This window comes from Serratia sp. AKBS12, from assembly GCF_024793895.1.
Classification (GTDB): Bacteria; Pseudomonadota; Gammaproteobacteria; order Enterobacterales; family Enterobacteriaceae; genus Serratia_F.
This window is the reverse complement of sequence record NZ_JANUSB010000007.1, coordinates 57,672-115,342: the sequence shown is the minus strand read 5'-3', so window position 1 is coordinate 115,342 and position 57,671 is coordinate 57,672. Positions and strand designations below refer to the sequence as shown.

Annotated in this window: 50 protein-coding genes (2 of these 50 cut by a window edge); 20 read left to right on the top strand and 30 right to left on the bottom strand. The window is 58.0% G+C overall.

The genetic code is table 11. The features are described from left to right. The 6 genes from NYE85_RS22725 to fdnG all read right to left on the bottom strand — a co-directional run. On the bottom strand, window positions 1-577 hold the 5' end (the start) of the coding sequence (locus tag NYE85_RS22725) for a CfaE/CblD family pilus tip adhesin (RefSeq protein WP_309600850.1). The gene continues 590 nt to the left of window position 1, outside the view; the window shows 577 of its 1,167 coding nt (coding positions 1-577); the start codon lies at window positions 575-577; its stop codon lies off the left edge, out of view. Window positions 578-1,140: 563 nt separating this feature from the next. Then, window positions 1,141-2,292, bottom strand: a complete 1,152-nt coding sequence (locus NYE85_RS05120; RefSeq protein ID WP_309600849.1) for a CfaE/CblD family pilus tip adhesin — start codon at window positions 2,290-2,292, stop codon at window positions 1,141-1,143. Between the two features lie 586 nt (window positions 2,293-2,878). Beyond that, window positions 2,879-3,808 (bottom strand): formate dehydrogenase accessory protein FdhE, encoded by a 930-nt coding sequence (gene fdhE, locus NYE85_RS05115; protein ID WP_259003508.1) that lies wholly within the window; start codon window positions 3,806-3,808, stop codon window positions 2,879-2,881. Further along, window positions 3,808-4,443, bottom strand: coding sequence for a formate dehydrogenase cytochrome b556 subunit (fdoI, locus tag NYE85_RS05110; protein ID WP_259003507.1), 636 nt, complete (start codon window positions 4,441-4,443; stop codon window positions 3,808-3,810). The genes fdhE and fdoI overlap by 1 nt, the downstream gene beginning before the upstream one ends. Then, entirely contained in the window at window positions 4,440-5,339 is a 900-nt protein-coding gene (gene fdxH, locus NYE85_RS05105) for a formate dehydrogenase subunit beta (protein WP_259003506.1), read from the bottom strand. The genes fdoI and fdxH overlap by 4 nt, the downstream gene beginning before the upstream one ends. A 12-nt stretch (window positions 5,340-5,351) precedes the next feature. After that, the gene (gene fdnG / locus NYE85_RS05100) at window positions 5,352-8,399 is read right to left on the bottom strand and encodes a formate dehydrogenase-N subunit alpha (protein WP_259003505.1); all 3,048 of its coding nucleotides are present in this window, start codon (window positions 8,397-8,399) and stop codon (window positions 5,352-5,354) included. A gap of 168 nt (window positions 8,400-8,567) precedes the next feature. Between fdnG and fdhD the strand changes: the two genes are divergently transcribed. The 4 genes from fdhD to NYE85_RS05080 all read left to right on the top strand — a co-directional run bounded on the left by fdhD (window position 8,568) and on the right by NYE85_RS05080 (window position 11,865). Then, a complete protein-coding gene (fdhD, locus tag NYE85_RS05095; protein ID WP_405050655.1) occupies window positions 8,568-9,386 on the top strand; it encodes a formate dehydrogenase accessory sulfurtransferase FdhD in 819 nt (272 codons plus the stop codon). A 127-nt stretch (window positions 9,387-9,513) separates the two neighbouring features. Beyond that, window positions 9,514-10,134, top strand: a complete 621-nt coding sequence (sodA, locus tag NYE85_RS05090) for a superoxide dismutase [Mn] (protein WP_259003503.1) — start codon at window positions 9,514-9,516, stop codon at window positions 10,132-10,134. Between the two features lie 264 nt (window positions 10,135-10,398). Further along, window positions 10,399-11,070 (top strand): 6-hydroxyaminopurine reductase, encoded by a 672-nt coding sequence (gene yiiM, locus NYE85_RS05085; protein WP_259003502.1) that lies wholly within the window; start codon window positions 10,399-10,401, stop codon window positions 11,068-11,070. A gap of 21 nt (window positions 11,071-11,091) precedes the next feature. Then, window positions 11,092-11,865, top strand: a complete 774-nt coding sequence (locus NYE85_RS05080; RefSeq protein WP_259003501.1) for a class I SAM-dependent methyltransferase — start codon at window positions 11,092-11,094, stop codon at window positions 11,863-11,865. A gap of 54 nt (window positions 11,866-11,919) precedes the next feature. On the opposite strand, the gene NYE85_RS05075 is transcribed toward NYE85_RS05080, so the two are convergent. Beyond that, window positions 11,920-12,282: a YibL family ribosome-associated protein gene (locus tag NYE85_RS05075; RefSeq protein WP_259003500.1), complete on the bottom strand. Its 363-nt coding sequence runs from the start codon at window positions 12,280-12,282 to the stop codon at window positions 11,920-11,922. A gap of 73 nt (window positions 12,283-12,355) precedes the next feature. Further along, window positions 12,356-13,822, bottom strand: coding sequence for a PLP-dependent aminotransferase family protein (locus tag NYE85_RS05070; protein WP_259003498.1), 1,467 nt, complete (start codon window positions 13,820-13,822; stop codon window positions 12,356-12,358). A gap of 139 nt (window positions 13,823-13,961) precedes the next feature. Between NYE85_RS05070 and NYE85_RS05065 the strand changes: the two genes are divergently transcribed. Further along, complete coding sequence (locus NYE85_RS05065) at window positions 13,962-14,570, top strand: LysE family translocator (protein WP_259003496.1); 609 nt, start codon at window positions 13,962-13,964, stop codon at window positions 14,568-14,570. Here NYE85_RS05065 and NYE85_RS05060 read toward each other — a convergent pair. From NYE85_RS05060 to glyQ, 6 genes are all read right to left on the bottom strand, one after another. Further along, entirely contained in the window at window positions 14,567-15,118 is a 552-nt protein-coding gene (locus NYE85_RS05060; protein WP_259003495.1) for an MltR family transcriptional regulator, read from the bottom strand. The two genes, NYE85_RS05065 and NYE85_RS05060, sit on opposite strands and share 4 nt — an antisense overlap. 153 nt (window positions 15,119-15,271) lie before the next feature. Next, entirely contained in the window at window positions 15,272-16,426 is a 1,155-nt protein-coding gene (locus NYE85_RS05055) for a mannitol-1-phosphate 5-dehydrogenase (RefSeq protein ID WP_259003494.1), read from the bottom strand. 52 nt (window positions 16,427-16,478) lie between these two features. Continuing rightward, window positions 16,479-18,401: a PTS mannitol transporter subunit IICBA gene (locus tag NYE85_RS05050; protein ID WP_259003492.1), complete on the bottom strand. Its 1,923-nt coding sequence runs from the start codon at window positions 18,399-18,401 to the stop codon at window positions 16,479-16,481. Between the two features lie 521 nt (window positions 18,402-18,922). Further along, entirely contained in the window at window positions 18,923-19,642 is a 720-nt protein-coding gene (locus tag NYE85_RS05045) for a DUF3053 domain-containing protein (RefSeq protein ID WP_259003490.1), read from the bottom strand. A 350-nt stretch (window positions 19,643-19,992) separates the two neighbouring features. Further along, on the bottom strand, window positions 19,993-22,062 hold the full coding sequence (glyS, locus tag NYE85_RS05040; protein ID WP_259003489.1) for a glycine--tRNA ligase subunit beta: 2,070 nt from the start codon (window positions 22,060-22,062) through the stop codon (window positions 19,993-19,995). Window positions 22,063-22,071: 9 nt separating this feature from the next. Beyond that, window positions 22,072-22,986, bottom strand: coding sequence for a glycine--tRNA ligase subunit alpha (glyQ, locus tag NYE85_RS05035; protein ID WP_004957056.1), 915 nt, complete (start codon window positions 22,984-22,986; stop codon window positions 22,072-22,074). A 261-nt stretch (window positions 22,987-23,247) separates the two neighbouring features. Between glyQ and NYE85_RS05030 the strand changes: the two genes are divergently transcribed. Continuing rightward, window positions 23,248-24,573: an MFS transporter gene (locus NYE85_RS05030; protein WP_259003487.1), complete on the top strand. Its 1,326-nt coding sequence runs from the start codon at window positions 23,248-23,250 to the stop codon at window positions 24,571-24,573. A 53-nt stretch (window positions 24,574-24,626) separates the two neighbouring features. On the opposite strand, the gene NYE85_RS05025 is transcribed toward NYE85_RS05030, so the two are convergent. Then, on the bottom strand, window positions 24,627-26,615 hold the full coding sequence (locus NYE85_RS05025) for an autotransporter outer membrane beta-barrel domain-containing protein (RefSeq protein WP_259003485.1): 1,989 nt from the start codon (window positions 26,613-26,615) through the stop codon (window positions 24,627-24,629). Window positions 26,616-26,812: 197 nt separating this feature from the next. Here NYE85_RS05025 and NYE85_RS05020 point away from each other — a divergent pair, with 197 nt between their 5' ends. From NYE85_RS05020 to NYE85_RS04975, 10 genes are all read left to right on the top strand, one after another. Next, a complete protein-coding gene (locus NYE85_RS05020; RefSeq protein WP_259003484.1) occupies window positions 26,813-27,421 on the top strand; it encodes a DNA-3-methyladenine glycosylase I in 609 nt (202 codons plus the stop codon). Beyond that, on the top strand, window positions 27,421-27,828 hold the full coding sequence (locus NYE85_RS05015; protein ID WP_259003483.1) for an N-acetyltransferase: 408 nt from the start codon (window positions 27,421-27,423) through the stop codon (window positions 27,826-27,828). Before NYE85_RS05020 ends, NYE85_RS05015 begins: the two co-directional genes overlap by 1 nt. 265 nt (window positions 27,829-28,093) lie before the next feature. Continuing rightward, complete coding sequence (locus tag NYE85_RS05010; protein ID WP_004957041.1) at window positions 28,094-28,756, top strand: OmpA family lipoprotein; 663 nt, start codon at window positions 28,094-28,096, stop codon at window positions 28,754-28,756. Between the two features lie 120 nt (window positions 28,757-28,876). Beyond that, complete coding sequence (locus NYE85_RS05005; RefSeq protein WP_259003482.1) at window positions 28,877-29,911, top strand: LacI family DNA-binding transcriptional regulator; 1,035 nt, start codon at window positions 28,877-28,879, stop codon at window positions 29,909-29,911. Between the two features lie 203 nt (window positions 29,912-30,114). Further along, window positions 30,115-30,867, top strand: a complete 753-nt coding sequence (locus tag NYE85_RS05000) for a sugar phosphate isomerase/epimerase (protein WP_259003481.1) — start codon at window positions 30,115-30,117, stop codon at window positions 30,865-30,867. Between the two features lie 5 nt (window positions 30,868-30,872). Then, window positions 30,873-31,832, top strand: a complete 960-nt coding sequence (locus NYE85_RS04995) for a sugar kinase (protein ID WP_259003479.1) — start codon at window positions 30,873-30,875, stop codon at window positions 31,830-31,832. A gap of 113 nt (window positions 31,833-31,945) precedes the next feature. Beyond that, window positions 31,946-33,214: an MFS transporter gene (locus tag NYE85_RS04990; RefSeq protein ID WP_259003477.1), complete on the top strand. Its 1,269-nt coding sequence runs from the start codon at window positions 31,946-31,948 to the stop codon at window positions 33,212-33,214. Between the two features lie 46 nt (window positions 33,215-33,260). Further along, window positions 33,261-34,238: a glyoxylate/hydroxypyruvate reductase GhrB gene (gene ghrB / locus NYE85_RS04985; RefSeq protein WP_259003476.1), complete on the top strand. Its 978-nt coding sequence runs from the start codon at window positions 33,261-33,263 to the stop codon at window positions 34,236-34,238. A gap of 178 nt (window positions 34,239-34,416) precedes the next feature. Beyond that, window positions 34,417-36,477, top strand: coding sequence for an alpha-amylase (locus tag NYE85_RS04980; RefSeq protein ID WP_259003475.1), 2,061 nt, complete (start codon window positions 34,417-34,419; stop codon window positions 36,475-36,477). 134 nt (window positions 36,478-36,611) lie between these two features. After that, entirely contained in the window at window positions 36,612-37,865 is a 1,254-nt protein-coding gene (locus NYE85_RS04975) for a valine--pyruvate transaminase (RefSeq protein ID WP_259003474.1), read from the top strand. 34 nt (window positions 37,866-37,899) lie between these two features. On the opposite strand, the gene NYE85_RS04970 is transcribed toward NYE85_RS04975, so the two are convergent. The 3 genes from NYE85_RS04970 to ibpA form a co-directional block, all read right to left on the bottom strand. Further along, the gene (locus NYE85_RS04970) at window positions 37,900-39,558 is read right to left on the bottom strand and encodes a putative transporter (protein WP_259003473.1); all 1,659 of its coding nucleotides are present in this window, start codon (window positions 39,556-39,558) and stop codon (window positions 37,900-37,902) included. Window positions 39,559-39,735: 177 nt separating this feature from the next. Next, window positions 39,736-40,164 (bottom strand): small heat shock chaperone IbpB, encoded by a 429-nt coding sequence (gene ibpB, locus NYE85_RS04965; RefSeq protein ID WP_039991482.1) that lies wholly within the window; start codon window positions 40,162-40,164, stop codon window positions 39,736-39,738. A gap of 99 nt (window positions 40,165-40,263) precedes the next feature. Further along, window positions 40,264-40,674 (bottom strand): small heat shock chaperone IbpA, encoded by a 411-nt coding sequence (gene ibpA, locus NYE85_RS04960; RefSeq protein WP_259003471.1) that lies wholly within the window; start codon window positions 40,672-40,674, stop codon window positions 40,264-40,266. 303 nt (window positions 40,675-40,977) lie between these two features. Between ibpA and NYE85_RS04955 the strand changes: the two genes are divergently transcribed. Continuing rightward, window positions 40,978-41,319, top strand: a complete 342-nt coding sequence (locus NYE85_RS04955) for a YceK/YidQ family lipoprotein (protein WP_259003470.1) — start codon at window positions 40,978-40,980, stop codon at window positions 41,317-41,319. A gap of 84 nt (window positions 41,320-41,403) precedes the next feature. Here NYE85_RS04955 and NYE85_RS04950 read toward each other — a convergent pair whose 3' ends face one another. The 9 genes from NYE85_RS04950 to NYE85_RS04910 form a co-directional block, all read right to left on the bottom strand. After that, entirely contained in the window at window positions 41,404-42,699 is a 1,296-nt protein-coding gene (locus NYE85_RS04950) for a DUF3748 domain-containing protein (RefSeq protein ID WP_259003468.1), read from the bottom strand. A 45-nt stretch (window positions 42,700-42,744) separates the two neighbouring features. After that, a complete protein-coding gene (locus NYE85_RS04945; protein ID WP_259003467.1) occupies window positions 42,745-44,037 on the bottom strand; it encodes an MFS transporter in 1,293 nt (430 codons plus the stop codon). Between the two features lie 76 nt (window positions 44,038-44,113). Next, complete coding sequence (locus NYE85_RS04940) at window positions 44,114-45,430, bottom strand: MFS transporter (protein ID WP_259003466.1); 1,317 nt, start codon at window positions 45,428-45,430, stop codon at window positions 44,114-44,116. A gap of 115 nt (window positions 45,431-45,545) precedes the next feature. Next, window positions 45,546-46,694 (bottom strand): galactonate dehydratase, encoded by a 1,149-nt coding sequence (gene dgoD / locus NYE85_RS04935; RefSeq protein ID WP_259003465.1) that lies wholly within the window; start codon window positions 46,692-46,694, stop codon window positions 45,546-45,548. Beyond that, the gene (locus NYE85_RS04930) at window positions 46,691-47,308 is read right to left on the bottom strand and encodes a 2-dehydro-3-deoxy-6-phosphogalactonate aldolase (protein ID WP_259003464.1); all 618 of its coding nucleotides are present in this window, start codon (window positions 47,306-47,308) and stop codon (window positions 46,691-46,693) included. Before NYE85_RS04930 ends, dgoD begins: the two co-directional genes overlap by 4 nt. Continuing rightward, complete coding sequence (locus NYE85_RS04925; protein WP_259003462.1) at window positions 47,292-48,185, bottom strand: 2-dehydro-3-deoxygalactonokinase; 894 nt, start codon at window positions 48,183-48,185, stop codon at window positions 47,292-47,294. The genes NYE85_RS04930 and NYE85_RS04925 overlap by 17 nt, the downstream gene beginning before the upstream one ends. Next, entirely contained in the window at window positions 48,182-48,877 is a 696-nt protein-coding gene (locus NYE85_RS04920; RefSeq protein WP_259003461.1) for a FadR/GntR family transcriptional regulator, read from the bottom strand. Before NYE85_RS04920 ends, NYE85_RS04925 begins: the two co-directional genes overlap by 4 nt. Window positions 48,878-49,115: 238 nt before the next feature. After that, the gene (locus NYE85_RS04915; protein WP_259003460.1) at window positions 49,116-50,060 is read right to left on the bottom strand and encodes a 2-hydroxyacid dehydrogenase; all 945 of its coding nucleotides are present in this window, start codon (window positions 50,058-50,060) and stop codon (window positions 49,116-49,118) included. Next, complete coding sequence (locus tag NYE85_RS04910; protein WP_259003458.1) at window positions 50,053-51,360, bottom strand: MFS transporter; 1,308 nt, start codon at window positions 51,358-51,360, stop codon at window positions 50,053-50,055. Before NYE85_RS04910 ends, NYE85_RS04915 begins: the two co-directional genes overlap by 8 nt. Before the next feature lie 274 nt (window positions 51,361-51,634). Here NYE85_RS04910 and NYE85_RS04905 point away from each other — a divergent pair, with 274 nt between their 5' ends. From NYE85_RS04905 to NYE85_RS04895, 3 genes are read left to right on the top strand one after another with little or no spacing between them, the layout of a single operon-like run. Continuing rightward, window positions 51,635-52,240, top strand: a complete 606-nt coding sequence (locus tag NYE85_RS04905) for a transcriptional regulator (protein ID WP_259003457.1) — start codon at window positions 51,635-51,637, stop codon at window positions 52,238-52,240. Next, the gene (locus NYE85_RS04900) at window positions 52,237-53,205 is read left to right on the top strand and encodes a threonine/serine dehydratase (protein ID WP_259003455.1); all 969 of its coding nucleotides are present in this window, start codon (window positions 52,237-52,239) and stop codon (window positions 53,203-53,205) included. The genes NYE85_RS04905 and NYE85_RS04900 overlap by 4 nt, the downstream gene beginning before the upstream one ends. 9 nt (window positions 53,206-53,214) lie before the next feature. Continuing rightward, on the top strand, window positions 53,215-53,337 hold the full coding sequence (locus tag NYE85_RS04895; RefSeq protein ID WP_259003454.1) for a hypothetical protein: 123 nt from the start codon (window positions 53,215-53,217) through the stop codon (window positions 53,335-53,337). Window positions 53,338-53,482: 145 nt separating this feature from the next. Here the strand turns inward: NYE85_RS04895 and yidA are convergent, their stop codons facing one another. From yidA to recF, 3 genes are all read right to left on the bottom strand, one after another. Continuing rightward, entirely contained in the window at window positions 53,483-54,298 is an 816-nt protein-coding gene (yidA, locus tag NYE85_RS04890) for a sugar-phosphatase (RefSeq protein WP_259003452.1), read from the bottom strand. 133 nt (window positions 54,299-54,431) lie between these two features. After that, the gene (gene gyrB / locus NYE85_RS04885; RefSeq protein ID WP_259003451.1) at window positions 54,432-56,846 is read right to left on the bottom strand and encodes a DNA topoisomerase (ATP-hydrolyzing) subunit B; all 2,415 of its coding nucleotides are present in this window, start codon (window positions 56,844-56,846) and stop codon (window positions 54,432-54,434) included. A gap of 18 nt (window positions 56,847-56,864) precedes the next feature. Continuing rightward, window positions 56,865-57,671, bottom strand: the 3' portion of a protein-coding gene (recF, locus tag NYE85_RS04880) for a DNA replication/repair protein RecF (RefSeq protein ID WP_259003450.1). 282 nt of this gene lie beyond the right edge of the window; the window shows 807 of its 1,089 coding nt (coding positions 283-1,089); the start codon falls outside the window, past its right edge — the gene reads right to left on this strand; the stop codon is at window positions 56,865-56,867.

Genomic DNA, 57,671 nt, shown 5'->3' with positions numbered 1-57,671 from the left:
TGGCCTCCCAGATGCCGCCGGTAGGAATGCGATCCGCCTCGGCCGCCGGGAGCCAGACGTCCAGCACCTTGCCATTAAATTGCACTCCGCCGTTGTTGCAAATACCATACATGTCAGCTTGGATTGGCCAGCCAAAAAAATAGGGATCACAGCCAGTAGCGGGATTAGCATAACCAAAATTCTGACCTTTCAGCGTCAGGATCACCGAGAGCCGACTTCTTTTTTCCGTGAACTTTATCTTTATATCGCTGGTACCCTTATTAGCTCCGGTTGGAGAAGAGTAAGGACAGGCCCCGGTCTCAACCGAGGATGCGCTGTTACAGATCCAGGAGTCTCGGCGGCGTGTATAATAGTCAGGTTCACTGTTGCCCCCCTTTTCTTTCTGCCAAATCCATAACCTGCCGGCAGCGGCGGTCGAAAGCGCCCCCTGGGTTTTATCAAAGGCGTAGCTGACACTTTTGTTTTTATCAATATAGGGATCGTCAACGACGGCATGCGCGCAGTGGCTGATTAACAGGAGGATGAATAGAAGTGTGACTGAACTGAAGCCCTGAAGCCCTGAAGCCCTGAAGCCCATTATAATTTTTCATCTTGATGATGTCAATGTATTTCATAACCCATCCGATTGATTTATATACATTTAATCCATTACAGACCGACTGCTGCCGCGCGCGAGTTTATGGGGTGTTCCTCATTATTGTCCCCTTTGCCCAGCGACCGTTTGCCCATCCTGACCTGTCAATACGCGCCATGGAGCAAGGGGGGGAATATAAATCCGGCTCGCGCCGTGGGGGGAATGATTTAGTTTTAATTAACCGTTACCGAGTAGATGAGAAATGCCGATAGCGCTCAACGCGGGTATACCCTGGGTCGGCTGCTGGCAGGGAGCCCGGCGCTGGTTGGGGAGATGAGATGCTGAATCAGGCCGGAAGAGCCGGTAAGGCGGCACCGGCAAGCCCGTTCCGGGCGAATAACGGGTGACTGAGCATTGCCCTGCGCGCGGCACCTGGCCGGGAATAAGGCTGACCCTTTACGCTCAGTACCGCGACAGCACCGCCCAGATGAACGGCGCTTTTGCTCCCGCCGCCTGCCGGATATGTTGCCAGCCACGCCGCCGGCCGCATTGCCGGCGGCGTGGCCTCAGGGTGCCAGCGCAGTGGCGCTCAGCTTCAGACGCAGCGTACCGGTATAGCGCCCGGCCGCCCGGCTGGCCTTGGCAAACGGCAGCACGGCAAGCGTCAGCGGTGTGGGCGTGCACACCACCGGGAAGGGGATACCCGGCAGCGTGACGGGGCGGATAAGCGCGCCGTCGACCCCGGTCAGGGTAATTTCCTGCCCGTTATTCACCGCCTGAGGCCGGCCGTTGTAATTGAGTGAGACGCGGTAGTCAATGCGGCTGGTGCCGTTGGCGCTATTGATCAGCGAGAAGATATCGGCTCCCCGCCCGCCGGCGGGCAACAGATCGGATATGCTGAGCTTCAGCCACGGGCTGTTGGCGTTGTAGCCGTCGTACAGGCAGGTGTCGATGGTGGCGCTACCGGACACCTGACCGCCGGGCGCGGTGGAAAGGGGCTGGGTGCGCAGGTTGAGATCAACCCGCGGCGTGGCGCTGCCAAAGGCCGGCAGGTAGATGGCGCCGTTATTTTTGTCGGTGATATTGAGGGTAATATTGGCCGCCCAGGTGGCCGCTCTTGTATAGGTAGATAGACGAAACTGATACAGCACCAGGCTGGCCTCCCAGACGCCGCCGGTAGGAATGCGATCCGCCTCGGCCGACGGGAGCCAGACGTCCAGCACCCGGCCATTGTAGGGCTTATTGTAGCAAGTATTATAACCGATAGATTGTATTGGCCAGCCCCCAGTATAGGGATTGCAGCCGTTGGCAGGATTGGCATAACCAAAAATCTGACCTTTCAGCGTCAGGATCACCGAGAGTCGGCTTCTTTTTTCCGTGAACTTTATCTTTATATCGCTGGTACCCCCGCCAGGACTAGAAAAAGGACAGGCTCCGGTCTCAACCGAGGATGCGCTGTTACAGATCCAGGAGTCCCGGCTGCGTGAATCAGAATCAGGTTCACTATTGCCCCCCTTTTCTGCCCGCCAGATCCATAACCTGCCGGCAGCGGCGGTCGAAAGCGCCCCCTGGGTTTTATCAAAGGCGTAGCTGACACTTTTGTTTTTATCAATATAGGGATCGTCAACGACGGCATGCGCGCAGTGGCTGATTAACAGGAGGATGAATAGAAGTGTGACTGAACTGAAGCCCTGAAGCCCTGAAGCCCTGAAGCCCATTATAATTTTTCATCTTGATGATGTCAATGTATTTCATAACCCATCCGATTGATTTATATACATTTAATCCATTACAGACCGACTGCTGCCGCGCGCGAGTTTATGGGGTGTTCCTCATTATTGTCCCCTTTGCCCAGCGACCGTTTGCCCATCCTGACCTGTCAATACGCGCCATGGAGCGAGGGGGGGAATATAAATCCGGCTCGCGCCGTGGGGGGAATGATTTAGTTTTAATTAACCATTACCGAGCAGATGAGAAATGCCGATAGCGCTCAACGCGGGTATACCCCGGGTCGGCTGCTGGCAGGGAGCCCGGCGCTGGTTGGGGAGATGAGATGCTGAATCAGGACGGAAAGAGCCGGTAAGGCGGCACCGGCAAGCCCGTTCCGGGCGAATAACGGGTGAGCAGCCTTCAATAGCCAAGCATGGCCCTGCGCACAGGTAGCTCCAGAGACTTGCAACGGGAATTTACCAGCCCCGGTGGCAACCCTGCCATGCGCTATCCCCGATTAAAAGGAAAGTCGCAGGTAAGAACACGTTAATGCTGGTAACAGAGGCGCGGCAAACCACGCCTCCGACGACCATCCTATTCGCCCGGGAACAGGAACGGGTTGATGCTGCTGCGGGCAAACCCTTCGTCTTCCATTTTGGCGTCAAGGATAAGCGTGGCCAGATCGTCGGCTACCGCTTCCACCTTAGGATCTTTTTCCTGATACAGAAGCTTCAGATAGGTGCCGCAGTCGCCACAGCTTTCCGCCTTCACCGCCGCCTGCTCGCTGTCCAGCGACCAGTAGTTGAGATCGCGGCTCTGCTCGCAGTTGCTGCACTTCACCCGTACCACATGCCATTCGCTTTCGCACAGGTTGCAGTGCAGGTAGCGCAGGCCGTTGACGGTGCCGATGTGTACCATACTGGAGACGGGAATGCTGCCGCACACCGGGCAAAACTGCCGGTGTTCACCATATTCGGCGCGCGCCTTGCCGGGGATAAGGCTGGCCATTTGCGCCCAGTACAGCGACAGCGCCGCCCAGATGAACGGCGCGTTTTCGCTGCCGACCTGCGCAAATTCACGGTTGAGCAACGCGCCAGCCATCAGCTCCAGTTCGTGGGAGGAGGCTTTTTCCAACTTATCCAGCACCACCGCGACGTGATCGGGCGCCTGTGGGCGCAGCTCGGCCATCAGCGCCGTCAGCAGTTTTTGCCAGTGTTCACTGCGCGGATAAACGCCGACGTCGAGCGGCGGTTTACCGCTGGCAGCACTTTGGCTCAGAGCATCGGACAGATCCAGCGTCAGCGGGTTGTCATGCAGCGCATGCTGCTGTGCCTCGGCAATGGTTGCGGCAAAGTTGAGGTAATCACCCAGCGGATGATCGACAGCCAGCTGGCGCAGGCGTTCAGCGCGACGGCCGTACAGGCTCTTCAGATTGGCGAAAAGCAACGGCGGAATTGCTTCCGCCGCCGTCGTCTTCTCACGCTGTGCCCCTAACTGCTCTTTAGGAACGATGCGGATACTCATCAGGGTTTATCTTCCTGTTGTTTTTCGCGGACCTCTCGGTACCAGCGCGGATGATGTTTCTTGGCCCAGGCGGCCGGCACCCAGCCCTCAACCATCGCGGTGATGGTGCCTTTTACCCACAACGCGGCGTAAATGTGCACCATAATCACGATAATCAGCCCCACCGCCGCCAGCGAATGCACCAGCAGCGCAATGCGGATCAGCGGGATGGAGAACGCCGGGGCGAAGTACGGCCGCCAGATGACGATACCGCTGGCCAGTAACAGCACCAGACTGACGATCGCCGCCCAGAATACGCATTTCTGACCGAAATTATAACGTCCGGTGTCACCCACCTCCTCATTCATGGCGATTTTGTGGATGTTTTTGGCCCAGACGATGTCTTCACGGTTGATCAGATTATGCTTCCAGTAGCGCAGGAACATCAGCAGAAACGCCGCGAACATCACCACGCCGGCAAACGGGTGCAGGATGCGCGCCAGCTGCGGCGTACCGAAGATGTTCATCAGCCAGTTGAAGGACGGGAAAAAGAACCCCAGCCCGCTGATGGCTGCCAGCATAAAGCAGAACGCCACGATCCAGTGGTTAATCCGCTCCGGCGCGCTGTAACGCTGAATTGGCTTTTCCTTCCTCATTTGCGCGTCTCCTCATCATGCAGCTCGTCGTTGTCTTCCTCTTCGACGCGGTTTGGCCCCACGCCGACGTAGTGGAAGATACTGGCTGCGAAGGTGGCCGCGAAGCCGATAGCCGCCAACGGCTTCCATACCCCTTTCCAGAACGTCACCGCCGGGCTGATGGTCGGATTGTCCGGCAAACCGTGATACAGCTGCGGTTTGTCGGCGTGATGCAGCACGTACATCACGTGGGTACCGCCCACGCCCGCCGGATCGTACAGACCGGCGTTCTGGTAGCCGCGGGTTTGCAGTTCGCTGACGCGCCCGGCGGCGACTTGCTTCATCGCGTCCTTGGTGCCGAAGTGAATCGCCCCGGTCGGGCAGGTCTTCACGCAGGCCGGTTCCTGGCCGACGTCGACGCGATCGACGCACAGGGTGCATTTGTACACCCGATTGTCCTGCTCGTTCATGCGCGGCACATCGAACGGACAGCCGGCGATGCAGTAACCGCAGCCGATGCAATGCTCCGACTGGAAGTCGACGATGCCGTTGGCATACTGGATAATCGCCCCCTCCGACGGGCAGGCCTTCAGGCAGCCCGGATCGGCACAGTGCATGCAGCCGTCCTTGCGAATCAGCCACTCCAGTTTGCCATTCTCCTCCACTTCGGAGAAACGCATCACCGTCCACGACTTGGCGGTCAGATCGGCGGGATTGTCGTACACCCCAACGTTGTGACCGATTTCATCGCGGATATCGTTCCATTCGGAACAGGCCACCTGACAGGCCTTGCAGCCGATGCAGGTGGTGACGTCGATCAGCTTCGCCACTTCTTCCTGGTGGTCGCGCGCGCGCGGCGCCGGCGTGAAGCCATTGGTAGCGGATTTACGAATAATGTCTTGAGATTGCATGGCCATAACTCGTCTCCGTTACACCTTTTCCACATTGACCAGGAACGCCTTGAACTCCGGCGTTTGCGTATTGGCGTCGCCGACGAACGGCGTCAGGGTATTGGCGATAAAGCCTTTCTTCGTCAGGCCTTCATAACCCCAGTGGATCGGGATGCCGATGGTGTCCACCTCCTGCCCGTTAACCTGCAGCGTACGAATACGCTTGGTCACCACCGCCTTGGCCTTGATAAAGCCACGGTTGGAGCTGACTTTCACCGTGTCGCCGTGCTTGATGCCTTTTTTCTCCGCCAGTTTCTCACCGATTTCAACAAACTGTTCCGGCTGCGCGATGGCGTTGAGCTGTGCGTGCTTGGTCCAGTAGTGGAAATGCTCGGTCAGACGATAGGTGGTGCCAACATACGGGAACTTGTCGGAAGTGCCCATCGCCGCCAGATCGTCCTTGAACACGCGCGCCGCCGGGTTGGACACCACGTTCGGGTGCAACGGGTTGGTGCCGAGCGGCGTTTCAAACGGCTCGTAGTGTTCCGGGAACGGCCCTTCCGCCATCTTGTCGGTGGCGAACAGGCGGCCCATGCCTTCCGGCTGCATGATGAACGGCCCGACGTCGCTGTCCGGTGCGGCGGTGCTGTAGTCCGGAATATCCGCGCCGGACCACTTGGCACCGTCCCACTCCAGCAGTTGGCGCCTGGCGTCCCACGGCTTGCCGGACGGATCCGCCGATGCGCGGTTATACAGAATGCGGCGGTTGAGCGGCCATGCCCAGGCCCAGCCCAGCGTATTGCCCAGTCCGGATGGATCGGCGTTATCACGGCGCGCCATCTGGTTACCGGCCGGCGTCCAGCTGCCGGCGAAGATCCAGCAACCGCTGGCGGTGGTACCGTCGTCGCGCAATTGCGCAAACGAACTGAGCTGTTCGCCTTTCTTCACCACCACTTTGCCGTCGGCGTCCAGCAGATCGGCCAGCGCCTTGCCGTTGCTTTCCATCGCCACCTCTTCCGAGGCAGGGTTGTCCGGGGTCAGATAGTCCCAGCTCATGTTCAGCACCGGTTCCGGCACCGCGCCGCCGTCGCGCGCATACATCTCGCGCAGACGGGTGAAGATGCCCGCCAGGATTTCCCCGTCGTTCATCGCTTCGCCCGGGGCGTCGGCGCCTTTCCAGTGCCATTGCAGCCAGCGACCGGAGTTGACGATCGAGCCGTTTTCCTCGGCGAAGCAGGTGGACGGCAGGCGGAACACTTCGGTCTGAATCTTCGCCGGATCGACGTCGTTGAACTCGCCGTGGTTCTGCCAGAAGTTGGAGGTTTCGGTGTTCAACGGGTCAATGGTCACCAGGAACTTCAGCTTGGAGAGCGAGGCGATCACCTTGTTTTTGTTCGGGAACGACGCCACCGGGTTAAAGCCCTGGCAGAAGTAGCCATTCACCTGGCCCTGCGACATCATTTCGAAATATTGCAGTACGTCGTAGCCCTTGTCCCACTTCGGCAACCAGTCAAAGCCCCAGGCGTTGTCCTTCTGCGCCTTGTCGCCGTAGAAGCTCTTCATCAGGCTGACAAAGAATTTCGGGTAGTTGCTCCAGTAGTTCACCTGCCCCGGCAGCAGCGCCTTCGGCGTGTTGGCGGCCAGGTAGCTGTCCAGATCGGTCTGCTTGTCGGACGGCAGCGACATGTAGCCGGTCAGGCTCTGCGACAACAGGCCAAGGTCGGTCAGACCCTGAATGTTGGAGTGGCCGCGCAGGGCGTTAACCCCGCCGCCTGCCATGCCCATGTTGCCGAGCAACAGCTGGATCATCGCCATGGTACGGATGTTCTGTGCGCCGACCGAGTGCTGTGTCCAGCCAAGGGCGTACAGGAACGAGGCGGTTTTGTCATTCACGCTGGTTTCGGCGATGTATTCGCACACCTGGAGGAAATCCGCCTTCGGCGTGCCACAGATATTTTCCACCACCTCGGGGGTATAGCGGCTGACGTGCTGTTTCAGCAGATTCCACACGCAGCGCGGATCCTGCAGCGTGACGTCACGCTTGGCATAGCCGTTTTCGTCGAGCTGATAGTTCCAGCTGGTTTTGTCGTAGCGGCGGTTTTCCGCGTCGTAGCCACTGAACAGGCCGTCTTCGAAGCTGAAGTCGTCACGCACCAGCAGGCTGGCGTTGGTGTAGGCTTCAACGTATTGGCGGTTGATTTTTTCGTTGGTCATCAGGTACAGCAGTACGCCCGACAGGAAGGCAATGTCGGTGCCGGAACGGATTGGCGTATAGAAATCCGCCACTGATGCCGTACGGGTAAAGCGCGGATCGATGACGATCAGCTTGGCTTTATTATGAATTTTGGCTTCCATCGCCCAGCGGAAACCCACCGGATGCGCTTCGGCCGCGTTACCGCCCATGACGATAACCAGATTCGCGTTCTTGATATCAACCCAGTGGTTGGTCATCGCACCGCGACCAAATGTTGGAGCAAGACTTGCTACCGTTGGTCCGTGTCAGACACGCGCCTGGTTGTCTACGGCAAGCATGCCGAGAGCGCGACTAAATTTTTGCGTCAAATAACCGGTTTCGTTGCTCGATGCCGATGCGCACAGCATGCCGGTGCTCAACCAGCGGTTGACGGTCACGCCCTGTTCATTTTTGGCAATGAAATTGGCGTCACGGTCTTCCTTCATCAGTTTGGCGATGCGGGTAAACGCGTCATCCCAGCTGATGCGCTGCCATTTGTCGGAACCGGGTGCACGGTATTCTGGGTATTCAAGCCGGCTTTCGCTGTGGATGAAATCCACCAGACCAGCGCCTTTCGGGCAAAGCGCGCCGCGGTTGACCGGATGGTCCGGATCCCCTTCGATATGGAAAATGCTTTGTTTGGCGTTTTTGGCGCCATCGCCAAGGCTGTACATCAACAGCCCGCAGCCGACGGAACAATACGTACAGGTATTACGGGTTTCACGGGCGCGCAACAGTTTGTACTGCCGCGTTTCCGCCAGCGCCAGTTCCGGGGTAAACCCCAAAGCGGCTACCGTCGTTCCTGCCATACCGCCAGCGCAGATCTTAAAGAACTGCCTTCTGCTGACCTGCATGGGGATCTCCTTTCTCTATCGCGATTGTCACATTGTTTCGAATGCGCTTTCCCCGCCGAAGCGTGAAGCGCTAAAATAACCGTTGTTATATTTATAACGATACAACCGCCACATATTACCATACGGTAACTGTGGTTGTTACAAACAGGTGCCAGTAAAGTGAACAATATAGACCTAGAGCAGCAAACAAATGCGATCGCGCTCACAGGCGTGAGTCGCACTACGGTATTTCAACGCGGTCAGTTGGCTACTGCCCAACAGGACTGGCTGGCGGAAGAAGTGCCGGTAGCTCTGGTCTATAACGGTATTTCGCACGTGGTGATGATGTGTTCTCCCAAGGATCTCGAGGCGTTCGCCCTGGGATTTTCCCTGTCGGAAGGCATCATCGCGTCACCGCGCGACATTTACAGTATAGAGATTAATCAGGTCTGTAACGGACTGGAAGTGGATATCGAGCTTTCCAGTCGCCGTTTCGCCGAACTCAAGCTGCGCCGTCGTGCGTTGGCCGGCCGCACCGGCTGCGGCGTGTGCGGTATCGAACAGCTGGCGGAGATCTACCGCCCCATCCCGCCGTTGCCGTTCAGCCAGCGCTTTTCCCTTAGCAACCTCGATCGCGCGCTGGAACAGTTACGCCAGGTGCAACAGGTCGGTCAATTGACCGGCTGTACCCACGCTGCCAGCTGGATCACGCCACAGGGCGAGATGCTGGGCGGCTGTGAAGACATTGGCCGCCACGTGGCGCTCGACAAACTGCTCGGCGTGCGCGCCGGACAGGACTGGCAGCACGGCGCGGTGCTGGCCTCCAGCCGCGCCAGTTACGAAATGGTACAAAAAACCGCCATGTGCGGCGTGGAAATCTTATTCGTTGTTTCTGCTGCCACTTCTTTGGCGGTGGAGATCGCCGAACGCAGCAATCTGACGCTGGTCGGATTCAGCCGCACCGGCCGTGCCACGGTGTTTAGCCATCCTCAGCGTATCGTTGATTAAATAAAAACCACACAAATCATCAGGCATTGATAATCATTTTCAATATCATTTAATTAACTATAATGATCCGACTGCTTACGCGGTGCTTACAACCTTGCGCCGCCCAACAACACTGGAGACGATGATCATGAGTTATTCACTGCCATCACTGCCGTACGCTTACGACGCACTGGAACCGCACTTTGACAAGCAGACGATGGAAATCCATCACACCAAACACCATCAGACCTACGTCAACAACGCCAACACCGTGCTGGAAGCTTATCCCGAGCTGGCTTCGCTGAGCGTTGAAGAGCTGATCCAGGACCTGGACAAAGTGCCAGCCGACAAGCGCACTTTCATGCGTAACAACGCGGGCGGCCACGCTAACCACAGCCTGTTCTGGAAAGGCCTGAAAACCGGCACTACCCTGTCTGGCGATCTGAAGGCGGCTATCGAGCGCGACTTCGGCAGCGTTGAGAAATTCCAGGAAGAGTTCGAAAAAGCCGCTGCGACCCGTTTCGGTTCCGGTTGGGCCTGGCTGGTGCTGAAAGGCGACAAACTGGCGGTCGTTTCCACCGCTAACCAGGACAGCCCGCTGATGGGCGAGGCGGTTGCCGGCGCATCCGGTTTCCCAATCATTGGTCTGGACGTGTGGGAACACGCTTACTACCTGAAGTATCAGAACAAACGTCCTGATTACATCAAGGCATTCTGGAACGTGGTTAACTGGGACGAAGCGGCAGCACGCTTCGCCGCGAAGAAGTAATTCGCGCCACGCCCTGCCGATGCCCGCTTGATGCGGGCATTTTTTTGCCTGACGTTCGCCAGAATGCATCCCGCATGCCACCCGCCGCCGGGCAATTAAATTTGCGCAGCATGGTAAAAAGCGCACATAAAAACCGCCAGTCAGGCTATGCTGTTTTCCTGACAACTTTACCCCACCGCCAGCGCGTTTCAGCGCCTGCGCCCACGCCAGCGGCGCGGCAATCTTGAGACCTGCCGGACGCCGGGTAAGCGAAACGGAGGCGCTATGCATCACCCTGAAGTTTATATCGGCCAGATCCAACCCTATGACGGCGGGCGCCCCAGCGCGATCGCCAAACGGCAGGTGGACGGCGCCGTCAAGCTGACCCCGCTCGGCCTGGAAGGCGATCAGCAGGCAGAAAAAAGCTTTCACGGCGGCCCGGATCGCGCGCTGTGCCACTACCCGCGCGAACATTACGCCCACTGGCGCGAACAGTTCCCGGCGCAGGCCGATCTGTTCAGCGCGCCGGCGTTCGGCGAAAACCTGTCTACCGCTGGCCTGACCGAGCACCAGGTGTTTATGGGCGATATCTTCCGCTGGGGCGAGGCATTGATTCAGGTAACTCAGCCGCGCTCGCCATGCTTCAAACTCAACTATCATTTCGCTATTGACGATCTGTCGGTGCTGATGCAGCAGAGTGGCCGCTGCGGCTGGCTGTACCGGGTGATTTCTCCCGGGCAGGTCAGCAGCGATCGTCCGCTGGAGCTGGTGACGCGCAACAGCGAGGTGTCGGTGGCCGAGGCCATTGGCATCGCCTGGCACATGCCGTTCGACGAAGAGCAGTATCGCCGTTTACTGTCGGTCGCCGGGCTGTCTGCCAGCTGGAGCAAAACCCTGCTGCTGCGTATCAGCGAAGGCAGGATAGAAGACTTTAATCGCCGCCTGCTGGGCCGCTGAATCATTATGGCAGGAGAAGATATGACACAGTCCATTCACCACGCCGCGGCCACCGGTTACCAGAGCAACGCCGACCGCTACGTCAAGGGACGACCGGGCTACCCAACGGAGATCGCCGACTGGCTGCGTAATGCGGTTGGCCTGCACGCAGGGCAAACGGTAATCGACCTGGGTGCCGGTACCGGTAAATTCACGCCGCGCCTGCTCGATAGCGGGGCGGAGGTGATTGCCGTCGAGCCGATCGTACCGATGCTGGACCGGCTCGCCGCGGCGCTGCCGCAGGTGAAGACGCTGGCAGCCACCGCCGATGCCATTCCGCTAGCGGATGAATCGGTTGATGCCGTGGTCTGCGCCCAGTCGTTCCACTGGTTCGCGACGCCGCAGGCACTGGCTGAAATCCAGCGCATTCTCAAGCCCGGCGGCAAGCTCGGCCTGGTGTGGAATACGCGCGATGCGCGCGTCGGTTGGGTGCGCAAGCTGAATCAGATAGTCGACCGCTACCAGGGCGATGCGCCGCGTTTTTATACCGGCGAATGGCGCAGACTGTTCCCCGCCAAAGGGTTCGCGCCACTGCATGAGCAGGCGTTTATCTTTGGTCATCGCGGTACGGTCGAGGACGTGCTGTATAATCGCGTGCGCTCAACCAGCTTTATCGCCGCGTTGCCGCAGGTACGGCAAGAGCAGGTGATCGAACAGGTTCGCCAACTGGTGGCGCAGGAAGAGGAATTGCGTGGGCAGGAAACCGTCACCGTACCGTATCAAACCAAGGCGTTTGTTACTCACAAGCTCGGTTAACGGCGGCGACGGCATTGAACAGCGGGGGGGCAGCTCTCCCCGCTGCGTATGGCATCAGAAGGCTTTTTTCGCGTAGCCGGTGACCACTTTCAGGCCCATTTCACGACCCAGCGCCGTCATCGGGTGCACGACTACCAGGCCACGTGCGCTTTTCTTCAGGGCACCCATGTCGGCCTGCTCTTTCTTGGTGATTTCACGGCTGAACGGCAACTGTTGCAGCTTTTGCGCTTCGTTGCTCAGCTTCTCGACGCGCACGTTTTTCAAGCGCTCGATTTCCGCAGCCAGTTTGTCTTTTTCTTTTTGGTGTTGTGCGATCAGATCCGGGTTGCCCTGTTGGATCACGGTGGCGTCTTTATGGTTCAGTGCGTCCAGCAGGTCGCTAAGGCGCTTGATCTCTGCCTTTTCTTTCTCTTTCATGGTGTCTGCCTGGGGTGCCGCAATCGGCACGTTAAAAAGGGGTTTTGTGCATTGTAGCAAAATGCGCACGCAGTTACCCGCCCGCTGCGATCCCCGGCGGCAGGCCGCTCATCTCGCAAGCCTTGGCACCAACCCGCGCCAGCGCATGGCTGTAGCGCGCATTGAACGGATAACAGCAGGAAAGCCGCAGTCCGTTACGGTAACGCCCGCTCGGCGAATACAGCGTACCCGGCGTCAGGCAGATTTGCTCTTCCAGCAACTGATGAAACAGCCGTTCACTGTCCACTCCCGGCGGGAACTCCACCCAGAAGACAAACCCACCGGCTGGCTGGGTTGCCAGCGTGCCACGCGGAAAGTGGCGGGCAATCAGCGCCCGCGCCTCGTCGACCTGCGCGGCATAGCGTTTGCGCAAATTGCGCAGATGATGATCATAGCCGCCGTTTTCCAGGAACGTTGCCAACGTTTCGCACAGTAATTGCGATTCGGCCATCGACGAAACCGCCTTCAGTTTGCGCAACGCGTCGGTGAACCGCCCACCGGCTACCCAGCCGACGCGAAAATCAGGCGCCAGCGTTTTGGTGAAGCTGGAGCAGAACAGCACCCAACCGTCGCGGTCGAACGATTTAACCGACGGCGTCTGGCTGGTGCCGAATTGCAGTTCGGCGTATAACCCGTCTTCAATCAATGGCACCTGATGATCGTTCATCAGGCGTGCCAGGCGTTTTTTGGCCGCCAGCGGCAGCGTGCACCCCAACGGATTCTGCACCGTCGGCATGGCGATCACCGCATTCAACCGCCGTTCGCTCAGCAACAGTTCCAATGCGTCCAGCGACAGGCCGTGCTGCGGATCGGTGGGAATTTCAATTGCCTTCAGCCCCAGACTGGCCAGTAACGGCAGCAAATAAAAATAGGTGGGCGATTCCAGCCCAACACAATCCCCCGGCTGCGTGGTCACCCGCAGCGCCAGCTGCAAGGCCTCCATGCAGCCGTGGGTCAGGGTGATATCGGCCGGGTCGAGCAGCATGCCGAGCGTCAGCGCGCGCCGGGCGATTTGCTGACGCAGCCGTGAGCTGCCGGGCGGCAGCGCATATTTGCCGATCAGATCCGGCTGACGGCGCAATTGCGACGCCAACATGCGGCTCAGTTTGCCACCGGGGTAAAAATCCGCGGTCTGCGGGCAGGCGAGCGAAATATTGGTAAACGCCGGGTTCTGCTGCGCGGCAAATACCGTATCGATCAGCGCCAGCACGTTATCGGCCGGTGCCTCGAAACGCGTACTGGGAGCCGAAGGCGTTTTTGGCGCAGGCAGTATGCTGCGCACGTAAAAACCGGACTGCGGCCGCGCCTCGACCAGCCCGCGATCTTCCAGCGTGCGGTAGGCTGCCACCACCGTATTGATGCTGACGCGGTGTGACTGTGCGCAGCGTCGTACCGAGGGTAGCCGACTGCCGGGCATCAGCACGCCGCGTCGGATGGCTTCGGCCAGCGTATCCGCCAGTTGCAGGTAGCGGACTTCCGGGCTTTCATCAAGCAGGGTCACAGTTTCTCTCCGAATAAGGGGTACAGTTGGCTTTAGGTATGATTGTACCCATTACAATAGCTGTTTTTTGCATCTGTCACCACGTCAGGTCACGCCTTATGCTGGAGGTTGTTGCCCACAACCGTTTAAGGAACTTGCCATGCTCGATTCAGCCTTTGTCAGCTACGTGACCGTAATGTCGATCACACCCGGTCCGAACAATCTGCTGCTGGCCTCGTCCGGCGTTAACTTCGGTCTGCGTCGTACCCTGCCGATGCTGTTCGGCATCAGCGCCGGCTGTGCGATACAGTTGGCGCTGACCACCAGCCTGCTGGCTGCCATTCTCAGCTGGGCCACGGTATTACGTTTCCCGCTGGCGGTGATCGGCTGCGCCTATCTGCTATGGCTGTCATGGAAACTGTTCAATGCCGCTTCGCCGGCGTCAAAACAGCAGGCGCAGCCAATGCGCTTTGTCAACGGCGCGCTGTTTCAGGCGGTCAACCCAAAGGCCTGGCTGATGGCGATTAACGTCGCGATCCTGTTTACGCCGCGCACCGGCGCCAGTCTGAGCCATACCCTGTGGGTGATAGCCGGCTTTACGCTGCTGAACTTCCCTTGCGTGATGGTGTGGGCGATATTGGGCGATCGGCTGCGTGATGCGCTGCGCGTAGCGTGGAAACTGCGGTTATTCAATGGCGTCATGGCCGGCCTGATGGCGCTCACTGCGGCCTGGTTACTGTTTGACGAATGGCGTGCGGCGTTCGCTTAAGGCGGTCCGAGAGGGGAAAGACGCGAAGGCTGTTTGGCACCGATGCCGGCAATCAGCTCGGTCACCGACAATACCATGGTGGAACGCACCATCTGCTGATAACGCTGGCGCTGCATGGCAATCAGCGATTCATCCGCCTCGCCGGGCTGCAGGAAGGTCGGCACCGGCGGCAGCGCCGTTACGCAGTGCAATTCACCGAACGGGCCGAGTATTTCGTCATCGACAAAGCGGTATTCGGCGCCGTCGTGATTAAGCTCTTCACGCATCGCCATCAACAATTCGGCATCCTCGTATTCGTGGCGGGAAATGACCCCCAGCCCGTACAGCAGTTTCAGCCGTACCGACAGCTCACCCAGCGGCCCGGCGCCGGACAATAGCGGTTCGACGGCATACTTCACCGCGTAGTCGTCCTTGCGGAAAACCTGCACCACCAACACGTTGAGCGCGTCTGCCAGCAGATCAACCGCTGCGATCAGAAACCCGCGTACCGTCTTGCCGGCGTTGAGCTTTTCCAGAACCTGATTTTCAAATGCCTGAGTCTCGATCATCGTCGCTTTTCGCATGGCGTAATAGGGTGATTGATTGGCTGCATCACCCTTTGGTTCATTGCCAATAGAGGTTGGCCCGGAAGTGGACAGCACACCGCCCCCGGAGCGTACACCAGGTGCATGCGGAGTTCGAGTGCTGCCCAATCTCGAAACCTAGCGGCGTTGCATGGCGTTATACACAGCCACGGCGTTTTCTACAACCTCGCTGTCCTCCGGCAGACCGGAAAGCTGAACCAGCGTGGCTTTTGGCCCGCGCGTATTCAGCAGTTCCACCAGCTCTTGCGCCTGCGGATCCTGTTCGCTGCGGTAGTGCATGGCGGCGGCAATGCCCTGGATCAGGTTATCGTGCGGCAAGCCGTACTCCAGCGTGCCCAGCAGCGGTTTGATCAGCCGATCGCCGGCGCTCAGTTTGCGCAACGGCTGGCGCCCCACCCGCTCTACCTCGTCATGCAGATACGGATTTTCAAAACGGCCAAGGATTTTCTCGATGTAGGCCGCGTGCTTCGCCGGGTCAAAATCGTAGCGTTTGATCAGCACCGCGCCGCTCTCCTCCATCGCACCTTTCACTACCCGGCGGATCTGCGGATCGAGAATCGCATCGCGAATGGTGTTCAGCCCCGCCTGTTGGCCGAGATAGGCGGTGATGGCATGACCGGTATTCAGGGTGAAAAGTTTGCGCTCAACGAACGCCATCAGGTTGTCGGTCAGTTCCATGCCGGCGATCGCCGGCGGTGTTCCCTTGAACTGGGTTTGATCGACAATCCACTCGCTGAAGGTTTCCACCGTCACTTCCAGTGGATCCTGGCTGTCGGCTCTGGCCGGGGGCACGATGCGATCCACCGCAGAATCGACAAAGCCGATGTGTTGCTCTACCCACGCCTGCTGTTCTGCCGTCAGCGCGGCGAACACGTGCTGCTTCAGCTGGCTGGTACCGCGCACCATGTTTTCACAGGCGATGATGTTCAGCGCGGCCTGATTGCCCTGCTGCTGGCGTGTGATCAGCCCTCTGGCCAGCGTGCCGGCGATTCTTTCCAGCACCTGCGGGCCAACGGCGGTGGTGATGAGGTCCACCTCGGCAATCAGCGCCAATACCTGGTCACTGCCGCTGTTCACCGCGTTGACGTTGATCACCGGTTCAACGCGCGCCTGTTCGCCCACCACGTGTACCTGGTAGCCGTGACGCTGGTTGATTTCATCCAGCACCGTTTGGTTGACGTCAGCAAAAGTCAGTTCGGCGTGCGCATCGGCCAACAGTTTACCGATAAAACCACGGCCGATATTCCCGGCTCCGAAATGTAATGCTTTCATAATGATACCTTCTTGAAAATAACAAGGGCGCAGCAAGCTGCGCCCCAGTGGATTAGGCTTTCTTACCGCTTAACAGATCCAGCACTTCCTGCGGATTATTGGTTTGCGCCAGTCGCTCGATCACCGTTTCATCATCCAGCGCATTGGTCAAACTGGTAATGACGTGGATGTGTTCGTTGTTGCGAGCGGCAATACCGATCACCAAACGCGCCACGTCGTCTTCGTCGTCACCGAAGCGCACACCCTGCGGGTACTGGCAGAACACCACGCCGGTGCGCAATACGCGGTCTTTGGCCTCGATGGTGCCATGCGGCACGGCGATCGACTCGCCAAGGTAGGTCGAGGTCAGTTTTTCACGCTCCAGCATCGCCTGTACGTATTCCGGCTCAACGTAGCCACCCTTCACCAGTTGCTCGCCGGCAAAGCGGATCGCCTGCTCCTTGTCGTCGGCTTGCAGGCCAAGGAACACGTTGTCTTCACCCAGTTTGAACAGGTTCTGTGCGCTATCTTCAAAGCTGTCGTCCAGCGCGCCCACTACCTTCTGCTGATTGTCGCTGGATTTGTTGGCCGCCAGCAGGCGCGCCGTCAAATCGCTGTACAAATTGCCGTCGAGGAAGTTGCTCAACGAGATGTGCTGCGCCTGCGGCGCATGACGCATCGCCCGCTCGGTCAGATCGCGGTGGGTGATCACCAGATCAACGTCATCCGGTAAGCTGTTAATGGCACTGTTGGTGACAGAGATGTGTTTCAGCCCGGCATCGGCCACCTTCTTGCGCAACACGCCGGCGCCCATGGCGCTGGAGCCCATACCGGCGTCGCAGGCCACGATGATTTTGCGCACCGTGCTCAGGTCGCCGTCTACCATCGCATTTGCCGCTGGCTTACCCCCCTTGGACGAAGACTTCATGTCCTGCATGCGGCGGGTGGCCTCTTCCAGCGAGTCTTCGTCCTCTTTCACTTTCGAGGTTTTCAGCAGGAACGCCGCCACCACGAACGACACCGCAAAGGCCGCGCAGATCGCCGCCAGGTTGGCAAAATAGGCGCCTTTTGGCGTCATCGCCAGAATAGCCAGAATCGACCCCGGTGACGCCGGGGAAACCAGGCCGCCATTCAGCAGCGTCAGGGTGAACACCCCTGTCATACCGCCGAGAATTACCGCCAGCAGCAGACGCGGGTTCATCAGCACGTATGGGAAATAAATTTCGTGGATGCCGCCAAAGAAGTGAATGATGGCCGCACCGCCGGCCGACTGCTTGGCATTGCCGCGTCCAAAGAACATATACGCCATCAGCACGCCCAGACCCGGGCCCGGGTTGGCTTCAATCAGGAAGAAGACTGATTTGCCGGCTTCGGTTGCCTGCTGAATACCCAGCGGCGAGAAGATACCGTGGTTGATGGCATTGTTGAGGAACAGAATTTTTGCCGGTTCGACGAAGATCGACGTCAAAGGCAGCAAGTTGTTCACCACCATCACGTGTACGCCAGCGGCCAGCAGCTTCGACAATGCTTCGACCAACGGCCCGATAGCCAGGAACGACAGCACGGCCAGCAGCATACCGATAATGCCGGCGGAGAAGTTGTTCACCAGCATTTCAAAGCCACTTTTGATCTTGCCGTCGACCCAGCGGTCAAAATGCTTGATCGCCCAGCCGCCCAGCGGGCCGGCAATCATCGATCCCAGGAACATCGGCATATCGGCACCGACAATCACCCCCATGGTGGTGATCGCACCCACCACCCCGCCGCGCTCGCCGCCAACCAGCTTACCGCCGGTATAACCGATCAGCAGCGGCAGCAGGTAGGTGATCATCGGACCAACCAGTTTGCCTAACGTTTCGCTCGGCAGCCAACCGGTGGGGATGAACAAGGCGGTAATGATACCCCAGGCGATAAATGCGCCAATGTTGGGCATCACCATGTTGCTCAGGAAACGGCCAAAGTTCTGCACTTTGACCTTGATATCTGGTGAAAACATAAAACACACCCCTGTAGTGAAGCGGTAATAGCATTACGCGCTAACGATAAGGAGCGCGCGTTTCTTGTTGGTAGCGAACCGATTTGCCGTAAACCGGCAGCGTTGGTGCTGTATGCGAAATGGACTCTACCACGCTCTGTTTACTACGCGTACCTTGCGGAATTTTTGTGACAAACATCACTAAATAGACACCCATTAACGGGTATTTATAGTGATTAAGATCACAATTTAGCAGTGTAAAAAAAGCACATCGGTCGTGAAACGCCGTTTTTACCGTTATTTGTGTGATCTTAATCACATTGTTAAATGGCGGGTTTGTTTTGAAAATGTGATGTTAATCACAAGATATTTTCACGCCAGGCGTCAACGCCAGCTAACGGCGTTGTTTCATACCATGGTCACGCAACGCGCAGGCATGGCTGAAAGAAAGTTACGCCATGGCGCAACGGCGTTGTTTTGAAGTGTAGTACACCAATGGGAGGGTGAAGACAGAGGCGGCAGCGCCGCCTCCGGAAGAGGTATTACTGCATTACCTCGAGTACCGCTTTTTGTGCGCTCAGCAAGCCTTGCTGTTTAGCCACCAGATTCGACATCATGGTGTTGTACTGCGTAGCCTGCTGCTGGCTGCGGAACTGCACGCCGCCGTTGTTGAAACTGACCTGATTGCCCTGCGCCTGCAAGTAATCCCCGACCTGCACCAGATCCTGTACAAAGCTGGCAGTGGTCGGTATTGCCGGCATCAGCGCATTGGCCGGTGCGGTGACAATCTTGTCGTACGCCTGGTTGTACACTGCTTTCAGCGAGTCCGGCTGTTTCAACGCCGCGTGGGCGGTATCAGCCTGCGATTTTGCACTCTGAATCTGCTGTCCAAGCAGATTGAGCGCGCCCACCGCTTGCCGGAGCCCGTCACGCTTGCTGATATAATCCTGCGCGCTGCGGATCTGATTAATCTGGTCGAGCGCCGGCGTCAGGCTGGCGTCCACAGATTTGGTCAATTGTTGCGAAAACCCGACCAAAATCGCGTAATCGCCGGCATAGTTGCCGAACTTCTGTTTCTGGTCTTCGCTCAGCGTCGGGATCTTCACTCCGCTGCGCATAACCGTATTCTGTAAATACTCAATGAATGCCTTGCGCTGTTCCGGCTCTTTATCGCCACAGGCGGTCAACTGCATGACCACCAACAATGCCAATACCGGTGCCAACCAACGCGTAATGCCTCTGCTCTGGATCCCTACCGCCATGTGACATAACTCCTGTTATAAACCTGCTTTTTCATCAGCTCCCTGCCTTTTTCCGCACTCCCTGCGCCTATAAGAATAGATCAACTGGCGGCGATCCGATACGCGATTCCGCCTGCGCCGCGCATTCCCTTGGCTGACGGCGGCAAAACGGCTGGGTACAGCGTCGGGAAAGAGCGCATGAGCCGATCCTTAGTCCCAAAGTCACGCCACAAGACGCGGAGTTGCTGGCGGCGCTATCGCTTGACCGCCGCCGGCATCGAGCAGCGACGCCAGAAGTAAAAAAGGCGCCCGTAGGCGCCTTAGGTTGCTGACAACGCAGGAAAAAGCGTGGGTTTTCCTGCGTTGCGGGGTTATTGCAGCACTGAAATGTCTGCAACCTGCAAGAACAGCTCCCGCAGTTTGCTCAGCAGGGTCAGGCGGTTGACGCGTACCGCGTCGTCTTCTGCCATCACCATTACGCTTTCGAAGAACTCATCCACCGTCGCACGTAGCGCAGCCAGCTCCACCAGCGCGTCCTGATAGCGGCCTTCGGCGAAAAACGGCTCCAGTTTGTCGCGCAGCACCACCAGGTGCGTTGCCAGTTTCAGTTCGGCCGGTTCTTTCAACACCGAGGCGTGAACGTGATCGTTCAGCGTATCGGTCGACTTGGCCAAAATGTTGGAAACGCGTTTGTTAGCTGCCGCCAACGCCGCCGCCTCTTCCAGCGTACGGAAGTGGGTCACCGCCTTGACGCGTGCGTCAAAGTCCGCCGGCTTGGTCGGGCGACGCGCCAGCACTGCCTGGATGGTATCAACCGCGTGGCCTTCTTCCTGATACCAGGCGCGGAAACGGCCCAGCATGAAGTCCACCACGTCGTCGACCACGTTGGCGTTGGTCAGCTTGCTGCCGTACAGGCGCGCGGCCTCTTCGGTCAGGGTTTGCAGATCCAGCGGCAGGTTCTTCTCAACGATGATACGCAACACGCCCAGTGCCGCGCGACGCAGTGCGAACGGGTCTTTATCGCCTTTCGGGTGTTGCCCGATGCCGAAAATGCCGGCCAGAGTGTCCATCTTGTCAGCGATGGCCAATGCGCAGGCCACCGGCGATTGCGGCAGCGCATCACCGGCAAAGCGCGGCTGGTACTGTTCGTTCAGCGCCACGGCAACGTCTTCCGCTTCGCCGTCGTGGCGCGCATAGTGCATGCCCATCACGCCCTGGGTGTCGGTAAACTCGAACACCATATTGGTCATCAGGTCGCACTTCGACAGCAGGCCAGCACGGGTTGCGTGATTGACGTCTGCACCAATCTGGCCAGCGATCCAGCCTGACAGCGCCTGAATACGGTCGGTCTTGTCGCGCAGCGTGCCCAACTGCTGTTGGAACAGCACGGTCTCCAGACGTGGCAGGTTATCTTCCAGGCGCTTCTTGCGATCGGTATTGAAGAAGAACTCGGCATCGGCCAGACGTGGACGCACCACCTTCTCATTGCCGGAGATAATTTGCTGAGGATCTTTCGATTCGATATTGGCCACGAAGATAAAGTTCGGCAGCAGCTTGCCGGCAGCGTCGTACACCGGGAAGTACTTCTGGTCGCCCTTCATGGTGTAGACCAGCGCTTCCGCCGGCACCGCCAGGAATTTCTCTTCGAACCTGGCGGTCAGCACCACCGGCCATTCCACCAGGGAAGCCACTTCTTCCAGCAGGCTTTCGCTCAGATCGGCCTTGCCGCCGATCTTTTCGGCCGCCAGCTCAACGTCACGTTTGATGATGGCTTTACGCGCTTCGTAATCCGCCACCACTTTGCCGCGCTCCAGCAGGATTTGCGGATACCGATCGGCATTTTCCAGCGTGAACTGCGCTTCGCCCATAAAACGATGGCCACGTACGGTACGCGCAGAGTCGATACCCAGTACGGTTCCCGGGATCAGCGCATCGCCCAGCAGCATGGTCACGGTATGCACCGGACGCACGAACTGAGTTTCTTTATCACCCCAGCGCATCAGTTTCGGAATAGGCAATTTGCTCAGCGCAGCGCTGACCATGCCTGCCAGCAGTTGCTGCGCAGATTGGCCTTTAACCTGTGCGCGGTACAGCAACCACTCGCCTTTGTCCGTCTTCAGACGTTCGGCCTGATCGACGGTGATACCACAGCCGCGCGCCCAGCCTTCGGCTGCTTTGCTTGGCTTGCCTTCGGCGTCAAACGCCTGCGCAATCGCCGGGCCGCGTTTTTCGACTTCGCGATCGGCCTGCGCCGCGCTCAGGTTCGCTACTTTCAGCGCCAGACGGCGCGGTGCGGCAAACCAGTTGACCTCGCCGTGCGCCAGGTTGGCGTTGTCCAGCTCAGCGCTGAAGTTGGCGGCAAAAGATTCCGCCAGTGAACGAAGAGCCTTCGGCGGCAGCTCTTCCGTGCCGATTTCCACCAGGAAAGTCTGTTGAGTCATGGCTGCCTCTTAATTCTCGTTCTTTTTACACATCGGGAAGCCCAGCGCTTCGCGAGAAGCGTAGTAGGCTTCGGCAACGGCTTTGGTCAACGTGCGAATACGCAAGATATAGCGCTGGCGTTCGGTGACCGAAATCGCCTTGCGGGCATCCAGCAGGTTGAAGGTGTGGGCAGCTTTCAGAATGCGCTCGTAAGCCGGCAGCGGCAGCGGTTTTTCCAGCGCCAGCAGCTGTTGCGCTTCTTTTTCGTAATGCTCGAAGCAGGTGAACAGGAAGTCAACGTCAGCGTATTCGAAGTTATAGGTCGACTGCTCGACTTCGTTCTGATGGAACACGTCACCGTAAGTGGTGATACCGAGCGGGCCGTTGCTCCACACCAGATCGTAAACGCTGTCCACGCCCTGGATATACATCGCCAGACGCTCCAGACCGTAGGTGATTTCGCCGGTCACCGGCTTGCATTCCAGGCCACCAACCTGCTGGAAGTAGGTGAACTGCGTCACTTCCATGCCGTTCAGCCACACTTCCCAGCCGAGTCCCCAGGCGCCGAGCGTCGGGTTTTCCCAGTTGTCTTCAACGAAGCGGATATCGTGAATGGTCGGATCCAGCCCCAGCTCTTTCAGCGAGCCCAGGTACAGTTCCTGAATGTTTTCCGGCGATGGCTTAATCACCACCTGGAATTGGTAATAGTGTTGCAGGCGGTTCGGGTTTTCACCGTAGCGGCCGTCGGTCGGGCGGCGGGACGGCTGCACATAGGCGGTGGCCATTGGCTCTGGGCCAAGCGCACGCAGGCAGGTCATCGGGTGAGAGGTTCCCGCGCCGACTTCCATGTCCAGCGGTTGGACAATGGTGCAGCCCTGGCGCGCCCAATAATCTTGCAGTGTCAGGATCAGGCCCTGAAAGGTCTTGGTATCAAACTTTTGCATGTTGGATTCGCACGCGATACAAGTGGATTTAATTGGAATGCGCCAGTATACCCGTTGACCGTAAGATATACAGCCAGAATCCGGTATCCGTTTTCATCAACGTGCAAAAAGCCCGCATTTCGCACCATGCTGGGGCAGCCGGGCGTTGGATACGCCTGTTGCCCACCCCCGCCGACGGCAAATCCCTACGGCCGCCCGGTTCGAGAAGCTGGCACCGATCTTGCTCCACTCCGATATCAATAATGGTCAGGAGATTGGCGCATGCAGACAGACAGCCGTTATCGTTACCGGATTTTCGCCATGGTGTTCTTTATCGCACTGATTAACTACGTCGATCGCGGCGCGCTGTCGTTCGCCGCCAACGACATTTCCCGCGAGTTTAACTTCGACAAAGCACAGTTGGGCGCAGTATTGGGCTATTTTGGCTTCGGCTACCTGTTTGGCTCGTTGTGCGGCGGTTTTCTGGCCGATCGCGTCGGCACCAGGAAAGTGTGGCTACTGGCGGGCGCGCTGTGGTCATTATTGGAAATCGCCACCGCCTGGGCCGGTGAGCTGGGGGTCGCGCTGTTCGGCGGCTCGGCGATCATCGGCTTTGCCGCGTTGCGCATCATGTTCGGATTTGCCGAAGGCCCGGCCTACGCGCTGATGAACAAAACCATCGCGCACTGGGCGCCGCGTAAAGAGCGCGGCTTCGCGCTGGGCATCGGCCTGTTGAGTACCCAGGTGGGATCGCTGCTAACCGCACCGCTGGCGGTGGGGTTGCTGCTGCTGACCGATGACTGGCGCAGCATGTTTATCCTGCTCGGGCTGTTCTCGCTGATCGCCATTGTGCTGTTTGCCCGGGTGTTTACCGACACGCCTCAACAGCACCCGCTGGTTAACGCCGACGAACTGGCGGTCATCGGCGCCGATCAGCAAGCAGATGACGGGCAACATACGCGTTTGCCCTGGTGGACATTTTTTACCAACCGCACCCTGGTATTCAATGCGCTGGGGTATTTTTCCTTCTTGTACGTCACCTTCGTATTGGTGACCTGGGGGCCGAAATACCTGCAAGACACCTTTAACTACGATCTGCACTCGTTGTGGTATGTGGCGATGATCCCATGGAGCGGTGCCTGTTTCACCGTGCTGCTCGGTGGTCGCATTGCCGATGGGCTGCTGCGACGCTTTGGCAATTTACGGCTGGCGCGCAACCTGTTTGCGGCGGTGACGCTGCTGCTAACCGCCTGCTGCTTTTTGCTGATCCCGTTCATGCATAGCCCGGCCGCCATCATTCTGCTAATGACGCTGGGCAACGCGCTCAACGCGCTGGTGAACAATGTCTATTGGTCAGTGGTCATTGACGTGACGCCGAAAGCGTCGGTGGGCGCCTACAGCGGCATGACGCTGGCCGTCGCCAATCTGGCGTCGATCGGCGCACCCATGCTCAGCGGCTGGCTGGCGCAACATCACGGTTATGGTGCGATGTTCTTCGCTACCGCCAGCGTCTCCTTTTGCAGCATGTTGTGCATGACCCTGCTGCAACCGGAGAAAAAGATTGTCGCCGTCGAGGCGCCCCACAACGCGGCGCGTTACCTGGCCTAACGCCATGGTGGCGAGGAGATACGGAGGCGGAAGCCTCCGTTGACTGTCACCGATCAAAACCGCGCGCTGACGCCGACGTTGTACATAAACTGCTCGCCGCTGCTCAGACCGCCGGTTTGCGAAACGGTAGCGAACGCCGCGACCCGATCGCCCAACGGCAGGTTGGCACCGACGGTAACGTCGACCCAGTTTTTATCCTGTCCGGCTGCATCACGGGTAAACGATGTCTGGGTTGATTTCAGCCCGCCGCCAGCCCGGTAGACGTCATCGCCAAACTGATGCTGATAGCTGATTTCGGCGTACGGGTTGAACACGCCAAAATTGCTGTCCAGCCGCCAGCCGAGCGCGCCGATTTGCGAATGGTAGGTTTGATCGTCAAAGCGCATGGCGGTGCTGTCGTTACCGTCTTCGCTGTAACCGGACACGTTGCTGTAATCCCAGGCGAACTGCGCCATCGGCCCGGTGGTCAGGTAAGACGTCAACGGCAGATCATAGCCGGTAGTCAGCCGGGCCCCCCATTGTCTGCCTGAGGTGGAGCCGGTTTCGCTGCGCGTCAGCCCCCCCAGCCGCATACTGCGGCGAATGTCATCGTAGTCCAGCTTCGCGAAGTGCAGATCGGCGTTTATCCAGCCATGTTCGAACAGCTCCAAGGCGGTAAAGGCGGAAAACAGCAGCCCACGCGCCTGGTATTCATAGCGGCTCGACGGCTGCTGATCGTCGTTAGAACCGGCAATCAGCGCGCCAATCAGCCAGCCGTCGGTCAATTGGTAATCAACGCCAACCGTCAGGTTATGCGTGGTGGCATTGCCGTCACCGGCCGCCGCGTTGTCGGCATAGTCATAATGCTGACCGGCATAGCCGCCAAACACCCCCAGCGCGCCCGTCGGATTATCACCGCTGCGCAACTGCTGCAAGCGACCGTCGAGAGTGGCACGGCTGTCACGTGCCATCGCCGCCGTCGCCTGATTCAGCGCCACCACCTGCGCCGGGCCGTCCAGCACCGCTTGAATGTAATCGGCGATCAGCAGATGCGCCTGCGGGCTTGGGTGGAAATGATCGGCAAACAGGAACGACTGGCGGTTATCAAATCCCGGCGTCGCGCCAGTGCACACGGCTGACGACACGCCGGCCGGACAGGCCATGCCGGCGGTGTTGGTGAAACCGAACTGCTGCGGATTGGCGATGGCTTCGCCAAACAGCTTATTGACGTCAACGCGCACGATATTGCCGCCACCCTGCGCCAGTAAGCGGTCTTCACTGCTGTTGTAAAAATCGGTCAATTGACCGGCCTGCGCGCTCAGACTGTCATACGCGGCGATCAGCTGCGCGGCAATCACCTGCTGCACCTGCGGGTTGTTGCTGCCTTGCGCCGCCGCCGCGCTCAAGGCTTGATGAATAGCCTGCTGACGCGCTACGCCGTCTGGCGTAGCCAGCGCATTGAGGGTGGCATACGCCGCCTGCAACGCCGCCGCCTGTACCGGTGCCAGCGCCTGTTGCACGATCAGTTCCATCAACTGCGGCGTAGAGCCGATGTTCGGCACCGTCGGCACAATTACCGTGCCCGCGCCGGCATCCAGCAGCGATCGCACCTGCATCGCCGCCGCCGCCGCGCTGTGGTAGCTGACACTGGCGGCAGACGTCGGGTTCAGCGCCGCAGCCGCCAGATCGTTGCCGCCGATCCAGTGAATATAAAGCCCGTCGCCGTCGGCCTGGCCGTTGACGCGGGCAAGATAGCGCTGCAGCTGATCCTGGGTATTGTCCGTCGGGTTGAGCGCCGGCACCGCCACGCCGCCACCGGCCGCATAGTTGTCGCCGCCGTTGTCCGATGCCAACAGCGCCTGGCCGATACGCTGCGCCAGCGCTTCGTCATACAGCAGATGCTGACTGCCGTCGTAGGTGAAGCGCCCGTTGTTGCCGCTATCGCTCAGACTGTCGCCAAACACGTAAACCCGATCGTATGCCATTGCCGGCAAAGCCAGACAAAAGGCTAAAGCCACCGCCAGCGCCGCCGGTTGGGCAGCACGTATTATTTTTAGAGGCATGAATCGACTCCTGAGAGCCTGCAAACTGAAGAAAACCGCCTGGTTGCCATTGACCATTTTTTAAACGGCACTGTAATAAATATTGTCTGCTTTGTGCCCACGTCAAGTCGGGAGAAGATAAAATAATCAGTGGCTTGCCAAATGTCGCTTTTACGGCAATGATAACTGTAAATATACCCAGCATAAGGGCCGACAGTATGACAAACCTCCGTTGCGGTTGGGTGACAGCCGATCCGTTGTACCTGGAGTATCACGATCAAGAATGGGGTACGCCGACTACCGACACGCGTGAACTGTTCGAAATGCTGTGTCTGGAAGGGCAACAGGCGGGGCTGTCCTGGATCACCGTGCTGAAAAAGCGCGAAAACTATCGCCGTGCCTTCCATAACTTCGATCCCCAGCGCGTCGCCGCCATGACCGAACAGCAGGTGGAAACGCTGTTGCAGGATGCCGGCATCATCCGCCATCGCGGTAAAATCGAAGCCATCATCGCCAACGCCCGCGCCCTGCTGGCGATGCAGGAGGCAGGCGAAGACTTCGTCGAGTTTATCTGGCGTTTTGTCGACGGCCAGCCGCAGTTGAACCAGTGGCAACAGTTGAGTCAGGTGCCGGCAAAGACCGAAACCTCCGACGCCATGTCCAAGGCGTTGAAGAAACGCGGGTTTAAATTTATCGGTTCCACCATCTGCTATGCCTTTATGCAGGCCAGCGGCCTGGTGAACGATCACCTCACCGGCTGTTTCTGCTACCCAAAGCCGCAAGCGGCTTCATCCGCCCCAGTCGGGACAGCGATCTCGAAGAGCTGATGGCGCTGTGGCAAGCCAGTACCACCTTCGCCCACCCGTTTATCAATGCAGATTACTGGCAACAAAGTGCGCAACAGGTACGCGACAGTTACCTGCCGCGAGCGCAAACCTGGGTTTACCAACGGGCTGGACGCATCGTCGGTTTCATCAGCGTGCTAGACCAGCGTTACCTCGGCGCACTGTTTGTGGAACACGCCAGCCAAGGCCAGGGCGTCGGTCGGGCGCTGATGACCTACGTGCAACAGCACTATCGCTGGCTGGTGCTGGAGGTCTATCAGCAAAACCTGCGCGCCTGCGCTTTTTATCGCAAATACGGCTTTCAGCCGGTAGAACGCCTGTATAACCAGGAAACCGCCGCTTATACCCTGATCATGCACTGGTCGGCCGGCGCATCCCCCTCACCATGAAGCAACGTTGCGCTTCCCACCATGGCCAGAACGGTTTTCGGAATCCGCTGCATAGCCATATGGCGCCTTTTGCCGGATAACTGGCGCTGCCGAAAAGCGGAAGCAATATAATTTGTCACCTTTTTTTCGGAACTGCCGAGCGCAAAACGCGTCATATTAGCGCTCGAAACGGCTGTTTTCAGCGCGGTTACTGGCCCGAAGACGGTTTTTAGCGCTTCCCTGATTGGAATGTCGCGCACAGATTTGATGCATAAAAGGAAAAAACATGAAAAAACGCATTGCGATTATTGCCGGTGCCGTGGCAATGACCATGGCCCTGTCGGCCTGTACCACCAACCCTTACACCGGGGAATCTGAAGCCGGCAAATCCGGCATTGGCGCTGGCCTGGGCGCTGCGCTCGGTGCCGGCATCGGCGTGCTGTCCTCCTCCAAAAAAGACCGCGGCAAAGGCGCGTTGATTGGCGCCGCCGCCGGCGCGGCGCTGGGCGGCGGCGCAGGTTACTACATGGACGTGCAGGAAGCGAAACTGCGCGACAAAATGCGGGGCACCGGCGTCAGCGTTACCCGTCAGGGCGACAACATCGTGCTGAATATGCCGAACAACGTGACCTTTGATACCGACAGCAGCACGTTGAAACCCGCCGGCGCCAACACCCTGACCGGCGTGGCGATGGTATTGAAAGAATATCCGAAAACCGCGGTCAACGTGGTCGGCTACACCGACAGCACCGGCGCGCGCGCGCACAACATGACGCTGTCGCAACAACGCGCCGACGGCGTCGCCAGCGCCTTGATTACCCAGGGCGTGGCGGCCAACCGCATCCGTACCCAGGGTGCCGGCCCGGACAATCCGATTGCCTCCAACAGCACCACCGAAGGCAAGGCGCAGAACCGCCGCGTAGAAATTACGCTCAGCCCGTTGCAGTAAGCCCTGCTACCGGGGAACCCCGTTCCCCGGTAAATGCCCACCGGTGACCAAACTTGCCTTGCCACGCCACGCCTCCGGTGTGGTAGTCTCCCTGACAGTGAACATCAAGGGAGACTGGCTGTGAGCAGTGTGAAAGCCTTGCGTGCTTCCGGGCGCGCCACCATCAGTGACGTTGCCAGGACCGCGAAAACCGGCAAGACCAGCGTGTCACGCTATTTGAATGGTGAACAGCATCTGCTTTCCGACCATCTCAAACAGCGTATCGAGCAGGCCATTCAACAGTTGGACTATCGCCCAAGCCAGATGGCGCGCAGCCTGAAGGGCGGCCAGACCCGGCTTATCGGCCTGATCATCGCCGATATTACCAATCCCTATTCCGTCGACGTGATGCGCGGCATTGAAGCCGCCTGTCGTCAGCACGGTTTCACCCTGCTGGTGTGTAACACCAATAACGAAGTCAATCAGGAACAACACTATCTGCAACTGCTTAGCAGTTATCGGGTAGAAGGGATCGTGGTCAATGCCGTCGGCATGCGGGAAGAAGCCCTGTCGACGCTGCAACAGTCCCAGTTGCCGATGGTGCTGATCGACCGCAAAATCCCCGATTTCGCCTGTGACGTGGTGGGGCTGGATAACCGCGAAGCCGCCACCGTCGCCACCGAACACCTGCTGCAGCAGGGCTTTGAAGCGATTATCTTTCTCAGTGAACCCATCGGATCGGTCAATACCCGTCTAGAACGCCTGGATGCGTTTCGTCAGGTGATGTCGGCGCATGCCGATCTGGTGGCTGAACAGGCGGAAACCCCGCTAAACGATGCTCAACGCCTCGAGCAGGCGCTGGACGACTTCAATAAACGGCACCGAGGCATGCGCAAGGCGGTAATGACGGCCAACGGCGCGTTGACGCTACAGGTCGCACGCGCCATGCGTCGGCTCGGTATTCACTGGGGCAGCGACATTGGCCTGCTCGGCTTCGACGAACTGGACTGGGCCGAACTGGCCGGCGTTGGCATTACCACCCTGAAACAGCCCACCTATCAGATGGGGCATGCGGCGCTGGAACAGCTGGTACAACGCATTCAGGGCATGGATGCGCCAATTAACGAACAGGCTTTTCCCGGCGAGTTAATCGTGCGCGGCTCCACCACCCGCTGACCCCGACAATGCCGTCAGGCGGACGCAGCTCTCCCGCTGTGGCGGCTGGTGGCACGCCTTGCCGCGCGTGGAAAGAGGCTATTTTTTGCTCATTGACGTGATTGCGATCATATTTTTACATTCTCTCGCTTTAATATGGAACCGGTTCCATTTAACGTGCTTGTAACAGCAGCGGTGGAGATTTCACCACCTCAGGAGCAAAAATGAAAAAAGAGATCGTGATCGTGACCGGAGCCTACGGCACGGATACCGTCCGCCAACGTGGCGGCCAGGCTGCCTTGCTGGCGATGATTGCCGAAGCAGGCGCCGACGGCGTGGAGATCCGCCGCGAATTGTTTACCCCGGATGAGCTGGACGCACTGCCGCAACTGGCGCAAGCCATTGAACGGCAGCAGCTGTTCGCCGTTTACTCCGCCCCTGAGGCGCTGTTCACCCCGCAACATCAGTTAAATCCCAACCTGCCGGCGCTGCTGGCGGAAGCGCAGATGCTGAAGGCCCGTCAGCTCAAGCTGTCCCTTGGCCATTACCAGCCTGGCTTTGACTTTACCGAACTGAAAGTGGCGCTGGAACAGCATCCGGTGAAGCTGGTGGTGGAAAACGACCAGACCGCCGATTGCGGCATCCTGTCGCTGTTGAACGCCTTCTTCCACGCCGCCGAAGACAACCGTTTGCCGGTTAGCATGACCTTTGATATGGCCAACTGGCACTGGGTTGGCCAGGATCCGCTGACCGCCGCAGAGCGGCTGGCGCGTCACGTTGGCTATGTACACGTCAAGGCGGCAACCCAAGGCCCACGCGGCTGGCGTGCGGTCGCCCTGGACGATACCGATGGCAGCTGGCGTACGCTGCTGGCTCGCCTGCCACAGGACGTACCGCGTGGCATCGAATTCCCGTTGCAGGGCGATTCGCTGGAGGCGGTAACCCGGCACTACGTTAATCTTTTACGCGCGGAGTAAAGTACATGACGACAGGAACAGCGGAACGCAACGCCGCGCTGGACGTGGTGACATTGGGCGAGGCGATGGCAATGTTCGTCGCAGCGGAAACTGGCGATCTGGCCGCGGTGGAGCACTTCACCAAACGTATCGCCGGCGCGGAGCTGAACGTGGCAATCGGTCTGGCGCGTCTCGGCCTGAACGTTGGCTGGGTTAGCCGCGTCGGTAACGACGCGTTCGGTCGCTTTACGCTGCAACAGCTGCAAAAGGAAGGCATCAACTATCAGCAGGTAACGGTTGACGGCCACTACCCGACCGGCTTTCAAATCAAATCTAAAACCACCGATGGAACCGATCCCATCGTGGAGTACTTCCGCAAAGGCTCGGCAGCCAGCCACCTTTCCACCGCCGATTTCGATCGCGATTACTTCGGCGCTGCGCGTCATTTGCACCTCAGCGGCGTCGCGGCCGCGTTGTCCGGCCAGTCGCTGGAGCTGAGCCATTTTGCCGCACGTGAAATGCGCGCCATGGGCAAGACCATTTCGTTTGATCCCAACCTGCGTCCGGTGCTGTGGTCCAGCCAGCAGGTAATGATCGAACAGCTTAACAAACTGGCGTTCGCAGCCGACTGGGTGCTGCCAGGTCTGAAGGAAGGGCAAATCCTGACCGGCCAGTCAACGCCGGAAGGCATCGCCGATTTCTATCTGGAACGCGGCGTACAGGCGGTGATCATTAAAACCGGCCCGGACGGCGCCTGGTTTAAAACCGCCGCCGGTGACCAGGCGGCGGTGCCGGCAATTAAAGTCAGCAACGTGGTGGATACCGTTGGTGCGGGAGACGGTTTCGCCGTCGGGACCCTCAGCGCCCTGCTGGAAGGCAAAACGCTGAAACAGGCGGTGCAGCGCGGCAATAAAATCGGCTCGCTGGCAATCCAGGCCATTGGCGACAGCGAAGGGCTGCCAAGCCGCGCAGCGCTGGCGGAATAACAAACGGCTCATTTTCAGCCCGACACGTTTTATGCCCTCCTGACTGCAATCCCCTCTGGCCCTACAACCAGACGGCAGCGGAAGAGCACTCGACACCACTGAGGATTATGAACATGAATAAAGCAACCGTTGCGGCTAAACGCTGGTGGTACATCATGCCCATCGTGTTTATCACCTACAGCCTGGCCTATCTTGACCGTGCCAACTTCAGCTTTGCCTCGGCCGCCGGCATCAATGACGATCTCGGCATCACCAAAGGCATGTCGTCGCTGCTGGGCGCACTGTTTTTCCTGGGGTACTTCTTCTTTCAGATCCCTGGCGCCATTTATGCCGAACGCCGCAGCGTCAAGAAACTGATTTTCTGGTGCCTGATCCTGTGGGGCGGCTGTGCCTCACTGACCGGCGTGGTCAGCAATATCCCGATGCTGGCGGCGATCCGCTTCATTCTGGGCGTGGTAGAAGCTGCGGTGATGCCGGCGATGCTGATCTACATCAGCAACTGGTTTACCAAATCCGAACGCTCACGCGCCAACACCTTCCTGATCCTCGGTAACCCGGTGACGGTACTGTGGATGTCGGTGGTGTCCGGCTATCTGATCCATGCCTTCGGCTGGCGGGAAATGTTCATCATCGAAGGGATACCGGCGGTGCTGTGGGCGTTCTGCTGGTGGGTGCTGGTAAAAGATAAACCGTCGCAGGTCGGCTGGTTGAACGCCGAAGAAAAGCAGGCGCTGCAAGACCAGCTGGCGGAGGAGCAAAAGGGCATCAAGGCGGTACGCAACTACGGCGAAGCCTTCCGCTCACGCAACGTGATCCTGCTGTGCATGCAGTACTTCGCCTGGAGCATCGGCGTGTACGGCTTCGTACTGTGGTTGCCATCGATTCTGCGCAGCGGCATGGAAATGGGTATGGTTGAAGCCGGCTGGCTGTCGGCGGTGCCTTATCTGGCGGCAACCATTGCGATGATCGTGGTGTCGTGGGCCTCGGATAAAATGCAAAACCGCAAACTGTTCGTCTGGCCGCTGCTGTTGATCGGCGCACTGGCCTTCTTTGGTTCTTACGCGGTGGGTGCCAATCACTTCTGGATTTCCTACGCGCTACTGGTGATTGCCGGTGCGGCAATGTACGCCCCCTACGGCCCGTTCTTTGCGATTATTCCAGAGATGCTGCCGAAGAACGTCGCCGGCGGCGCCATGGCGTTGATCAACAGTATGGGAGCACTGGGTTCGTTCTTTGGTTCCTGGTTCGTTGGCTATCTGAACGGCGCCACCGGCACCCCGGCAGCCTCGTACATGTTTATGGCAATTGCGCTGGTGGCTGCGGTAATACTGACGCTGGTGGTCAAGCCGGCACGCAACGAAACCCATCCGCAACTGGCCTGACGCCGGGTGTGTATACTTAGATTTTTTAAAACAGCTGGAGTCAGTAATGAAGCCTTCTATCGTGTTGTACAAGAGCATCCCCGCCGCGCTGCGCGAGCGTCTGGAGCAGCATTTCACCGTGCATGCCTTTGACGGCCTGGGGCCGGAGCATGGTGACGCGCTGAAGCAGGCGCTGCAACAGGCCGAAGGGATCATCGGGGCCAGCGAAACCATTGATGATGCATTCTTGCAACAGGCGCCGAAGCTGCGAGCGGCGTCGACGATTTCCGTTGGTTATGACAACTTCGACGTCGATGCGCTCAACGCCCGTAACGTGGTGTTGATGCATACGCCTACCGTACTGACCGAAACGGTGGCCGACACCATCATGACGCTGGTGCTGGCCACCGCCCGCCGGGTGGTCGAACTGGCCGAGCGGGTCAAGGCAGGCAAATGGCAAGGCAGTATCGGCCCGGACTGGTTCGGCGTCGATGTTCACCACAAAACCCTCGGCGTGATCGGCATGGGGCGCATCGGCCTGGCACTAGCGCAGCGCGCCCACTTTGGCTTCAGCATGCCGATCCTCTACAACGCCCGTCGCCCGCATGATGAAGCGGAAAAACGCTTTGGCGCACGCTACTGCGATCTGGACACCCTGCTGGCAGAAGCGGATTTTGTCTGCATTACGCTGCCGCTGACCGATCAGACATTCCATCTGATCGGCCGCGATCGGCTGGCAAAAATGAAGAAAAGCGGCATCCTGATCAATGCCGGCCGTGGCCCGGTAGTGGACGAAGCCGCGCTGATTGAAGCACTGCAAAACGGCACCATCCACGCCGCCGGCCTGGACGTGTTTGAACAGGAACCGTTGCCAGTGTCCTCGCCGCTGTTGAAACTGCCCAACGTGGTGGCGGTACCGCACATCGGCTCCGCGACTCACGAGACCCGCTACGGTATGGCCGAATGCGCCGTCGACAACCTGATAGCCGCCCTGACCGGCACGGTGAAAGAAAACTGCGTAAACCCGCAGATATTGCAAAAATAATCCCCCGGCGGCCTGCTACGGCAGGCTGCCCGTTCTGCCCCGTACGCCCACGTTCGGCTATCCCCCTGCTCCCTCCTCCCTTAAATTCCCGCTGCGGGATGAGGCGGTTTTCCCTGCACACGGCACACTGAAGGCGACCCGAGTCTGACCACGCTTCCTACCGCGCGTAAGGAGAGCCATGAAACGCCTGATCCTCCCCTTTTTGCTGCTGTCACCTGCGGCCTTTGCCGCCTGGACGCTGCAAAACTTTCCGACCTTCAGCGAAGCCACCAGCGGCGTATTCACCAGCCAGGCGACGTTGCAGAAGGGCCAGCAGCCACTGCAACTGTTTCAGGACAACCAGTGCTGGCAACCGACCGACAGCGTAAAACTCAACCAGACGCTGTCGCTGCAACCGTGCGGTGAACAGCCGCCGGTAAACTGGCGGCGCTTTCGCGATGGCAATTACCAGCTGCGCATTGATACCCGCAGCGGCACGCCGACCTTGCAACTGGGCATCGAAGCGCCGGCACAACCCGCGGCGGTAGCCCGCCGCACCTGTCAGCGCTGGGACGGCAAGCCGCTGACCGTCGATGTCAACGGCACCTTCGCCGAAGGTGAAACGGTGCGTGACTTTTACTCCGGCCAAACCGCCACCGTTACGCAAGGCAAGGTCACGTTGCAACCCGACGCCAACGGCGGCGGCATCATGCTGCTGGAAGCGGCGACCACCAACCGCGCCGCGCCGTTTAGCTGGCAGAATGCCACGGTGTACTTCGTGCTGACCGATCGCTTCGTCAATGGCGACCCCGACAACGATCACAGCTATGGCCGGCGCAGTGACGGCATGCAGGAGATCGGCACCTTCCACGGTGGCGACCTGATCGGGCTGACGCAAAAACTGGATTATCTGCAACGGCTGGGGGTTAATGCATTGTGGATCAGCTCACCGCTGGAGCAAATCCACGGGTGGGTTGGCGGTGGCAGCAAAGGGGATTTCCCGCATTACGCCTATCACGGCTACTACACGCTGGACTGGACCCGCCTGGACGCCAATATGGGGAGCGAGCAGGATCTGCGCCGCCTGGTAGAACAGGCGCATCGGCGCGGCATTCGCGTGTTGTTCGACGTGGTGGTCAACCACGTCGGTTACGCCTCGCTGGCCGATATGCAGCAATTCCACTTCGGTTCACTCTACCTACAGGGCGAGCAGGTCGAAAAAATCCTTGGCAAACGCTGGGGAGACTGGCAACCGGCTACCGGGCAGAACTGGCACAGTTTCAATGATTACATTAACTTCAGCGACAAAAACGGCTGGGCCAACTGGTGGGGCAAGCACTGGATCCGCACCGATATCGGTGATTACGACGCTCCGGGCTACCATGACCTGACCATGTCGCTGGCATTTCTTCCGGACATCAAAACCGAAGCACTGGGCGACAGCGGCTTACCGCTGTTTTACCGTCACAAACCGGACACCGCCGCCAGATACCTTGCCGGCGCCGGGCCGCGCGACTATCTCACCCACTGGCTCAGCCAATGGGTGCGGGAATACGGCATCGATGGCTTCCGGGTCGATACCGCCAAGCACGTTGAAAAAGCGACCTTTGATCTGCTGAAACAGCGCGCCAGCGACGCGCTGGCACAGTGGAAGGCCGCCAATCCGCAACAGGCTCTGGATAATGCGCCATTCTGGATGACCGGTGAATCCTGGGGCCACGGCGTTACCCACAGCGACTATTATCAGCACGGGTTTGACGCGATGATCAATTTTGACTTCCAGGATCGGGCGGCGCAGGCCCTGGGCTGCTTTGCCAATATTGATGACACCTATCAGCAGATGGCCGACAAACTGCAAGACTTCAACGTGCTGAGCTATCTATCGTCCCATGACACACGCCTGTTCTTCCACAGCGACGCCAAAGGAGACCTGAAGCAACAACGGCGCGCCGCCGATCTGCTGTTGCTGGCACCGGGGGCGGTGCAAATTTATTATGGCGATGAAAGTGGACGCGAATTTGGCGCCACAGGTTCCGATCCGTTGCAGGGCACCCGCTCCGACATGAACTGGCAGGCATTATCAGCAACCAGCGCACCGCTGTTGGCGCACTGGCAACGGCTCGGCGAATTCCGCGCCCGCCATCCGGCTATCGGCGCCGGCCAGCAGCAATCACGGCAAACGGCCGCTTATTATAGCTTTAGCCGCCGTTATCAGGAGGATCGGGTGATGGTGGTATGGGCCGGCGATCGGTCAGAGTGATTCAGTGGAATATGCTTAAAATTAGCCATCGGGCAACGTTTAACCCCAATGGCTATTTTATCAGCCGCATTGCGCCGGCAATTGTCTGGCGGTATGGTGGGGAATTACCTGCTAAAAACACTACTGCTGCATTTATGAATTTTTCACTTTTCGGCGACAAATTTACCCGTTACGCGGGCATTACCCGTTTAATGGACGACCTGAACGAAGGCCTGCGAACCCCTGGAGCCATCATGCTCGGCGGCGGTAATCCGGCGCAAATCCCCGAGATGGAAAGCTACTTCAAACAGCTGTGTCAGGAGCTGCTCGAACAGGGCAAACTGACCGAAGCGCTGTGCAACTACGATGGCCCCCAGGGCAAGGATGCGCTGCTCAAAGCGCTGTCCGGCATGCTGAGCGAGGAACTTGGCTGGCAGATCGAACCACAGAATATTGCTCTGACAAATGGCAGCCAAAGCGCATTTTTCTACTTATTCAACCTGTTTGCCGGCCGCTACGCCGATGGCAGCCGCCGCCGGGTGCTGTTCCCGTTGGCACCAGAATATATCGGCTATGCCGACGCCGGGCTGGACGAAGGACTGTTCGTGTCGGCAAAACCGAACATCGAACTGCTGCCGGAGGGTCAGTTTAAATACCACGTTGATTTTGAGCACCTGAAAATCAGCGACGACATTGGCATGATCTGCGTTTCGCGCCCGACCAACCCGACCGGTAACGTCATTACCGATGACGAGCTGATGAAGCTCGACGTTCTGGCACAGCAACATGACATCCCTCTGGTGATCGACAACGCCTACGGCGTACCCTTCCCGGGGATTATCTTCAGCGACGCTACGCCGCTGTGGAACCCGAACATCATCCTGTGCATGAGCCTGTCCAAGCTAGGCCTGCCGGGTTCACGCTGCGGTATCGTGATTGCCGACGAGAAAATCATCAGCGCGCTGACCAATATGAACGGCATCATCAGCCTGTCTCCAGGCAGTATCGGCCCGGCTATTGCCACCGAGATGATTGAACGTGGCGATCTGCTGCGTCTGTCGAACGAAGTGATTCGCCCGTTCTACCAGCAGCGGGTGGAGCAGACCATCGGCATTATCCGCCGTTATCTGCCGGAAGAGCGCTGCCTGATCCACAAACCGGAAGGGGCGATATTCCTCTGGCTGTGGTTCAAGGATCTGCCGATCACCACCGAACTGCTGTACCAGCGCTTGAAACAACGCGGCGTACTGATGGTGCCGGGGCATTATTTCTTCCCGGGGCTGGAGCACGAATGGCCGCATACGCACCAATGCATGCGTATGAACTACGTGCCGGATCCTGACAAGATTGAGCGCGGCGTAGCAATTCTGGCAGAAGAGATCGAGCGCGCGCACAACGAAACAAACTAACGCCATCACGGGCGCGCTAACGCGCCCGTTAGCGCTATAACGCCCAGAACAGCACCGCCAGCAACTGCGGCGACATGATGCGCAGGAACATCGCCAGCGGGTACACCGTGGCATAGGATAACGCCGCGGCACCACAGGTCGGGTGCAGGTTATTGGCGAATGCCAGCGCCGGCGGATCGGTCATTGAACCGGCCAGCATGCCGGACAGCGTCAGGTAGTTCATCTTGCCCAGCGTACGGGCCAGCACGCCGACCACCATCAGCGGAATGGCGGTAATCAGCGCCCCATAGCCAATCCACGCCATGCCTTCGCCGTGCAGCAGAGTATCGACAAAATTGCCGCCCGACTTCAGCCCGACCACCGCCAGAAACAGCACGATACCCAGCTCACGCAACGCCAGATTGGCACTCGGCGGCATAAACCAATACAGTTTGCCGATGCTGCCGATACGCCCAAGGATCAGCGCTGCCACCAGCGGGCCGCCCGCCAGCCCCAGGCGCAATGCCGCCGGAAAGCCGGGTACGAACAGTGGAATGGATCCGAGCAACACCCCCAGCCCGATACCGATAAACACCGGCAACATTTGTACCTGTTGCAGCTTCTGTCTGGCGTTACCGACGATCGCCGCCACCGCCTCAATCGACTCTGGCCGACCAACCAGGTTAAGGATATCGCCGAATTGCAACGACACGTTGCTGCCGGCCACCAGTTCCACACCGGAACGGTTGAGCCGCGAGATCACCACATCGTATTTCTGCTTGAGGTTCAAATCGCGAATCTTCTTACCCAGCACCTGTTCGTTGGTCACCACCGCGCGCACCACCTGCAGCGAGGTGCCGCGCGTAGACAGCGATACGTCTACCTGTTCGCCAATGATCAGACGGGCATTTTCCAGATGCTCGGGTTTGCCGACCAGATGCAGGAAATCGCCCAGCTCCAGCTTTTCTTGCGTTGCCGGCACCATTAATACATTCCCGCGCTTCAGCCGCGAACAGATGATGTCCTCGCCGTTCAGCAACGGTACCTGCCCAATCGCCATGCCCTGCAAGTTGGGATTACGCACCGCCACGTTCATGGTTTGCAGCAGATCGCGCCCCTGCCCAAGACCGGCGTCGAACGCCTGTGCTTCGCGTTCGATATTGATGCGGAAAAACAGCCGTATCAGCCACATCACCAGCAGAATGCCGCAGATGCCGAACGGATAGGCCATCGCGTAGCCCATCCCCATGCGCGCCACCAGCGCCGGATCGGAGCCGAGATCGGTCAGGATCTGCTGCCCGGCACCCAACGCCGGGGTATTGGTCACCGCGCCGGAGAACACGCCAAGAATAATCGGTAGCGGCACGGCGAACAGTTTATGCACCAGCGCCGCCACCAGACCACCGATAGCCACCAGCAGAATGGCGAAGCCGTTGAGCCGCAGTCCCGAGACGCGCAGGGACGAAAAGAACCCTGGCCCGACCTGAATACCGATGGTGTAAACAAACAGGATCAGGCCAAACTCCTGAATGAAATGCAGCATGTCGCCATTCAGATCCCACTGCCAGCGTTGCGCGAAATGGCCGACGATAATTCCGCCGAACAGCACCCCGCCAATGCCCAGCCCCACGCCGTACACCTTCCAGTTGCCTATCCACAGCCCGAGAACGGCCACCAGCGCCAGCATGCTGACGGTCAGGGCGATATCGTTCATAGGTCACTTCCTTGACAAGTTTATGATTCGCTGGCCCAGACGGGCGAATTAAGTCATTAGAACTTGTGTGGATTTTAACACCGACACGCACGGGGGGACTGTGGGGTGCTGCACAAAACGCGGCGGGGGAAGCCCGTCTGGACTTCCCCCGCTAATTAGCATGCTGCGTTAGGCCGGTTATTTGGCTTCAATGCCCGGCGTACTGCCAATGGCGATGCGCTGCGGCTGCAGAGCTTCCGGCACGTCGCGCACCAGATCGATGTGCAGCAGGCCGTTGGTAAATTGCGCTTCGGCAACGTTCAGGTGTTCCGCCAAGGTAAAACTGAGGGTGAACTCTTTGCACACCAGCCCTTGGTGCAGATATTCCACCGGTTTTTCCGGCGGGGTCGGCTTGCCGCGCACCGTCAGGCGCGGGCCTTCGACTTCGATATCCAGTTCGCTTTGTTTGAACCCGGCCAGTGCCAGAGAAATACGATAATGGTTATCGTCGCTTTTCTCGATATTGTATGGCGGGAAACCTTGCGGCTCCTGGCCACCCATCGAGCTAGCTAATTTATCAAAACCGATCCATTGACGAAGCAATGGTGATAAATCGTAATTACGCATAATAGTAACTCCTTCCAAGAAGCGAGATGTCATATATTGCCCCCTGTCGGCGGGCAACGATCGGTTTGCGGCGCCTATTTCGCCGGAAACAAATAACGTTTACTTAATTTCGATACGCCGCGGCTTTAACGTTTCTGGTATTACGCGTTCCATATCAATATACAGCAGACCATTTTCCAGTTTGGCGCCCTTGATTTGAATGTGCTCGGCCAGCTGGAATTTACGCTCAAAGTTACGTTCTGCAATGCCTTGATACAGGAAGGTTTTCTCTGTCGCCTCACCCTGATGCGCACCGCGAACTATCAGCATGTTATCGTGTGAAGTTATTTCCAGTTCCTGTTCAGCGAACCCGGCAACCGCAATGGCAATGCGATAATGGTTTTCCTCTACCAGCTCGACATTATACGGAGGATAGCCGTTGGTCTGATTCTGACCGGCTTCCAACGCGTTAAATAAACGGTCAAAGCCAATAGCGGAACGGTATAACGGAGAAAGATCGAAATTACGCATGTAACAGCCTCCTAAGGCACTTCAGCGAGGTTGAAAATAAACCTTCCATTATGGACAGGCTTCGGGACCACAATTCCCTGACGGCGAACTGTTAATTTGGTCTTGTAGTTAAAATGGGGTTTGCAATTTTTTTTTCAACCGACCAAGATCAAAAAAATGGCCATTGAAGGCGGCGAAACTTTTTTTATCACATACAATGAACAGTGAGAACACCGCCACAGAGCGGCGCTTTGCTCGTTTGATGCATCGACCAGATGTGATAAATCAGCAAATTCAGGGGAACAGCACCCTCAGGATGGGATGATGAAGATAATGAAAGTAATGGCAGCCAGTTGTCTGCTGTTGGCAACCAGCGGTTGCTCCAGCATTATGAGCCACACCGGCCCCGATCAGGGCTACTACCCCGGCACACGCAGCAGCGTGAACATGCTGAAGGACGACGAAACCGGTTGGGTAATGAAACCGCTGGTGGCGCTGGATTTACCGTTCTCGGCGGTGGTCGATACCGTATTGCTGCCTTATGACTACCTGCGTGCCGACAGCGACAAAACTGCCGACTCGCCAAGGGAGCGCATTCTGCACGAAGAGCAGCAAAAGCTGGCGGCCAGCGGCACTCCAGGCCAAACCGGCAGCGTTACCCATTGATGCACGCGGGCCATCCGGCCCGCCAGTTGCCACTACATCACGGCAGTTCTTCCCAACCCGCCAACGCAAAACGTCAGCGTGGCTTCAGGCAGGGTGACGCGCGGTGTCGACCACGAATATCTGGTTGAAACCGGCCACCTCGCGCATAAACGCCACACGTGTACCATCGGGCGAAAACACCACCGCGTCGCCGCTGGGCGGCTGTTCGCTACGCTGCGTCAGGCGGTGCATACCGCCGTCGGCGACGTCACACAGCATCACGCTGTTATCGCACACCAATGCAATCTGCCTGCCTTGCGGGTGCCAGCTGAACGCCGATTGAATATCCTGCTTGCCCACGCTTATCTGCCGCGGTGCGCCGCCGTTGGGTGACACGCACCATAATTGCACCACGCCAGCATCATCTTTCATCAAAAAGGCAATCTGACTGCCGTCGGGCGAGCTGCGCAGCCAATGGCGCGGCGCTGTTGCCAGCCCGGGATAGCGGCGATCGCCGGTCTGCGTCAGCCGCCGTTGCCGTACCCCCAGTGGTGGTGCCGGCAGCGTGCTTTCACTACCTTGCAGCGGCTGTGCACCGGCTCTGGCGTAATCGGCGTCGTTTTCCGGCAGATCGACAATAAATACTTCCGGCAGTTTTGTGCCATCGGCGGCCAGCGTATCGCCGATGAACGCCAGCGCCCAGCGCTGTTGGCGACCATCCGCTTTCAGGTAGCCGTTTTGCCCCACCCAGCCTTCCTCATAAGCGCGGTTGATGTCGTCGCTGCCCGCTCGCGGCTGCGGCGTCGTCTGGCTAACCAGCACGCAATAGTGGCTGCCGTCATACTCACGCGGATGCTGTTTGGGCGGATTCACGCCGTGCAGCGGCAGCGCTACTCCCACGTTGCGCAGATCGAGCGCCGGGTCGAGCTGGTGCATGACATGGTCGTTATAGGTGAAACTGAGGCGACTGCCGTCGGGGCTGAAGACGTGCACGTGGCTGCCGCCGCGCAGCGCTCCAGGGGTATAGGGCGCCGTGATGTCCAACGCGTCGAGCGTGATCGCCAGTTCGCGATCCGGTTCGCTGACGATCACCCCGCGGCGATGGTGAAAATCATAATGCCACTGGCTGTCCGGGTGTTCCGGGCCATGAATAAACGCATAGCGCGCTGGCGCATCGGGACTGACGGTGACAACGCCGACATGCGCGCCGTGCTGGGCGCGGTAAATCACCTGCGTCTCGCCGCTGGTCACGTTGACTCGCTCAATCGTCAAACCGGTGAACGAGGTGCCGCCTGGACGAACGTCATACGCCAGCCATTGACTGCACGGCGTCCAGACGTTGATATTGGTTAGCTGATGACTCCGTTGATCGAAAGTCAGCTGTGTTTCCCGATGGCTCATGGCGGCTCCCCGCAGATGCTGGCATTGAGCCGCCATCTTACCGGATCAGCCGACCCGTTTCACATCACCCACCAGCAGCAAATAGGAAAGTGCGCCGATCAACGCCACCACCGAAATATAAATCAGCGACGGTGCGAAACCGTAATCCTGCGCCAGATAGCCCACCACCAGCGGCACGGTAATGCCGCCCAGCCCGCCGACAAAGTTAAACACCCCGCCGGTCAGGCCAATCAGGCGCACCGGCGCCAGCGACGACACCAGCGACCAGGTGATCGACGCGAAACCGTTGCCAAAGAATGCCAGCGCCATCAGCACCATAATCCACAGCGGGTCGTTGGTATAATTGGCGCCCATGATACAGGTCGACAATAACAAGCCGCAGACGATCGGCGTTTTGCGTGCAAAGCCGATCGACTTGCCGCTGCGCAACAGGCGATCGGCAACCAAACCGGACAGCAGCACGCCGAAGAACGCCGCCAGGAACGGCACCGTGGTCATAAAGCCGGCAGTCAGCGCCGCAATGTGCTTTTCCTGCGTCAGATAGTTCGGGAACCAGGTCAGGAAAAACCACAGCGTCGAGGTAATGGCGAACTGGCCCAGGTACACGCCAAGCAGCTTGCGGTGGAACACCAGCTTCCAGTCGGCGGCGGTCAGCGTTACGCGCGCTTTTTTCTCGCTGGCGACATCACCGTCCACCATGCCGCCACCGGCCTGAATGTATTCCAGCTCGGCGCGGTTCACGCCTTTACTGTTACGCGGCGACTGGTAAACCAGGTGCCACACCAACGCCCAGACGATACCTACGCCACCGGTGATGATAAACACCCAGTGCCAGCTCAGCACTTCCTGCACCCAAATCAGCAACGGGGTCAGGAATGCCAGGCCAACAAATTGGCCGGAGGTATAAAAACCCACCGCCGAGGCACGTTCCTGCTCCGGGAACCAGCTGGTCACGATGCGATTATTGGTCGGGAAGGCCGGTGCCTCGAACAGCCCGGTAATGGCCCGCAGGCCAATCAGCGCGCTCAATCCGTTGGCGAAGCCCTGCAACAGCGTGGCAACCGACCAGCCCATAATGGCGATAAAGTAGGTCAGCCGGGAACCGACCCGATCGAGGAACCAGCCACCGGGGATTTGGCACAACGTATAGGTCCAGGCAAAGGCGGAAAAGATATAACCCATTTGCGCCTTGCTGATGCCAAACTCCTCCTGAATATGCGCCGATGCCACCGCCAGGTTGGCGCGATCGACATAACAAATCACGACCGTGACGAATATCATTAATAACGTCAGGTAACGCCGTTTCGTTTTAGGTGTTGCGGTCAATGTTATTTCCATTATCTTCATTCCGTTATTTTTCGGATTTTAATAACGGCGAAATATCTCTGTAGGGTAGTATTTCACCGGCTAGGGTTTATCGATCTGGTAGCACTTTTATTTGTTGTTGCCTGGCAGCATGTGAAGTTTGTCGACCTATTTTCAAGCCAATAACACCGCCAATAATTAACGCCAGCGCGACGATAATCAGTGCGCTGTCATAACTGTCGGTCAGGTCTTTTATTCGCCCCATCACCGGTGGGAACACCAGCCCGGCAATATTGGCCACCGCGTTGATCAGGGCAATCGAGGCGGCACCGGCCACGCCAGCGACGGTTTCGGTGGTCACCGCCCAGAAGATCGGCGTAATCGCCCAGTTAAGGCCGACGGTCAGCACCAGCAGGCCATACGCCAGCAGCAGGTTCTGGCTGTAGATTGCCAGCAACAGCAGCCCGCCGGCGGCCATCAACGGCAAACCGAGATGCCAGGCGCGCTCTTTGCGCAGATCGGAGTGGCGGCCGTTCAGATACATGAATATGCAGGCAAACAGGAAAGGCACCGCAGACAGCACGCTGACCATGAAATTGCTTTGCTCGGTCACGACCCCCTTGACGATCAGCGGCAGGAACAGCGTGATGCCGATGGTGCCAAACGCCTGCAATAGCCACAGCAGGCTCAACGCCCATACGCGCCGGCTTTTCAAGGCCATGCGCCAGCCGTGTTGATGACCGATGGCGGACTGCGCGCTTTCATCAGCAAGGCGGTTGGCCAGCCAGCGCCGTTGTTCCGCGCTCAGCCAGCGCGCCTGTTCCGGCGCATCGTCCAGATAGAAGTACACCACGATACCCAGCACCAACGCCGGGATACCCTCCAGCAGGAACAGCCAGCGCCAGCCGTCGACGCCAAAGAAACCGTGCAAGTTGAGAATCGAGCCGGAAATGGGCAGGCCAATCACCGACGCCAACGCCGCGCCGATATAAAACAACGACATGGCGCGTGCCCGGTCGCTGCGCGGGTACCAGCAGGAGAGATAATAGATAATGCCGGGCGTAAAGCCGGCTTCTGCCACGCCGAGCAGAAAACGCATCACGTAAAGCTGCGTCGGCGTTTGCACCAGGCTCATGCCGGCAGCAATGATGCCCCAGCTGACCATAATCCGCGCTATCCACAGCTTTGCGCCGACGCGGGTTAATATCACATTGCTGGGCACTTCAAAAATAATATAGGAAATATAAAATATCCCGGCAGCGATACCGTACATTTCTGCCGTCATCGCCAGATCGGCATTCATCTGCAACGCCGCCACCGATATATTTGAGCGGTCGATATAGGCAATTAAATAAAGAATCATAATAAAAGGAATGATTCTGAAGTTCATTTTTTTTATGGTTGAGGAGTACAGATCGTTATTCATCACTTACCCTCATGCTAATTATTTGCAGGTGAGCACCCGGCCACGGCGAAGCCTCAGCCGGGCGCTGTCGAGGTAAAGCCGTTGAGTAAATCTAATTATTATCGGTTAAGAGGGTTTACCACTCGGCCACCGCGCCGTCGGGATAGCGCCACACCGGGTTGCGCCAGTCGGCAGCCTGTTTGCTGCGCTCAATTACCAGCTCCTCGTTGATTTCCACCCCCAACCCCGGCTTGCTAGGCGGATAGAAATGGCCATCAGCCATGGCGAAATCATCCTGATTCAGCACGTAATCCAGCAGCTCTGCGCCCTGATTATAGTGAATACCCATGCTTTGCTCCTGGAACACCGCGTTGCGGGAGACGAAATCCACGTGCAGGCAGGCGGCAAGTGCGATCGGCCCCAGCGGGCAGTGCGGTGCCAAGGCCACGTCGTATGATTCAGCCATCGCGGCAATCTTGAAGCATTCGGTAATGCCACCGGCGTGGGACAGGTCCGGCTGAATAATCGCCAAGCCGCCGTCGGCCAGCACCCGTTTGAAATCAAAGCGCGAATACATCCGTTCACCGGCAGCAATGGGAATATGCGTTTGCGCAGCCAGCCGCGGATAGTATTCCGCCTGCTCGGCCAATACCGGCTCCTCGATAAACAGCGGGCGGTACGGCTCCAGCTCTTTGATTAATACCCTGGCCATCGGTGCATCGACCCGGCCGTGGAAATCCAGGCCAAATTCGATCTTGTTGCCAAACGCTTCGCGGATCTGCGCCACCACCGCCACCGCCGCGTCGATTTTTCGTGAGTTGTCAATGATGCCCATCTCTTCGCAGCCGTTGAGCTTGAAGGTATCGAAGCCAATCTGCGACAGTTTTTCAATGCCGGCAATCACCTCGGCAGGGCGATCGCCGCCAACCCAGCTGTAGGCCTTGATTTTATCGCGCACCAGACCACCCAGCAGCTGATACACCGGCACGCCCAGCGCCTTGCCCTTGATATCCCACAGCGCCTGATCGATACCGGCAATCGCGCTCATCAGTATCGGCCCGCCGCGATAAAATCCGCCGCGATATAGGGTTTGCCAAATATCATTGATACGTGCCGGATCCTGCCCGACCACATATTCGGCAAGCTCATGCACCGCCGCTTCGACGCTGCGAGCCCGCCCTTCAATCACCGGCTCGCCCCAGCCGACAATGCCCTCGTCGGTTTCAACTTTCAGGAACATCCAGCGCGGCGGCAGCCGATAGGTGGTCAGTTTGGTTATTTTCATCGTGTGGCTTCCTTATAGGCTCGAACGAAAGCGGCGGCCTGCTGCGCAGTGCGTTCCAGCGGCTGGCCGGCGCGGTAAAGATCGCTGCCCAACCCTGCCCCAACGCAACCGGCGGCCAAATACTGATGCAGATTTTCCGGCGTAATGCCACCGACGGCGAAAACCGGCACCTGCGGTGGCAGCACGGCTTTCAGCGCTTTGATGTAATCCGGGCCAAACGACAGCGACGGGAAGATTTTCAACGCCTGTGCACCGGCATCCAGCGCGTTGAACGCTTCAGTGGCGGTGGCGCAACCGGCGCAGACCGTCATGCCAAGCGCGACCGCCCGGCGGATCACCGCCGGTTGGGTGTTCGGCGTCACCACCAGTTTGCTTCCCAGCGCGGCCAGCTGTTCCACCTGCAACTCCTGCAATACGGTGCCTGCGCCGATCAGCGCACGTTCACCGAATATCCTTGCCGCTTCGCCGATGCTCTGCGTCCATTCTGGCGAGTTCAGCGGAATTTCGATCGCGTCGAAACCGGCGTCCAGCAACGTCTGTATGTGAGCGACGGCTTCCTGCGGCGTAATGCCACGCAGAATGGCAATCAACGGCAGTTCAGTTTTCCAGCTCATTGGCAATGCTCCCGATCCCAGTTTGAAAAGCGCGGTCGCCATCCAGCGTGCGATAGCCTATACCCGCCATGTCGAACGCCCGTCCGTAGCGTTCAACCAGCGCCGGATTACCGATCACCGTTAACGCCGTGTGCGCCGCCAGCGGATATTGCTGCTGCATTTGCGCCACTTCGTTGCCAATCAACAGACCGGAAAGCCAATCGCTGACCGCGCTTTTTTCCAGTTTTCCCAGCAGATGGGCGGCACGGGTTTCAAACAGCCGACGCACCAGATGGCGCTCGCCAAGCCCCGCCGCCAACCCGCGCTCAAACACCTGCGCATCGGGCCGCTGGGCGCCGAGTCCAACGCCAATCAGCGACTGGCTCAGCAGCAGATGGTGCAGCTCACCGGTCATTACGGTGCGAAAGTCCACCAGCGTATCACCGTCCATCTGCACCCATTTGCTGTGGGTGCCCGGCATAACGTACAGCGGCGACGGCAGTTCGGCATGAGCCCCCAACAGCTGGGTTTCTTCACCGCGCATCACGTTAAGGTTATCCTCGGCGTCAACGCAGATGCCCGGAATAATCCAGGCGTGATACGGCAACGCCTGCTCTACCGCGATCGCCTGGCGAGCAAGACCGGTCAGCGGCGTGGGGCATGGCAGATAAGGCGCCTGCAACCAGCCGGCATTGCTGCCGATCATCCCCGCCATCACCACCGGCAGCGGCTGTTGCCAACGCGCCATCAGTTCGCCGAACACCTGCTGCGGCGTGCGGCCACCGAGCCGGGTCACGCCGGCCTCGGAGCGTACGCTGTCCACGCAGGTGCCATTTTCATAACGCCAGGCGCGCAGGTTGGTGGAACCCCAGTCAATCGCGATAAAGCCGTTGCTCATAGCATGTCCTTTAACCTTTTGGTCGAGCTGGCGATCATGGTGAGCGCCGCCCGTTCGGCGGCATCCGCATCCTGATGGCGGATGGCGTCATACAAATCCTGATGCTCGCGCAGCGTACGCGGCATGTTGTCTTCGTCCGGCATATAGGTGCGCTCAAACACCGCACGCTGCAATGAGCTGATCGCGACGCTGAGCTGCTGTAACACCGGGTTATGCACTGCTGCCAACACCGCTTCGTGGTAGCGAATATCGGCCTCGTTAAACAGTTCGCGCTCCTGATGGTGGGCAATCATGTCGTTCAGCGCCGCTTCTATTACCGCCAGTTCACTGGAGGTGGCACGCTCTGCCGCCCAACGAGCGATGGTCGGTTCCACCAGATTACGCACTTCGCTCATCGCCGCGATCAACCGCGGGTCATAATCCTGCGCCAGCACCCAGTTCAGTACCTCGGTATCCAGATAGTTCCACTGGTTGCGCAAGGTGACGAAGGCGCCGCGGTAGCGTTTGACCTCCACCAACCGCTTGGCCATCAGCGCGCGCAACACTTCGCGAATGATATTGCGTGAAGTTTCAAACTCTTCGCACAACTCTGCCTCGGACGGCAGCGCCGCCCCCGGTACGTACTTGCCGCCGACGATCTGCTGGCCAATGTCGATGATGATGCGGTCGGTTTTACTGATCTGCTGCTTCATGGTTGCTCCGTGTCTTCACCTGCGGGTGGTTGCTTCACTTTACTCCGCTGGCGCTGTTGGTTCCTGCGATTGCAGCACAATCTTTAACTTCTTATCGCTAACCACGGGATGATTGTAGTACCAAAATATTAAGTTGTACTACAATCTGGATCACAAAATAGACAATGCACAGGGGGGGAATCAATTACCCAGTATCTGCATGATGAACGGGTTGAAGAATCATGACGGTAGAATGGCATTACGAATTAGGGCTTTCCGCGACCGGCGTTGGCAAGGGATGGCCGGCAAAATATGCGGTTACGTTGTCGAACACCAGATCGCTCATCATCTGCCGCGTACTGTGGGTTGCACTGGCCATATGTGGGGTCAGAACCACATTGTCCCGCCCCATCAACGCGGCCGGCACTTGCGGCTCACGTTCAAAAACATCCAGACCGGCGCCGGCAATAGTCCCTTGGTCAATAGCCGCCACTAACGCCGCTTCATCCACCACAGAACCTCGCGAAACGTTGATTAAAATGCCGTTACAACCCAATGCCGCCAATACCTGAGCATCTACTAATGCCCGTGTTGCTACTCCACCGTTGGTGCAGACCAACAGAAAATCGCAGCGATCGGCCAGCGCTAATGCTGTCGCAAAAAAGCGGCCGGGAAAATCGGCATATTGCTGGCGGGAATGATAACCAATCTCCATATCGAAGGCCGCCGCGCGCTGAGCTATCGCTCGCCCGATTCTTCCCAACCCAACAATGCCCAGGCGTGCGCCGCTTACCTTACGCGTCCATGGATAACTGCCTTGCAACCAGTCACCGCGCTCAATAAAGCGTTGAGCGCCGCCAATCTGACGAGCCGTCGCCAACAGCAGCCCAATCGCCAAATCGGCGACGTCATCGGTCAATACCCCGGGCGTATGCGTGACACGAACACCCCGTGCCCGCGCAGCCAGCACATCCACCCGCTCATAACCCACGCCAAATACGGCAATCAGCTTCAACTGCGGCCAGGCAGCAATCTGCGCCGCGCTGACCGCCGTTTCGCCATCAACCAGTAATACAACGAACTCATCAATCCGCGCCGCGTGTTCCATTGGCGTCAGTTTTCGCCCATCCACCACAGAAAAATATTGGCGCAGCCGCACCACCAAACCTTGTGGCAAAGGTGAAAGTTGCAAAATACTAGCCATTGTTATTCTCCCGGAGAGTACCCACGCCAACGATGGGCCTACCAAGCCGCAGACCGATAATGCCACCAGTCACTAACGCCGCGGCAATGGCCATCAGCGCAATATCATAGCTCCCGGTCATATCTTTAATTCGCCCCATGACTGGTGGAAATACCAGACCGGCAATATTCGCTACCGCATTAATCAACGCTATCGATGCCGCACCGGCCACTCCGGTAATCGATTCGGTCGTTACCGCCCAAAAAATAGGGGTGATCGCCCAGTTTAACGCAACGGTGAGCACCAGCATGCCGTAGGCCAATACCATGTTCTGACAGTAAATCGCCGCCAGCAGCAGGAGACCTGCGACAATCAGCGGCGCCCCCAAATGCACGGAGCGCTCACCGGACAAATCGGAATGTTTGCCATTGAAATACATAAAAATACAGGCAAAGAAAAACGGAATGGCGGAAAGCACACTGACGACAAACGAGCTTTGCTCCGTGACGACACCCTTGATGATTAATGGCAAAAATAGCGTGATACCTATGGTACCGAATGCCTGTAACAGCCACATGAAACTCAACGCCCACACCCGCCCGTTGGTCAGGGCCCGACCCCAGCCATGTGATTGTCCGATAGTCGCGCCGGCCATTTCACCCGCCATTTTATCGACCAGCCACCGACGTTGCGTAGGCGCTAACCATTTTGCCTGATGCGGCGCGTCATCGAGGTAAAAATAGGTCACGACACCCAGCACTATCGCCGGGATACCTTCAAGCAGAAACAGCCAGCGCCACCCGGCCATATCAAATAGGCCATGCATATTCAGGATGCTGCCAGACAGCGGTAGGCCAATCACCGACGCCAACGCCGCGCCGATATAAAACATCGACATAGCGCGCGCACGATCGCTACGCGGATACCAACAGGAAAGATAATAAATAATACCCGGAGTAAATCCGGCCTCGGCCACGCCGAGTAAAAATCGCATGACATAAAGCTGCATCGGCGTTTGTACCAAACTCATACCGGCGGCGATGACACCCCAGGTAACCATGATACGTGCAATCCATACCTTGGCACCGATTCGACTTAATAATATGTTGCTGGGAATTTCAAAAATAATGTAGGAAATATAAAAAATCCCGGCAGCAATACCGTACATTTCGGCGCTGAGCGCCAGATCGGCATTCATCTGCAATGCGGCGATAGAAATATTCGATCTATCAATATAGGCAATAAGGTAAAGCAACATGATAAATGGAATGATACGTTTATTCATCTTCTTAATTGTTGTGGAATAAGTATTATCTTCCATAGCTCATGCCCCTGATTAATATATTAATTGCTGCATAATCTGTTGACGACAAATTACGCATCCAGTGGTTTTTTATTTACACGGCCGGAAAAACGCGTTACTGACAATTAAAAATCGATTGGTTACTTGATACAACGCTACCTATTGTAGGCATGAAAACCCATCTTGTAACACAAGATTGATCACAAAAAAAACACCACATCAACAGTTATCATGATTTACAAACTAGAAAATAAATTCTAAATTAGATTTTTAAGTCTAATGGATATTGGTCATGCTGAGCCGTTATCACGCCATCGCCGATGCTATCGCCCTGCTGTTTGCTCCTTACGCCGAAGTGGCGATCCACGATCTGGCCAGCCAGACGCTGGTCTACATCGCCAATAACCGCTCACAGCGTGAAATCGGCGAAGCCTCCAACATGAGCGAGTTACAGCAAGATCGCCAGTTGCAGATACTGGGCCCCTATCTGAAACGCAATTGGGACGGCCGACAGCTGCGCTCTATCAGCGCGGTATTGCGCGACGATCGTAACCAACCCATTGGCCTGCTGTGCATCAATCTTGATATCAGCGTGTTAGAAGGTGCCAAAGCCGCGCTGGAATCCTTCCTTGCTGGTAACGCCTTGCAGCCGCAGCCAGAGATGCTGTTTCAGGATGACTGGCAAGAGCGCATCAACACCTTTGTGCATAACTGGCTGCAACAACGGCAGCAAACGCTGGCTGCGCTGAACGGCGCCGGCCGACGCGCGTTGGTAGAGGCGCTGTATCACGAGGGGGCCTTCAAAGGTAAAAACGCCGCTGGCTACGTGGCCAGAATTCTTGGTATTGGCCGCGCTACTGTCTACAACTATCTGAAAAATATAAAAGGATTATTATGAGCCAGTTATTTGACCAGATTGTCGCCGCACACCAGCAGTTGCGTCCGCAGGTCCGCGTGACGCCGCTGGAGCGCAGCATCCTGCTTTCGCAGCAGTTGGGTTGTGAACTGTGGCTGAAATGCGACCATTTGCAGCACACCGGTTCATTCAAGTTTCGCGGGGCCAGCAACAAGTTGCGGTTGCTGACCCCGCAACAGCGGCACGATGGGGTGATCGCCTCTTCCAGTGGCAATCATGGCCTGGCGGTAGCGCAAGCCGGTAAGCTGATGGACATCGGCGTGACGGTTTACGTACCGGAAAACGCCGCTTCGGTGAAAGTTGACGCCATACGCGCGCTGGGCGCCGAGGTGACGCTGGTGCCCGGTGATGCGCTAAATGCCGAAATGGCCGGCGAACAGGCGGCTAAACGGCAGAACAAGGTGTATATCTCGCCCTATAACGATTTACAGGTGGTCGCCGGCCAAGGCACCTGCGGCATGGAACTGGTGGAACAGCAGCCGGATCTTGACGCGGTGGTAGTGGCGGTCGGTGGTGGCGGCTATATTTCAGGAATTGGCAGCGTATTGCAGCGTTTGTCGCCGAAAACACGGCTGATAGCCTGCTGGCCGGAAAATTCCACCGCCATGTACAGCGCCCTGCAAGCCGGCCACATTCACCCGGTCGATGAGCAGGAAACGCTGTCCGACGGCACCGCCGGCGGTGTCGATCCTCAGGCCGTCACCTTCCCGCTGTGTCAGCAGCTGATCGATCGCCAGGTGCTGGTCAGCGAAGCGGAAATCAGGCAGGCCATGCGCGCCATCGCGGCCAGCGACCGCTGGATTATTGAAGGAGCCGCCGGCGTCGCATTGGCCGCCGCCATCAAGCTGGCACCAGAGTTTCAGGGCAAAAAGGTCGCCGTGGTGCTGTGTGGTAAAAACATCGTATTGGAAAAATACCTGACGGCCATCGACGATGCGCATCCTTGACCGCAACAAATGCTGGCCGCATTCGATGCAGATACCGTCACAACGCTGCTGAAGCCAGGCGTTATTGCCTATCGCAACGCCGGGTACGGCCTGGCCGGTAACCAGGGGGTGATGATGGCGTTTTGCGGCTGACCGGCGAACCGCAGGCGTTACGCTGGACGGCAGCCGAAAATCAATAAATTGATTTTCCTGATTTTTTATCTATTGTCTTCTACTCGTTCTGTGCAGGAATGAGGTTTGTCATCAGTCTGAAGGGGCGCCATAGCGCCCCTTATCGTCAGGCGTTGAGCACAAACTTTTCGATGGCGCGCGCCACGCCGTCTTCGGTGTTGCTGCTGGTAACGAACTGCGCCACCTGTTTCAACGCCGGGATCGCATTGCCCATCGCCACGCCGACGCCGGCAAATTCAATCATCGCGGTATCATTGGCCTGATCGCCTAATGCCATAACGTTTTGCTGAGCGATACCCAGATGATCGGCCAGCATTTTCACGCCAGCGCCCTTGTCGACCTTTTTATGCAGAATTTCCAGGTAGTAAGGTGCACTTTTCAGTAGGGTATATTGCGCCAGCGTTTCGGGCGGAATGCGTGCAATGGCGCTGTCGAGTAGCGCCGGTTCGTCGATCATCATCACTTTTGGGAAGCGCATGTTGCGATCCATTTCGTCCACGCTGCGATATTTCAACGGGATGCCGGTCATTTCCGCTTCGTGTACGGTGTATTTGCCGATGTCTTTGTTTGGCGTGTAAAGGGTATCAAAATCAAACGCCTGGAAGTGAACCCCCAGCTGGCGTGCCAGTTGTTCGAAATGCAGGTAGTCGTCGAAGCCCAATGTTTCCTGCAAAATACAGGCGCCGTCCACCGCTTGCAGCACCAATGCGCCATTATAGGTAATGCAGTAGTCGTTGCCGCCCTGGATATCCAACTGACGCAAGTAGTCCTGCACGCCAACGTAAGGTCGCCCTGTCGCCAGCACCACATGCACCCCTTTGCGACGCGCTTCGGTAATGGCCTGCTTCACTGCCGGGGTAATCTGATGCTGCGGGTTGAGCAGCGTGCCGTCCATATCTATTGCAATCAGTTCAATCGCCATGCGTACTTCTCCGAATTGATCCAGTATCTGCCCATGCTAACGCGTTTCAGCCTACGGTGTCAGCGGCTAAAAAAGCATAAAAAAAATCCGCGCGGGTTGCCCGGCGCGGATTTTTACAGCGACTGACAGCCGCTTAGATATCGATGTTCGCCGCTTTCAGGGCGTTTTCTTCGATGAATGCACGACGCGGTTCAACCGAATCGCCCATCAAGGTGGTGAACAGCTGGTCGGCAGCGATGGCATCTTTTACCGTAACGCGCAGCATGCGGCGGCTTTCCGGATCCATGGTGGTTTCCCACAGCTGTTCCGGGTTCATCTCGCCCAGACCTTTATAGCGCTGTACCGCCAGACCGCGACGGGACTCTTTCACCAGCCACTCCAGCGCCTGTTCGAAGCTGTCGACCGGTTGGCGACGCTCGCCACGCTCGATGAACGCATCGTCTTCGATCAGGCCGCGCAGTTTCTCTCCCAACTGGCAAATCTTGCGGTACTCGCCGCCGTGAATAAAATCGAAATCCAACGGGTAATCGGTATCGACGCCGTGAGTACGAATACGCAGCGTCGGTTCGAACATCTGGCGTTCACGGTTTTCAACCATCACGTAGCTGTAGCTGCTGCCATGCTGTTCTTTTTCGTTCAGCAGGTTCACCAGCGACTCGATCCAGGTTTGTACTTTAGCCTGATCGCCAAGGTCGTCTTCTGCCAGCGTTGGCTGGTAGATCAGATTGTTCAGCAGCGCGCGTGGATAACGGCGCTCCATGCGGCCGATCAGTTTCTGCACGCTGTAATGCTCCGCCACCAGTTTTTCCAGCGGTTCGCCTGCCAGCGCTGGCGCGTGGGCATTGGCGTGCAGCGTAGCGCCGTCCAGGGCAATGGCGATTTGATACTGATCCATCGCATCATCATCTTTAATATACTGTTCCTGCTTGCCTTTCTTCACTTTGTACAGCGGCGGCTGAGCAATGAACACGTGACCGCGCTCAATGATTTCCGGCATCTGGCGGTAGAAGAAGGTCAACAGCAGCGTACGGATGTGCGAACCATCGACGTCGGCATCGGTCATGATGATGATGCTGTGATAGCGCAACTTGTCCGGGTTGTATTCGTCACGGCCAATGCCGCAGCCCAGCGCGGTGATCAGCGTGGCCACTTCCTGTGAAGACAGCATTTTGTCAAAGCGCGCTTTTTCGACGTTGAGGATTTTACCCTTCAACGGCAGGATCGCCTGGTTCTTGCGGTTACGCCCCTGCTTGGCAGAGCCGCCCGCGGAGTCGCCCTCCACCAGGTACAGTTCGGACATCGCCGGGTCGCGTTCCTGGCAATCCGCCAGCTTGCCCGGCAGACCGGCCAGATCCAGCGCGCCTTTACGACGGGTCATTTCACGCGCCTTGCGTGCCGCTTCACGAGCACGAGCCGCATCGATGATTTTGCCGACGACGATTTTCGCATCGTTCGGGTTTTCCATCAGGTAATCCACCAGCTTTTCGTTCATCAGCGACTCAACCGCGGTCTTCACTTCGGAAGACACCAGTTTGTCCTTGGTCTGCGACGAGAACTTGGGATCCGGCACTTTGACCGACACCACGGCAATCAGGCCTTCACGCGCATCGTCACCGGTGGCGCTGATCTTGGACTTCTTGCTGTAGCCTTCCTTGTCCATGTAGTTGTTCAGGGTACGGGTCATTGCGGCACGGAAACCGGCCAGGTGCGTACCACCGTCGCGCTGTGGAATATTGTTGGTGAAGCAGTAGATGTTTTCCTGGAAGCCGTCGTTCCACTGCAGCGCCACTTCCACGCCGATATCGTCCTTCACGGTGGAGAAGTAAAACACCGTCGGGTGAATTGGCGTTTTGTTTTTGTTCAGATACTCGACAAACGCCTTGATACCGCCTTCGTAGTGGAAGTGGTCTTCTTTGTCGTCGCGCTTGTCTTTCAGACGAATAGACACGCCAGAGTTAAGGAACGACAGTTCACGCAGGCGTTTCGCCAGAATGTCGTACTGGAATTCGGTCTGGTTGGTAAAGGTCTGGTAGCTCGGCCAGAAACGCACCGTGGTGCCGGTTTGCTCGGTTTCGCCAACCACTTTCAGCGGCGTTTGCGGCTCGCCGTGGCTGTAGGTTTGCTCGTGAACCTTGCCTTCGCGGCGGATCACCAGTTCCAGCTTCTCGGACAGGGCATTAACCACCGAGACGCCCACGCCGTGCAGGCCGCCGGATACCTTGTAGGAGTTATCGTCGAACTTGCCGCCGGCGTGCAGCACGGTCATGATGACCTGCGCAGCAGAAACGCCTTCTTCTTCGTGGATCCCGGTCGGGATACCACGGCCATCATCCTGCACCGAAACCGAATTGTCGGCATGGATGGTGACCTGAATGTCACTACAGTGGCCAGCGAGTGCTTCGTCGATAGCGTTGTCCACAACCTCGAATACCATGTGGTGCAGACCGGTGCCATCATCGGTATCGCCGATATACATGCCCGGGCGCTTGCGCACCGCATCCAGCCCTTTTAATACCTTGATACTTGAGGAGTCATAAGAATTCGACATCAACGTTTCTCGCTCATTTTAGTCCTGTGGTTGAACCTCTATTTTACCCTGTTCCACGCGGAACATCTTGCCCTTTTCACCCACCATGTCAGTCACCTGTTCAGCGCTGACTGCGCTGACAAAGACCTGAGCCTGGGTGGCTTTCAGGCGATCGGCCAACAACCGGCGTCGGCCGGTGTCCAGCTCGGAGGCAAAATCATCAATCAGATACAGGCAACGCCGCCCGCTCTGCCGGGTGAGAAACTCACCCTGCGCCAAGCGCAACGCGCACATCAGCAGCTTGAGCTGACCGCGCGACAATAAATCCTCTACCGGCGTGCCGTCGGCACGAATGCGGAAATCCGCCTTATGCGGCCCTACCGCGGTATAGGTCAGTGCCCTGTCGCGTTCAAACTGGCGCTCCAACAGCTCGCCATAGTCGCTTTCCTTATCCCAGCCGCGCTGGAAGGAGAAGCTCAGGGCAAATTCGGGCAGAAACTGCGAGCAGGTCGCGGTGATATCCGCGGCGATTGCGTCGCTGTAGGCTGCCCGCCAGTCGCTGATACGCTCGGCCAACGGGATCAGCTCCTGATCCCAGGCACGAAGCTGCGCATAGCGGCTCACCTGGCGCAGCGCGGCATTGCGCTGCTTCAGTAACCGTTTCAGGTTGCTCCAGGCGGTGAAAAAACCGGGTTCGTTGTGAAAACACCCCCAGTCCAGAAACGCGCGCCGAAACTTCGGCCCGCCGTTTAGCAGGGTAAAACCTTCGGGGGTAATCAGCTGCATCGGCAATAGCTGAGCGAGCTCCGCTACTTTGTGGCCGTCGCTGCCATCAATGCGTACCTT

Excerpts from the sequence above, each read along its gene's own strand:
- NYE85_RS04930 (WP_259003464.1), bottom strand. The coding sequence starts at position 47,308 with ATGAGCTGGAAAACTGAACTGCCGTTGATTGCCATTCTGCGTGGCATT.
- NYE85_RS04945 (WP_259003467.1), bottom strand. The coding sequence starts at position 44,037 with ATGGAAATAACATTGACCGCAACACCTAAAACGAAACGGCGTTACCTG.
- NYE85_RS04970 (WP_259003473.1), bottom strand. The coding sequence starts at position 39,558 with ATGAACGATATCGCCCTGACCGTCAGCATGCTGGCGCTGGTGGCCGTT.
- NYE85_RS04990 (WP_259003477.1), top strand. The coding sequence starts at position 31,946 with ATGAATAAAGCAACCGTTGCGGCTAAACGCTGGTGGTACATCATGCCC.
- NYE85_RS05015 (WP_259003483.1), top strand. The coding sequence starts at position 27,421 with ATGGCGCTGTGGCAAGCCAGTACCACCTTCGCCCACCCGTTTATCAAT.
- yidA (WP_259003452.1), bottom strand. The coding sequence starts at position 54,298 with ATGGCGATTGAACTGATTGCAATAGATATGGACGGCACGCTGCTCAAC.
- glyS (WP_259003489.1), bottom strand. The coding sequence starts at position 22,062 with ATGACTCAACAGACTTTCCTGGTGGAAATCGGCACGGAAGAGCTGCCG.
- NYE85_RS04910 (WP_259003458.1), bottom strand. The coding sequence starts at position 51,360 with ATGGAAGATAATACTTATTCCACAACAATTAAGAAGATGAATAAACGT.
- NYE85_RS04975 (WP_259003474.1), top strand. The coding sequence starts at position 36,612 with ATGAATTTTTCACTTTTCGGCGACAAATTTACCCGTTACGCGGGCATT.
- NYE85_RS04995 (WP_259003479.1), top strand. The coding sequence starts at position 30,873 with ATGACGACAGGAACAGCGGAACGCAACGCCGCGCTGGACGTGGTGACA.
- NYE85_RS04900 (WP_259003455.1), top strand. The coding sequence starts at position 52,237 with ATGAGCCAGTTATTTGACCAGATTGTCGCCGCACACCAGCAGTTGCGT.
- ibpA (WP_259003471.1), bottom strand. The coding sequence starts at position 40,674 with ATGCGTAATTTCGATCTTTCTCCGTTATACCGTTCCGCTATTGGCTTT.
- NYE85_RS04980 (WP_259003475.1), top strand. The coding sequence starts at position 34,417 with ATGAAACGCCTGATCCTCCCCTTTTTGCTGCTGTCACCTGCGGCCTTT.
- NYE85_RS05055 (WP_259003494.1), bottom strand. The coding sequence starts at position 16,426 with ATGAAAGCATTACATTTCGGAGCCGGGAATATCGGCCGTGGTTTTATC.
- NYE85_RS04895 (WP_259003454.1), top strand. The coding sequence starts at position 53,215 with ATGCTGGCCGCATTCGATGCAGATACCGTCACAACGCTGCTGAAGCCA.
- fdxH (WP_259003506.1), bottom strand. The coding sequence starts at position 5,339 with ATGGCCATGCAATCTCAAGACATTATTCGTAAATCCGCTACCAATGGC.
- ghrB (WP_259003476.1), top strand. The coding sequence starts at position 33,261 with ATGAAGCCTTCTATCGTGTTGTACAAGAGCATCCCCGCCGCGCTGCGC.
- NYE85_RS05000 (WP_259003481.1), top strand. The coding sequence starts at position 30,115 with ATGAAAAAAGAGATCGTGATCGTGACCGGAGCCTACGGCACGGATACC.
- NYE85_RS04940 (WP_259003466.1), bottom strand. The coding sequence starts at position 45,430 with ATGAATAACGATCTGTACTCCTCAACCATAAAAAAAATGAACTTCAGA.
- fdoI (WP_259003507.1), bottom strand. The coding sequence starts at position 4,443 with ATGAGGAAGGAAAAGCCAATTCAGCGTTACAGCGCGCCGGAGCGGATT.
- sodA (WP_259003503.1), top strand. The coding sequence starts at position 9,514 with ATGAGTTATTCACTGCCATCACTGCCGTACGCTTACGACGCACTGGAA.
- dgoD (WP_259003465.1), bottom strand. The coding sequence starts at position 46,694 with ATGAAAATAACCAAACTGACCACCTATCGGCTGCCGCCGCGCTGGATG.
- NYE85_RS05020 (WP_259003484.1), top strand. The coding sequence starts at position 26,813 with ATGACAAACCTCCGTTGCGGTTGGGTGACAGCCGATCCGTTGTACCTG.
- NYE85_RS05030 (WP_259003487.1), top strand. The coding sequence starts at position 23,248 with ATGCAGACAGACAGCCGTTATCGTTACCGGATTTTCGCCATGGTGTTC.
- ibpB (WP_039991482.1), bottom strand. The coding sequence starts at position 40,164 with ATGCGTAATTACGATTTATCACCATTGCTTCGTCAATGGATCGGTTTT.
- NYE85_RS05065 (WP_259003496.1), top strand. The coding sequence starts at position 13,962 with ATGCTCGATTCAGCCTTTGTCAGCTACGTGACCGTAATGTCGATCACA.
- NYE85_RS05060 (WP_259003495.1), bottom strand. The coding sequence starts at position 15,118 with ATGATCGAGACTCAGGCATTTGAAAATCAGGTTCTGGAAAAGCTCAAC.
- NYE85_RS04950 (WP_259003468.1), bottom strand. The coding sequence starts at position 42,699 with ATGAGCCATCGGGAAACACAGCTGACTTTCGATCAACGGAGTCATCAG.
- NYE85_RS05080 (WP_259003501.1), top strand. The coding sequence starts at position 11,092 with ATGACACAGTCCATTCACCACGCCGCGGCCACCGGTTACCAGAGCAAC.
- NYE85_RS04920 (WP_259003461.1), bottom strand. The coding sequence starts at position 48,877 with ATGAAGCAGCAGATCAGTAAAACCGACCGCATCATCATCGACATTGGC.
- NYE85_RS04955 (WP_259003470.1), top strand. The coding sequence starts at position 40,978 with ATGAAGATAATGAAAGTAATGGCAGCCAGTTGTCTGCTGTTGGCAACC.
- NYE85_RS04905 (WP_259003457.1), top strand. The coding sequence starts at position 51,635 with ATGCTGAGCCGTTATCACGCCATCGCCGATGCTATCGCCCTGCTGTTT.
- NYE85_RS04915 (WP_259003460.1), bottom strand. The coding sequence starts at position 50,060 with ATGGCTAGTATTTTGCAACTTTCACCTTTGCCACAAGGTTTGGTGGTG.
- NYE85_RS04925 (WP_259003462.1), bottom strand. The coding sequence starts at position 48,185 with ATGAGCAACGGCTTTATCGCGATTGACTGGGGTTCCACCAACCTGCGC.
- NYE85_RS05010 (WP_004957041.1), top strand. The coding sequence starts at position 28,094 with ATGAAAAAACGCATTGCGATTATTGCCGGTGCCGTGGCAATGACCATG.
- NYE85_RS05050 (WP_259003492.1), bottom strand. The coding sequence starts at position 18,401 with ATGTTTTCACCAGATATCAAGGTCAAAGTGCAGAACTTTGGCCGTTTC.
- glyQ (WP_004957056.1), bottom strand. The coding sequence starts at position 22,986 with ATGCAAAAGTTTGATACCAAGACCTTTCAGGGCCTGATCCTGACACTG.
- NYE85_RS05025 (WP_259003485.1), bottom strand. The coding sequence starts at position 26,615 with ATGCCTCTAAAAATAATACGTGCTGCCCAACCGGCGGCGCTGGCGGTG.
- NYE85_RS05045 (WP_259003490.1), bottom strand. The coding sequence starts at position 19,642 with ATGGCGGTAGGGATCCAGAGCAGAGGCATTACGCGTTGGTTGGCACCG.
- NYE85_RS05075 (WP_259003500.1), bottom strand. The coding sequence starts at position 12,282 with ATGAAAGAGAAAGAAAAGGCAGAGATCAAGCGCCTTAGCGACCTGCTG.
- yiiM (WP_259003502.1), top strand. The coding sequence starts at position 10,399 with ATGCATCACCCTGAAGTTTATATCGGCCAGATCCAACCCTATGACGGC.
- NYE85_RS05120 (WP_309600849.1), bottom strand. The coding sequence starts at position 2,292 with ATGGGCTTCAGGGCTTCAGGGCTTCAGGGCTTCAGTTCAGTCACACTT.
- gyrB (WP_259003451.1), bottom strand. The coding sequence starts at position 56,846 with ATGTCGAATTCTTATGACTCCTCAAGTATCAAGGTATTAAAAGGGCTG.
- fdhE (WP_259003508.1), bottom strand. The coding sequence starts at position 3,808 with ATGAGTATCCGCATCGTTCCTAAAGAGCAGTTAGGGGCACAGCGTGAG.